Source organism: Actinomadura sp. K4S16, assembly GCF_008327685.1.
GTDB lineage: Bacteria > Actinomycetota > Actinomycetes > Streptosporangiales > Streptosporangiaceae > Spirillospora.
Map to the genome: position 1 here is coordinate 222,531 of NZ_BDDE01000014.1, position 53,802 is coordinate 276,332.

The window sequence follows — 53,802 nt, forward strand, 5'->3', positions numbered from 1 at the left end:
GACGGCGCGTGACAGCAGTCGTCTCGCATTCCGGGAGTGCCGTCATGGCCTGGATCCTCGTCATCGTCGCCGGCCTCTTCGAGGTCGCCATGGCCCTGTGCCTGAAGGCAAGCAAGGGCTTCACCCAACCGCTGGAGTCGGCGGGATTCCTCGTGTTCGCCGTCGCGAGCTTCGGCCTCCTCACCGTCGCCCTGAAGCACCTGGAGGTCGGTACCGCCTATGCCGTCTGGGTCGGCATCGGAGCCGTCGGGACCGCGGTCCTCGGCATGCTCGTCATGGGCGACGAGGTCTCCGCGACGCGGATCGTCGCGCTCGCGTTCATCGTCCTCGGGGTCGTCGGCCTGAACCTCGCCGGGGGCGGGGGCCACTGACGGCCAGGTGCGGCCATCGATTTCGCAGGTCAGCAAAGTTCTTAGGAACGTAATCTCCCGTAACAGCGTCTATGGGACGAAGAGAGCGCGGGGAGTCGCTCGAACACGGGAGGACGGACCTTGGTCTTCAAGAAGCTGCGTCAGGCGATGGGCATCGGCGGCCCCTCGATCGAGACGGTTCTGCACGACCCGAACACCACGCCCGGCGGCGTCGTCACCGGCGAGATCGCCATCATCGGAGGCCAGTTCAACTCCGACATCAAGGCGGTGAACCTCGCCCTGCGCACCAGGGTCGAGGTCGAGTCGGGCGACAACGAGTACACCTCCAACCTGGAGTACTCCAAGATGCCGGTCGCGGGCGGGTTCAGCCTGCAGGAGGGTGCGCGGCACAGCATCCCGTTCCAGTTCCCGATCCCGTGGGAGGCGCCGCTCACCCACATGTACGGGCGCCCTCTGCACGGGACGACGGTCGGGCTGGCGACGGAGCTGGAGGTCGCGGGCGCGCTCGACCCGGGCGATCTCGACCCCATCGTCGTCCACCCGCTGCCCGCGCAGGAGCGCATCCTCGTGGCGTTCTCCAACCTCGGCTTCCAGTTCCGGAACGCCGACTGCGAGAAGGGCCGCATCTGGGGCGTCCACCAGGAGCTGCCCTTCTACCAGGAGATCGAGTTCTACCCGCCGGGCCAGTACGCGCGCGGCATCAAGCAGCTCGAAGTGACGTTCGTGTCCTACCCGCAGTCGATGGAGGTCGTGCTGGAGCTCGACAAGCGCGGCGGGGTGTTCACCGAGGGCCATGACGCGTTCAGCCGGTTCACGGTCGACTACGCGACCGTCGAGCACACCAACTGGGAGCAGCAGCTCGACGGCTTCCTGCAGGAGGCCGGCCGCCGCCGGGGCTTCTTCTAGCCCGCCGGCAAGCCGTACACGGGGGATCCCCTCCGCGATGTTGATCGCGGAGGGGATCTCCGCGTAGAAAGAGGTCCCGTGCCCCAGCCCCCCGGACTCAACGACGCGGAACGGCGCCTTTGGACGGCGTTCCCCACCGGTTCGACCGTCGTCCTCGGCGACGACCGCCCGGCCGGCCCCCTGCCCGACCGCATCGTCCGCGCGGAGATCATCACCCGGCTGCTGCTCGGGGAGCGCGAGGCCCGTCCCGGCGCGGTCGCGGCCGTCCGGCTCCGCGGCGCCTACGTCACCGGGCGGCTGGACGTCTCGGGCGGCCGCGTCGAGGCCGAACTGCTCCTGGAAAACTGCCGGCTCGTCGAGGAGGCGGTGTTCGCCAACGCCGAGACGCGCCAGCTCCGGTTCTCCGGCTGCCGGATGCCCGGCTTCGACGGCGGCGGCCTGCGCGTGGACGGCTTCCTCAGCCTGTCCGGGTCGGAGATCGAGGGGGAGGTCCGGCTGCCGCGGGCGCAGATCCTCGGCGGCCTGCGGATGAACGGGACGCGGGTCACCGCGTCCGCGCCGGAGAAGTGGGCGGTCTCCGGCGGCGCGCTCGTCGTGGACGCCGGGGCGTTCATCAGGGACGCCGAGATCACCGGCGGGGTGCGGTTCGTGGGCGCGCGGATGAACGGCGGGCTGTTCATGGAGCGCACCACCCTCGTCAACCCGGGCCGCATCGCCCTGGACGCGCAGAACATGGTCGTCGAGGACACCGCGGAGCTGAGCCACGGGTTCAAGGCGCTCGGCACCGTCCGGCTGCGCAGCGCCCGCGTCAACGGCATCCTTTCGTTCTCCAAGGGCCGGCTCGACTCCTCCGACCCGGCGCGGATGGCGCTGCACGCCAGCCACATGCAGGTCGACGAGCTGCTGCTGTGGCCGGAGGAGAAGATCAGGGGCCGGGTGTCGCTGTTGTACTCCCGGATCGACCTCATCCAGGACCACCCGGACATCTGGCCGGACGAGCTGTACCTCGACGGCCTGACGTACCAGACGCTGCGCGGCGGCAAGTTCAAGGACCGGCTCAGCTGGGTGTCGCGGGACACGCAGTTCCGCCTCCAGCCGTACGAGCAGCTCGCCGGCTGGTACCACGGCATCGGCCACGACGATCTGGCCCGGAAGGTGCAGCTCGCCAAGATGCGGGCGCGGCGCCGCATGCTGCACCCGGTCGCCCGCGCGTGGAACCACGTGCTCGACTGGACGGTGGGGTTCGGCTACCGGCCCTGGCTGGCGTTCGCGTGGTTCGCCGCCCTGCTGGCCGTCGGGACGACGGTGTTCTCGATGGAGCACCCGCGACCGGTCAAGCCGCAGAACGAGCTGCCCTCCTTCCACGCGCTGATCTACACGCTGGACCTGCTGATCCCCCTCGACACGTTCGGGCAGCAGCTCTCCTACGACGCGGTGAACTGGTCCCGCTGGGTGGGGTACGCGCTGGTCGCGACGGGATGGGTGCTGGTGACGGCGCTGATCGCCGGCGCGGCCCGGGTGCTGCGCCCGAACTGAGCCGCCGCCCGAAACGGGAGGGCACCGAACCAGGGCACCGCCCCGGGCGTCATTCCGGGGTAGGGGATCCACGAGAATGGGACGCCATGGGCACGTATCTGATCACGGGGGCGACGGGCGGCATCGGCACGGCGGTGGCGGAGCTGCTGCGCGAACGCGGGCACGACCTCCTCCTCACCGGCCGCTCCCCCGAGCGCCTCGACGGCCTCGCCGCGACGCTGCGCGGGGGCGCGAACGCCGCCACGCAGGTCATCAACCGGGGCGCGGTCGCCTCGCCACCGCGCGCCGCGGCCATCGGCACGATCCCGCTCGACCTGACGGAGCCGCGCCGCATCGAGGCGTCGCTCGCGGAGGCCGGGATCCCCGTGCGGCTGGACGGCGTCGTACACGCGGCGGGCATGGTGCATCTGGGGACGGTCGCCGACACCGAGGCCGACGAGTGGATGGAGCACCTGTCGGTCAACCTCGTGTCGGCCGCGGAGCTGACGCGGCTGCTGCTGCCCGCGCTGCGCGCCGCCGAGGGCCACGTCGTGTTCGTCAACTCCACCGCGGGGCTGCGCGCCAACCCGGAGTGGTCGGCGTACGCGGCGAGCAAGTTCGGCCTGCGCGCGCTGGCCGACTCGCTGTGCGCGGAGGAGCCGTCCCTGCGCGTCACGACCGTCTACCCGGGGCGGACGGCCACGGACATGCAGCGCAGGGTTCGCGCCCAGGAGGGCCACCCTTACGCCGAGGACGACTTCGCCGCCCCTGAGACCGTGGCGCGCGTGCTGGTCGCCGCGCTGGAGACGCCCCGGGACGCCGTGGTCTCGGACGTCACCGTCCGGCCGAACCCGTCGCGGAGCTGACGGCCGCGTCGCCGCACCACGGCGACACGGCCGCCCTCCGTCGTGGCGGACGACGGGGCGTCCTCGTCCACGCCCCGTCGCCGGCCGTCAGGCGGGAGTGGTCGCCCGCCGCCGTGCCGCCAGCGCCAGCCCGCCGCCCGCGAGGACCGTGGCCAGACCCGCCCCGGCGAGCGCGGAGCTCGTCCCGGTGGAGGTGCCGCCGCCACCCGTCTCCACGCCCTCGGTGGGAATGACGCGGAGCTTGCGCAGGTACTTGACGTCGATGAACCCGTGCCGGAGCTGCACCGGGACATTTCCGCGGATCTCGGTGAAACCCTTCTTCTTGCAGTCGGCCCATGGCTTCGCATGGTACTTCAGAACGCCCACGACCTTCGAATGCACATTCGGCATCTCGTGGACGTTGAGTCCGTGCGGCGCCGTGACGAGGTACTCGCAGAGCTCGACGTCCGTCTGCGCCTGCGCCGTACCGGCCCCCATCACCGCGAACGCCCCCGCGGCCGCTCCCGCGGCGGCCACGGCCATCGCTTGTCGCACGCTCATCCTTCTCCCCCTGATCGTTCCTTTTGGTGGGCGATGTCGCCCGCCTCAGGGGGACCGATACCCGACGAAGATCAAGAAGAGCCATGGTGACGACAAAACAATGGAGTCGCCAGATTATCGTCTATTCGCAATAAAAAGCATTTAGAGCCGAATTCTGGACAACACGCCGAGCGACCCTCAGGGCGCCTCGATCTTGCCGCGGCGCAGGAACCAGGAGGCGAGGACGCCGCCGAGCAGCCCGAACAGGTGGCCCTGCCACGAGATGGTGGGGTCGCTCGGGAGGACGCCGAGCAGCATCGTCCCGTACACGGCGACGACGGCGACCGCGATGGCGATGTCCGGCAGCCGCCGCTCGAAGATCCCGCGTCCCACCAGGTAGCCGAAGAACCCGAAGATCAGGATGCTCGACCCGAGGGTGTTGGCGGAGCTGAGGAACCACACCCCGAGCCCGCCGACCACGATGATGATCAGGCTGGCGGCCAGGAACTTCGCGATGCCCCGCGCCGCCGCGACGAAGCCGAGGATCAGGAACGGGACCGTGTTGGCCATCAGGTGCCCGAAGCCCGCGTGCATGAACGGCGCGGTGAAGATGTCGGGGAGGTCGTCCACGTCGCGCGGCTGGATCCCGAACCGGTCGAGCCACCCGTTCGTCGTGTAGTCGACCGCCTCCAGCACCCACATCGCGGCGGTCACGATGAGGATCAGCACCGCGGACGACAGGGCGCGGACGCCGTGCTTCGCCAGTCCCTCGGAACGCTGCCGGTCGGGGGTATAGCTCATGTCAGCCACCGTAAAGTCTGTACGTCCCTGAAACCGTCAACGAGCGGGACGGCCGGAAGGTGCCGACGACCTCGCGGCGGCGGCCTGCTGCTAGGCGGCCCTCTCCTGGGCGGCCGGCGCGTGCTCCGGCTCGGAGGCGTCACCGCGCACCACGATCACCGGCAGCGGCCGCCGCGCCGGGGCGTCGGCCGTCCGGCGCAGGTAGCGCCGCTCCTCGGGGGTCGTACCGCCCCAGATGCCGTCGGGTTCCCCCACCCGCAGCGCCCACGCGAGGCAGTCGGCCTTCACGGGGCAGTTGGAGCAGATCGCCTTCGCGGCGTCCTCCTGCGCCTGGAGCAGCGGCGCCGAGTAGCCGATCGGGAAGAACAGGTCAGGGTCGGCCCCGCGGCAGATGGCGTGGTCGCTCCAGTGTTCCTCGTTCTCGTTCTTGTGCATTGACTTCTCCCTGCGCGGCGATGAGACCGCCGTCCGAGCCGGGGATCTCCACTCAGCGTAGTACTACGCATCGTAGTACTACAAGACATGGGCGAACGCTGCAACTTAGCGCCCGGATAACCTTGGAGGTGTGCAGAGTGATCAAGAAGTGACCTTCCGCGAGGCGACGGTGGACGATCTCCCTGAGATCGTCCGGCTTCTCGCCGACGATCCCCTGGGATCCACACGCGAAACACCGGGGGAGAAGATCCCGGAGGCCTACTTCAGGGCGTTCGCCGCGATCGAGAAGGACCCCAACAACAGCCTGGTCATCGCCGAGGTCGCCGGGGCGGTCGCCGGCACGCTGCAGCTCACCTTCATCCCCGGCCTCACCTACACCGGCTCCGAGCGCGCCCAGATCGAGGGCGTCCGGGTGGCCGCCGAGCAGCGCGGCAGCGGGATCGGCCAGCTCATGATCAACTGGGCGATCGACCAGGCCCGCGCCCGCGGCTGCCGCGTCGTCCAGCTCACCACCGACCGCCAGCGCCCCGACGCGATCCGCTTCTACCAGAAGATCGGCTTCCGCCCGTCCCACATGGGGATGAAGTACCACCTCACCTGAGCCGCGCCCCCGCGACGGCTCGCGGCGGGATCACCGCGGGTTCACGGCGTGGCGGCCGGGACGAGGGCGTCCCGCCACCGGGCGGTGTCGGTGTACTGGTGCAGCCAGGAGATCCTCCCGTCAGTGACGCGCCACAGATGCGCGAACTCCGCCTCGTACGAACGGCCGGTGGCCCTGGCCGTCCCCCGGTAGCGCCCGGTCACCACGACGAGGCCGTCCCCCGTCTCATGCCAGGTCTCGGCGTAGGGGGCCGTTTCGAACTCGGCGAAGACCGCTCCCCACACGCGGGCGAGCGTCTCCTCGGGCCCTTGGAAGGCGCCGCCGGCGCCGCACGGCAGCCCGGGCGCGGTGTGCGCCTCGAAATCCGGGTGGAGGAGGGCGAGGATCGCCGCCCCGTCGCCCGCCTGGGCCGCGGTGTAGAAACCCTTGACGATCTCGGACGCCGCCATGGCCGCTCCTCGTTGTTTTGGAGACGCTGTTCTAGAATCCTCTCACTACTATCATCGGAAGGACGTGCATGGGTAGGCCCGCCAAGTTCAGCGAGGACCGGATCCTCGACGCCGCGCTCGCGGTGACGGCCGAGGGCGGGCCCGCCGCCGCCACGATCGCCGCCATCGCCGACCGCCTCGGGGCGCCCTCCGGTTCGCTGTACCACCGCTTCGGGTCGCGCGACCTGCTGCTCGCCACCCTGTGGACCCGGTGCGTCCGCCGCTTCCAGGACGGTTTCGTCGCCGCCCTGGACGCCGACGACGCCGAGGCGGCCGCCCTGCACACGCCCCGGTGGTGCCGCGAGAACCCCGCCGAGGCCGCCGTCCTGCTCCTGCACCGCCGCCGCGACCTCGCCGCCGCCTGGCCCGCCGAACTCGCCGAGCCGCTCGACGCCCTGAACGCCCGCGCGGCGGGCGCGCTGACCGCCTTCGCCCGGCGCCACGGCGTCGACCGCGACCGGCTGGTCTTCGCCACCGTCGACGTCCCCTACGGCGCGGTCCGCCGCCACCTGCTCGACCGCCGGCCCCCGCCGGCGCGGGTCGACGAACTGATCGCCACCACCTGCCGCGCCGTGCTCGCTCCCTAGCGGCCGCGAAGGCTTCTGTCCGTGTTCACCTTGGCGTGAAATGCTGGCCACCTGGGTGTGTGTCCAGATTTTTCACCCGAACCGGAGGAGCAGCGCGTGGCCGACAGGCATCTGGAGATCGAGCAGAAGTACGACGCCTCCGCCGGGTTCGTCCTGCCCGATCTGGACGGAATCCCGGGCGTGGCGTCGGTGGGCGAGCCCGAGGTCCAGGACCTGCACGCCACCTACTTCGACACCCCGGACCTGCGCCTCGCGGCCAACCGGATCACGCTGCGCCGGCGGCGGGGCGGGCCGGACGCGGGCTGGCACCTGAAGATGCCCGCCGGGCCGGACGAGAAGCAGGAGTTCAGGGCGCCGCTCGGGCGGCCCCTGCTCGTCCCGGCGCGCCTGTCCGGGCTGGTCGCCGCGTACACGCGCGGGGCCGAACTGCGTCCCGTCGCCACCCTGGAGACCCGGCGGACGGTGGTGCGCCTGCTCGGCCCGGACGGCGAGGCCCTCGCGGAGGTCGCCGACGACCTGGTGACCGGGCACGGGCAGGACTCCGATCCCGAGCGGTGGCGGGAGATCGAGGTCGAGCTCGCCGCCGGCCCGCCGGAGCTGCTGAAGGCCGCGGGCAAGCGGCTGCGGAAGGCCGGCGCGAAGAAGGCCAAGTCGGCGTCCAAGCTGGCGCGGCTCCTCGGGGACGCCGTCGCGCCCTCCGAGGCCGCCCGGCAGCGGGCCGAGGCCCGGTCGCGGATCACGGAGGCCACCAGCAACGGGAAGGCGCCGGCGATCACCACCGGCGAGGTCGTGCTGGCCTACCTGGCCGAGCAGGTCGAGGCGATCCTGCGGTTCGACCCCGGGGCGCGGCTGGGCGAGGACGACGCCGTCCACCGGATGCGGGTGGCGACCCGCAGGACCCGCAGCGCGCTGCGCGGTTACCGGACCGTCCTGGACGCGGAGCGGACCGCGCCGCTCGCCGCCGAGCTGCGCTGGCTGGCGCAGACCCTGGGCGAGGTGCGCGACCTGGAGGTGCTCCGGATGCGGTTCGCGGGGGCGCCGCGCGTCCTGCTGGACGATCTGGAGCGGCACGAGCGGGCCGCGTACCGGCACCTGAACTCGGCCCTTAAGGGGGCGCGGTACTTCACGCTGCTCGACGACCTGGACCGGCTGGTCGCCGACCCGCCCCTCGCGGCCGCGGCCGGCAAGAAGGCCCGCAAGGAGCTCCCCGCGCTCGTCACCCGCGCCTGGGACCGGATGGCCGGGGCCTACGCGTCGATCAAGACCTCCGGCGACCCCGACCTCGCGCGCCACGAGACGCGCAAGGCGGCCAAGCGCGCCCGGTACGCGGCCGAGCTGGCCGTCCCGGTGCTGGGGGCGGGGGCCAAGCGGGTGGTCAAGGACGCCAAGCGCATCCAGGAGGTCCTCGGCGCCCACCAGGACGCCGTGATCGCGATGGAGTACCTCGAACGGGCCGCCGCCCGCGCCCGGACGACGGCCGACGCCTTCGCGCTCGGCGTGCTCTACGGCAAGGAGCGGGCGGAGTCGGAGAAGGCGCGCGATCTCCTGGCGACCACCTGGTCCCGCACCCTCGGCCCATCGTTCTAGGCCGCCGGCGCGTCAGTCCACGAGGAGGCCGGCGCTGAGGTTGGCGATCGCTCCGGTCAGCGTCCGGGCGCGGTCGGAGGCCGCGAACGCGGCGTACTCGGCCACGTCCTCGGGCGTCGGCAGGCGCCCGAGGAGCGTCCCCTGAGCGGCGCCCGCCAGCCACTCGTCCGTGGTCGCGCCCGCGCGGCCGGCCATCTCCGCGAACGCCTCGGTCACATGGGAGGCGCCCACCGACGCGGGGATCGCGTGCGGCCGGAGGCAGACCACGCGCACCCCGTCGGGGCCGAGCTCGCCCGCCAGGATGCGGGAGAAGGCCTCGACGGCGGCCGAGGAGACGCCGTTGCCGAGGAAGCCCCGTCCCGTCAGCCGGGCGCCGGGGGTGGACAGCGTGAGGACGACGCCCGAACCGTGCTCCGCCAGGTGGGGAGCGGCCGCCTTCGCGGTGACGAAGAGCGCGCGCAGGTATCCGTCGATCGGAGCCATGAACTGGTCGAGGCCGAGCTCCGCGAGCGGCGGCCCCTGCACGTGGGGGACGCCGACGGCGTTGACCAGGATGTCCAGGCGTCCGGCCCGTTCGACCACCTGGTCCAGGTGGCGGCGCACGCCGTCCTCGTCCGCGGCGTCGACCAGGGCCGCCTCCGCCTGGCCGCCATCGCCGGTGATGCTCTGCACCACGCGGTCCAGTGGCGCGCGGGTGCGTCCGACGACGTGCACCTGGGCGCCTTCACGCGCGAAGGTGCGTGCGATCGCGCCTCCGACGATGCCCCCGCCGCCGTAGACGACGGCGACTTTCTTCTCCAGAGTCGTCACAGTTCAGTCCTCGTTTCGGGTGTGGGTTCGGCTGAGCCCGCGCAGGCAGTCCGACCAGCCGGCGTGGTGCGAGGTCCGGGCTTCCTCGTCCGGAAGCCCGACCTGGTGGACCTCCACGACCGTCGCGCCGGGGGACGGCCGGAAGGTCACCGTCACCACCGAGTCCCGGAACCGCGTCGCGGGAGAGGACCAGGTGAACACCAGCCGCCGGGGCCGGTCGATCTCGCGGTAGGTGCCGGAGTGCAGGATGGACGACTCGTCGTCGACCATGACGATGCGGAACGTCCCGCCCTCGCGCGGATCCGTCTCGGCCCGGGTCTCCCTGATGCCGGACGGCCTGAGCCACGATCCGAGGCTCCGCGCGTCCAGCCAGGCGTCGAAGAGCTCCTCGGCAGAGGCGGCGATCTCCCGCCGGACGGTCACCGAGTACTCACCGGTCACGATGCCCCCTCCACGTCGTCCCGGTCGGTGTCAGCACGGTCGGTGTCGGCACGGTCGGTGGCGGCGGAGCCGGTCACGAAGGCGTCGAGCGCGGCGAGCCGCTCGCTCCAGAAGCGGCGGTAGTGCTCGATCCAGGCGGCCGCCTCGGCGAGCGGCGCCGCGTCCAGGGTCAGGATGTGCTCGCGGCCTCGCACGGTCCGCCGCACCAGCCCCGCGCCCTCCAGCACCCGGATGTGCTTGGACGTCGAGTTGAGGGAGATCGGAAAGGCCCCGGCGACGTCGGTCACCCGGGCGTCGGACTCGGCGAGCCGGGCCAGGATGGCGCGGCGGGTGGGGTCGGAGACCGCCGAGAAGACGGAATCGAGCAGGTCGCCCTGATATTCACCCATAGGGATGAATATAGAGGTCAGCCAGGGAAGACCGCAACAGCAGGTCCGCCGGGGCCGTACCGGCTACGGCCGTGCCGCCTCCGGGCCGTGGCGTTCCAGGGCGGCCATCGAGCCGTCGGCCAGGTGCGCCGTCCAGAACCCGCCCTTGGGCAGGTCCGTGTCGTCCGGCACCTTCTCCCCCAGCTTGCGGCAGAGCCCGGTGACGAGCTCGGAGACGATCTCGCCGTGCGTGCTCACGACCACCGGGGTGCCCGCCATGGAGAGCAGCCGCTCCACGGCCTGGTCGGGGTTCGTCTCGCCGACCGTGAACGCCGCATCAGTCTCGACGGGCACGCGGACCCGCCGCGCATAGGGCAGGACGGTCTCCAGGCAGCGCGCGGTCGCCGAGCTGACGATCCGCATGGGCCCGTAGGAGTGCAGCAGGTCCGCGAGCTCGGCCGCCTCGGCGCGGCCGGTGCCGTCCAGCGGGCGCAGTTCGTCGGCCTCCCGCCACGCGCTCTTCTCCCCCGCGCACCCGTGCCGCAGGATCACCAGCGGCGCGGAGTGGAGCGGCCCTTGGAGGAACGCGCGGAGCAGGTCGGCGTCGTGCCGGTAGCTGAGCCGCGCCTCGGCCTCCTCCGCGGGCAGCCAGACCAGCTCGTCCACCTCCTCGTTGGGGGCGAACGCGCTTCCGCCGGCCGGGCGGGCGGCCCAGTAGTCGACCAGCTTGGTCCGCTCACCGAGCGGATAGGAGACGGTCGGCAGCCGCCGCCCGAGGCGGGGGACGACGCCCGTCTCCTCCTCGACCTCGCGGACGGCGGCGCGCAGCACGTGCTCGCCCGGGTCGACCTTGCCCTTGGGGAACGACCAGTCGTCGTGGCGGGGGCGGTGGATCAGCGCGAACTCGGGGCCGTCGCGCCACAGCAGCGTTCCGGCGGCCCGGACGACGTCAGGCATCGATCGTCCTCCACCGGCGGCTCTTCACCAGGTGGGTCTGGATGTCCAGCAGGGTCTCGCCGGGGAGGGACCGGCTGCGCGTCCAGGTCCCCTCGCCGTCGAGCGTCCACGCGTGGGTGCCCTCGTCCATGGCCCGGTCCATCAGGGCGAGCAGGTCGTCGCGCTGGGCCCGGTCGGTGACGGTGACCAGGGCCTCGACGCGGCGGTCCAGGTTGCGGTGCATCAGGTCGGCGCTGCCGATCCACACCTCGGGCTCGCCGCCGTTCTCGAACGCGAACACGCGGGAGTGCTCCAGGAAGCGGCCGAGGACGCTGCGCACCCGGATCATGTCCGACAGGCCGGGCACGCCGGGACGCAGCGCGCAGATGCCGCGGACCCAGACGTCCACCGGCACCCCGGCCCGCGACGCCCGGTAGAGCGCGTCGATGACCACCTCGTCCACGACGGAGTTGCACTTGATCCGGACGCGGGCCGGATGCCCGGCCCGGTGGTTGTCGATCTCGTGCTCGATCCGCTGGACGAGCCCGGAGCGCAGGCTGTTCGGCGCGACGAGCAGCCGGTGGTAGGAGCTCTGCCGCGAGTAGCCGGTGAGGTGGTTGAACAGGGCGCTGACGTCCTCGCCGACCTCGGGGTCGGCGGTGAGCAGCCCGAAGTCCTCGTAGAGGCGCGCCGTCTTCGGATGGTAGTTGCCGGTGCCGATGTGGCAGTAGCGGCGCAGCTGGCCCTCGGACTCCTGCCGGACGATCAGCGCGAGCTTGCAGTGCGTCTTCAGCCCGACGAACCCGTAGACGACGTGGCAGCCGGCGGTCTCCAGCTTGCGCGCCCAGGCGATGTTGGCGCGCTCGTCGAACCGGGCCTTCAGCTCGACGACCACCACGACCTGCTTGCCGGCCTCGGCGGCGCTCATCAGGGCGTCCACGATCGGGGAGTCGCCGCTCGTCCGGTACAGCGTCTGCTTGATCGCCAGGACGTGCGGGTCGGTCGCGGCGTCCTCGATCAGCCGCTGGACGGTCGTGGTGAACGAGTCGTAGGGGTGGTGGACGAGCACGTCCCGCTCACGGATGGCGCTGAAGATGCTGGCGTCCTCCGGCAGCGCCTCCTTCGAGGGGACGAAAGGGGGGTACTTCAGCTCCGGCCGGTCGAGGTCGGCAATGGCGGCGAGGCCGCCGAGGTCGAGCGGCCCGACGACGCGGTAGATCTGGCCCTCCTCCACCCCCAGCTCGGAGGTGAGCAGGTCCAGCACGCCCTCGGAGATCGACTCCTCGACCTCCAGCCGGACGACGGGGCCGAACCGGCGGCGCAGCAGCTCGCGTTCGAGGGCCTGGAGCAGCCCCTCGCTGATGTCCTCGTCGATCTCCAGGTCCTGGTTGCGGGTGACGCGGAACGCGTGGTGCTCGACGACCTCCATCCCGATGAACAGCTGCCCGAGGTGCGCGGCGATGACGTCCTCCAGCGGCGTGAACCGGTCGGGGGACGCCTCGATGAAGCGCGGCAGCAGCGGCGGCACCTTCACCCGGGCGAACATCGTGGCGTCGGTCTCCGGGTCGCGGACGATCACCGCGAGGTTCAGCGACAGGCCCGAGATATAGGGGAACGGGTGCGCGGAGTCGACGACGAGCGGGGTGAGCACGGGGTAGATCCGGTCGCGGAACAGCCGCCGCAGCCGCTCCTGCTCGGTCTCGGCCAGCTCGTCCCAGCGCAGGATGTCGATGCCCTCCTCCCCGAGCGCGGGCAGGATCTCCTTGCGGAAGCAGGACGCGTGCCGCTGCATCAGCTCGTGCGCGACCACGCCGGTGCGCGCCAGCACCTCGCGGGGCTGGCGGCCGCTCGCGGACTGGACGGCCAGGCCGGTCGCCATCCGGCGGGCGAGGCCGGCGACGCGGACCATGAAGAACTCGTCGAGGTTGCTGGAGAAGATCGACAGGAAGCGGACGCGCTCGAGCAGCGGCAGGTCCGGGTCCTCGGCGAGCTCCAGGACGCGCTGGTTGAATCTCAGCCAGCTCTCCTCCCGATCGAGGAAGCGGTCCTCGGGCAGCGCCTCGGCCTGTGGGGGGACGTGTCCTGGATTGACGGTCATACTGAAATTTTCCCTGATTTAGGTTAACTAAAGTCGAACTCGCGGGTTCCACCGATGTATCTGATACGTCGATCATTCCCGCGGTTCCCCCAGATCACTCCGCTCCCGGCCGCCCGCCTCGGGCTCTGTGGAGAGGTCGCAACGACCTGGCTGCCAGGAGACCTTCACCACACGGCCCCGCGTGGGTAGAACGAAGACCGTGACCACTCACGACCCTTCGCCGCCCACGGTGTTCTGGCCGCGCTGCACCGCCGTCGACGGCTGCACCGGGCGGGCCGCAGGCGGCCTGGGCGGCTGCCCCGCCCACCTGAGCCCCCGCGACTTCGAGCGGTTCGCGGGGTCGCTGCGCCCCGGCGCCGACCTCGACCTGCGCGGCGTCACCGTCCCCATGCGGCTGCTGGACGCGGTCCTCGGCGCGGTCACCGGGCCCGACGGACGGCCCCACCTCGGCCGGACGCGGTTCGACGGGGCGGTGCTGCCGGCGGACGCGGCGCTGCGCGGCTTCTGCGTCGAGGGCGACAGCTCGTTCGACGGCGCGCGCTTCCTCGGCGGGGTGTCGTTCTACGACGCGCGGTTCTTCGGCAACGCCTCGTTCCGGGGGGCGCGCTTCGCCCGCAACGCGTCCTTCCACGAGGCCCGGTTCCACCGGCACGCCTCGTTCGAGGAGGCCGTGTTCACCGGCGACGCCGTCTTCGGCGAGACGCGCTGGCACGCCGACGCGGCGTTCCGCGGCGCCGTGTTCATGGGCGCGGCCTGCTTCGACCGCGCGCGGTTCGGGCGCGACGCGGCGATGCAGGGGGCGTGCTTCCGCGGCGACGTGTCGTTCAAGCGCGTCCAGGTGACGCGGCACGCCCGGTTCGAGCGGGCGCGGTTCCGGCGCGGCGCCTGGCTCGGGCCGCTGGCGGCGGGCGGCCGGATCGCGCTGTCGGACGCGACCGTCCACGGCGGGCTGCGGGTGCACGCGTCGGCGCGGCAGGTCGTCGCCCGCGGCGCGGTCGTCCACGGCGAGGCCGACTTCCGGCTCCGGCTCGCCGAACTCGACCTGGAGGACGCGGTGTTCGAGGGCCCGGCCGCCGTCCGGTCGCTGGCCCACCCGATCCAGGGGCTGGCCGAGCCGGCCGCCGCGTCCGGCCCGTCCCCCGTCCGGCTCGTCTCGCTGCGCCGGGCCGACGCGACCCGGCTGCTGCTCGCCGACGTCGACCTAAGCGACTGCGGCTTCCTCGGGCTGCGGCGGCCGGACGCGCTGCGGATCACCGGCGACTGCGCCTTCGCGACCGCGCCGCGCCGGCGCCCGCTGCGGCCGTGGCGCCGCCGGGGCCGCGCCGTCCTCGCCGAGGGCCTCGCCGACGACACCGCCCGCGACGACCGGCTGCGCACGCTGTACCAGGCGCTGGCCCGCGCCACGGCCGACTCGGACCGCGACCGCGTCGCCCGCGACTTCCGCTACGGCGCGCTCGAACTGCGCAGGCGCGGCGAGCGCGACCCGTGGCGCCGCGCCGGCCTGCACCTTCTGTGGATCACCTGCGGATACGGGCTGCGGGCGGGACGCGCCGTGGCCTGGCTCGCCGTCATCATCGCGCTGCTGTGCTGCGGCGCGTCACTGGTCCGCCACGACGACCGCCCGCGCCACGACAACCGCATGGGCGGCGTCCGCGCGGCGCACATGAGCGCCCGCAACACATAAGCACCCGGCGGGCCCGCTAAAGGCGGGGGTTGTTTTGTCAGACCCACGCGTAATGATTCGTGTTATGAGCAGAGACACCCATCCGGGGGTGCAGTGCCCGCACTGCCAATCGCATCTCGCGCTCGTCCCCGCGACTGGTGACCCCGTGTCCGGAAACTCCGCCACCGCGCCCATCCCCGTCCTGCCGATCGTCGCGAAGGAGGAATGGCAGCCTCCGCCCGTCGCCGAGGTGCTCGCCGTTTACGCCGGGCGCGCCAAGGACACCGTCACCGCGGCACGCGGCGCCGCCAAGGTCCGCGAAAGCCTGAACCGCGCCAAGGCCGCCGCCGCGCAGCGCAGGGCCGCGCAGAAAACCGCGCGCCGCACCCCCAGAAGCGCTTGATCACAACCCGGCCACTAACGCCGGAGAAGGGACGGCGCCGCGCCGGCACCGCCCCTTCCGTCAAGGACGTCAGCGCGGTTTGGAATCCGTCCATTCGGCGCCGACCAGTGCGGTGGAGTCCATCGTCCGCCCGGCCGGGACGCGTGCCCCCGCCGCCGGTGCCACCATCACATTCATGCCGGCCAGCGCGGCACCCGACGCCAGATCAATGATCATTTCGTTCCGGATCACGCCCTGCGGCGTCTTCTCGTCCAGCGCGATGGCGTTTCCCTTCCGGCCCTGCGGATCGGTGACCTTCCCGAGCGACCGCACCGCCGGCAGCCCGGCCAGCATCCGGAACGCGGCCGCCCGCACCCCCGGCTTCACCGGCATCTCCATCACCAGCCCGCGCGCCACGGTGTAGAGCCACCGGTCCGAGGACATCGACCGGTTCGACTCGGTGTCATGGCCCGTGTACCAGCGCAGCAGCGTGGCCTTGAGCCTCTTCGGATCGGACGGCAGCGCCCGCAGGTCCTTCATGCTCACGTTGCGGCCGAGCCAGAACACCTTGTCCCCGTCGACCAGCGCTGAGCCGCTGAAACTGCGCGGACCGGGCGTGGTCTTCGCCGTGAACCCCTTCAGGCGGCCCTTGGCCCCCGGCGCGACGGGCACCTCGATCTCGAACGTTCCGGGCGACCCGGCACGCCGCCACGCATCCTCGTCCGCCTTCGTGGCGGGCCTGGCCCCCAGTTCCTGCTGCGCGGCCCACGCCTTTCCGCCGGGCCTGCCCGGCGTCCAGGTCTCCGCCTTGCTCCTGACCGTGACGGCGTAGCGGTTGTCGCTCTTCCCAACCGTGTACGTGGCGGACGAGACCGTCACCTGGTGCCAGAAGGCCCCCGTCGTCTCGGTCTGCCCGTCCGCCTTCTCGGCCGCCGCGAGCAGGACGGTCTTCGCGTCGAGCACCCGTTCGCCGCCGCTTCCGCCTGTCCTGTCCGGCTCCATCCGGTCCCCGCCGGGAGCGACGAGGACCGCCGCCGCGGCGATCGCCCCCGCGGTGGCCGCCGCGGCCAGCCCGAGCCCCCAGACCGGCCGCACCCGCCGCCGCGCACGCACAGCGCCCCCGGCCTCCGAACGCGGCGCCGCCATGGCCCGTGCCAACTCGGCCCGCCGCACGCCCTCGTCCACCGGCGCACTCGGGTCCATCTCCTCAGGCCTGGCATCCCGCAGCACCCGCATCACATCCCTCATGCCGTCTCCTTCTTGATCAGCCCGACGTGCGGACGCGGTCCGTTCCCCCCTGCGCCGCCCCTTCCGGGCTCTGCTTCAGCCCGGCCGCGGGGGTGCGGCGGCTCCGGCCGGGGGCGTGCCGTCCGGGCATCCGACTGCTCGCCCTCGGCCGCGCGGACCAGGCGGCGGCGCGCGCGGTGCAGGCGCACCCGCAGCGCGGCCGGCGAGCAGCCGACGACCGCGGCGGCCTCGCGCGGCGTCAGGCCCTGCCAGGCGATGAGGATCAGGATCTCCCGGTCCCCCTCGGGCAGCGCCGCCATGGCGCGCAGCACCGCGAGCCGCTCGGCCACGTCCTCGGCGACGTCGCCCTTCTGGCGCGGCGCCCACCGCCTGAGCTCGGCCGCGAACGACTCGCGCCGCACCTGCGCGCGGTGCCCGTCGCGCAGCACGTTCCGCGCGACGCCGAGCAGCCACGGCAGCGGCGGTTCGGGGACGTCGGCGAGGCGCCGCCACGCCACGGCGAAGGTCTCGCTCACCACCTCGTCCGCGACCTGTCCCCCGGCGCGGGCGGCGGCGTAGGCCCACACGCGCTGGCGGCACTCGTCGTAGATCGCGGTGAAGCGCTGTTCATCGGGGGCCTCGTCTGCCACCGCGTGCTCCTCCGTCCGTTCAGGTCATGTCACGGGGTAGTGGCGCGGGGGACGGCATCGTTACCCGGCGGCGAGCAGATTCGCGCGATCCGGCGGCCCTTTCGTACCTCGGCGTGCCCTCCCGGGGCCCGATGCCTCTAACATTTGCTCGATGGCAAGGGCCTCCCACCTGACATCGACCCGGCCACGCCGGACAGAAGGAGCTGAGACATGGCCGCGATGCCCAGTCGCGGTGCGGAGCGGCTTCTCGGTGTCGCCGGTTCCCCGCACCTCCTTCTCGTCGAGGACGATCCCGGCGACGCGTTCCTGTTCGAGGAGCTGCTGACCGAGGCGCAGCCCGGCCTGCGGATCACCGTCGCGGCCACGCTCGCCGAGGCCCTCGCCGCGCTGCGGCCCGACATCCAGTGCGTCATCGTCGACCTGTCCCTCCCGGACGCGCGGGGCCTCGACGCCCTCCACCAGGTGCGCGAGCACGCACCGGCCACCGCCGTCCTCGTGCTGACCGGGCTCGCCGACGCGCACGTCGGCGTGGCTGCCGTCGCCGCCGGCGCCCAGGACTACCTCGTCAAGCAGGACGTGGACGGCGCGCTGCTCACCCGGGCGATCAGCTACGCGATCGAGCGCAAGCGCGCCGACGAGTCCGAGCGGCAGCTCGTCGAGGCGCGGGCGCTCAGCCGCGAGAACGCCCGGCTGGAGCGCGGCCTGCTGCCCGTGCCGATCCTGCACGACACGACGCTGCGGCACCACACCCGCTACCGGCCGGGACGCGACCGCGCCCTGCTCGGCGGCGACTTCCACGACACCGTGGAGACCGCCGACGGCGCCGTGCACGCCGTGATCGGCGACGTGAGCGGGCACGGCGCGGACGAGGCGTCCCTCGGCGTCCGGCTCCGCATGGCCTGGCGCACGCTCGTCCTCGCCGGGCACACCGGCTCGCGGCTCCTCGACACGCTCGACGCCGTGCTCCAGCACGAGCGGTGGAGCGACGAGATCTTCACGACCGTCTGCATGCTGACGATCGCGCCCGACCGGCGTGCCGCCCGGGTGTACCGGGCCGGGCATCCGTGCCCGGTGTTCTTCTCCCCGGGCGGCGTGGAGGCCATCCCCGACGAGCCCCGGGGGCCGGCGCTCGGGCTGCTGCCCGGTGCCCGGTGGCCGGCCGTCGACCTGGAGCTCGGCGACGAGTGGGGCCTGCTGCTCTACACCGACGGGCTCATCGAGGGGCACGCGGGCGACGACGGCGGGCACCTCGACCTGAGCGGCCTGCTGCAGCTCGCCAAGGCGGCGCACGAGGAAGGGAGGCGCGGCGACGTGCTCGTCGACGGACTCATAGCGGAGGCCGAACGGTTGAACGGGGACGTCCTGGCCGACGACCTCGCCCTGCTGCTGCTGAGCCGCGGGGACGACCGGTGACCGCCACGACGTCCGCCGAGAGCGGCGAGGAGCCGCGGCCCTCCGGACCGGGCGCCGTCCTGCCCGGCGCGGAGGTCTCCGAGGCGCGCGGCATGGGCCGGGTCCGGCTCGTCCAGATCTACTGGATCGGCTCCGTCGTCCTCGGCGCCCTCCTGTTGGCCGTGTTCGTGCAGGCGGGGGCCGCGCTGTACGGGAACGAGCGGGCCCGCGACGTCCTGATCGAGCGCGTCGACCCCGCGACGCTGGAGCAGTTCCGGCTGTCGACGGCCGTCACGAGCCAGGACATGGCCATCCGCGCGTACGCCGAGGAGGGCGGGCGCGAGCACGTCGAGCAGTACCGGGCGGCCGTGCGCCAGGAGGCGGCGTCCGCCGCGCGCATGCGCCGCCTCATCGCCGGGGTGTCCGGCCACGAGGATGTCGACCGGCTCCTCGACAAGGCCACCGCCGACTCGCGCGCCTGGCGGGCCGGGTTCGCCGACCGGATCGCCGACCGGCCCGGCGGGCAGGGCGTCGACCGCGCCGAGAGCCGGCTGGCGAGCCGCCTGCTGGTGCAGGCGCGCGGCGACATGACGCCGCTGCAGACCGGCCTCACCCGGATGCACGACCGGGCCGCCGCGGACCTGAACTCCCGCGCGCGGACCGCCCAGTGGTCCACGTTCGCCGCGCTCGCCATGGTCGTGGTGGCGGCGGTGCTGCTCGCCGCGGTGTTCCGCCGGACCGTGCTGACGCCGGTGTCGACGCTCACCGGACGCGTCCGCGCCGTCTCCCAGGGCGACTTCGGGCACCGCCTCGACGTCCCCGGCCCGGCGGAGATCAACGAGCTGGCGGCGATCATCGACGCGATGCGCGCCCGGATCATCGACGAGTGGCGCAGCAGCGAGGACAAGACCCGCCTGCTCGACGAGCAGACGGAGGAGCTGCGCCGATCCAACGCCGAGCTGGAGCAGTTCGCCTACGTCGCCAGCCACGACCTCCAGGAGCCGCTCCGCAAGGTCGCCAGCTTCTGCCAGCTGATCGAGCGCCGCTACGGCGACCAGCTCGACGAGCGCGGGAAGCAGTACATCGAGTTCGCGGTGGACGGCGCCAAGCGCATGCAGGCCCTGATCAACGACCTGCTCAGCTTCTCCCGCGTCGGGCGGACGGCGCGCCCCGAGGACTCCGTCGACCTCGACGACGTCGTCCGGCAGGCGCTCGACAACCTCTCCACGCTGCGCGAGGAGACCGGCGCCGAGGTGGACGTGCCGGAGCTGCCCGACGTCCCCGGCGACCGCACCCAGCTGGTCCAGCTGTTCCAGAACCTCGTCGGCAACGCGATCAAGTTCCGCCGGGAGGGCGTCCCGCCCCGCGTCGCCATCGACGTCCGCCGCGCCGGGGACGAGTGGGAGTTCGGCTGCACCGACAACGGCATCGGCATCGAGCCCCAGTACGCGGACCGGATCTTCCTCATCTTCCAGCGGCTGCACGCGCGCGAGGAGTACTCCGGCACGGGCATCGGCCTGGCGCTGTGCAAGAAGATCGTCGAGTACCACGGCGGGCGGATCTGGCTCGACACCGACGAGCACGGCGACGCCCCGGGGACGACGTTCCGCTGGACGCTGCCCGCCCAGCCCTCGACCGGCGACGCGGATCCGGATGAGTGAGGGCGCGCCCGGCCCCGCCTGACAGGTCGAGCGCCTCGGCCGTCCGCCGGGTGGAGGGGCCTCAAGCCTTCCGGGCGGCGACCTCCGGCGTCGGCCCGGTCCAGTCGACGCACACGATCACGGCGTCGTCCGCGGGCGCGGCGCCCTCGTGGAAGCCGACATAGTGCCGGACCATGGTGCGGACGGCCTCCGGCGGCTCCTGCAAGCGGGTGGCGCGCATCGCCTGGAGCAGCCCGGCCTCCGCGTAGAGGGCCCCGGCGGGCGAGCGGGCGCCGTGGACGCCGTCGCTGACGATGACCAGCCGGTCGCCCGGCTCGACGGCGAACTCCTGGGGCACGTAGCGGGTGTCGCCGAACATCCCGAGCGGCATCTGCGCCTCGAACCCGAGCCGCTCCGCGGCGCCGTCCCGCATCCGGTGGATCATCGGCGAACCGGCGTCAATGGCCCGGACCCGCCCGTCGGCGAGCGCGAACTCCAGCAGCAGCGCGTCCACGAGCCGCTCGCCCCGGTGCCGGCCGAACACCGCCTCGTCGGCGAGCTCGGCCTGCTCGACGATGTCGCCGCCGGAGCGGCGGGCGTTGCGCAGCGCGCTGATCGCGAGATGGGTGAGCTCCGCGGACTCCGTGCCCGACCCCATCCCGTTGCTGACGGTCAGCGTGAACCGCCCGACGGACGTGGCCCAGTCGAACGAGTCGCCCCACACCGCGTACGCGGGCTCCAGCTGCCCCGCGAAGCAGAGCTCGGACGACTGGTAGGCGGGCGCGGGCAGCAGGTCCCACTGCATCTCGGCGGCCAGCGTCAGCCGCGTCCGCCGCCGCATGCGCCGGTACATGTCGGTGGCCTGGTCGGCGATCTTGAGAGCGCGGGCGAGCACGCCGGCGAAGTCGTCCAGCCAGGGCGGCCCGCCGTCCGGGAGCCGCACAGACAGGACCCCGATCCGCTCCCCCTTCACGGTCAGCGGCAGGTGGGCGAGCCCGCCGCCGTCCTCTCGGACGGTCCGCTGCGACGCGAACGCCCGCCCCGGGGGCGTGTTGTCGACCGGGACGTCGTCGCCGGTGGACAGCGTCCTGACGAGGAACGTCTGGCGGTAGTCGATCACCAGGACCTCGGCGTCGACGACGCCGGCGTGCCGGTCGAGCGACTCGGCCGCGACGGAGATCACCTCGTTCGGAGGGGCCGCCCAGATCGCCTTCCTGGCCGCCTCGAACGGCTGGTCCTCAACGGGTGCACCGTGCATCTCGATCCTCGCCTCGTCGCCGCACGGCCCCGGCGGCCGGCGGACCCGCAGGTCCCGGGATGCCGTGGGCGACGTCATATGTAACAGTGGAGGGCATGGTGGCCACGTCGGGTGAGGGCGCCGCGGAGACCGCGGCCGCGCTCGACGATGCGGCGTCCACCCTCGTGGACGTGTGGTCGCGCGCCCACAATGCCCCGGATGTCCCTATTCCGTCCACGCAACTGCGTGCGCTGTTCGTCCTGGAGCGGGGCCCGGTCAACATCAGCAGGCTCGCGGGCGAGCTCGGCGCGCTGGTGTCGTCGGCGAGCCGGCTGTGCGACCGGCTGGAGGCCGCCGGGCTGCTGTCCCGCGACCCGGGCCGCGACCGGCGCCAGGTCAGCGTACGGCTGAGCTCCGACGGGCAGGCGCTCCTCGACCGGCTCCGGCTCCGGCGGCGCGAGGACCTCACCCGCGTGCTGGCCGAGATGCCCGCGCCCGCGCAGGCCGCGCTGCTGTGGGGCCTCGCCGAGTTCCGCGAGGCCGCCACCCGGCCGGACGACGACGGCGGCTCCCTCTCCATGCTCGCCTGACCCGTCCATGAAATCCGTTTTTCGTGAAAAGCCGTGACCCTCCGCAAAACGCCTTCCAAATAGAACGTTATCTACATTTACAATGGCGGCCTCTGGAACGTTTTCGCCATTCCCCGTACGGCCGTCACCACCACTACTAACATCCCGGCTCATGGCGAGAACACGTGCCCCTCGGCATTCCTTGCGCGCCGTCACCGCGGGCGGGCTCACCGCCGCTCTGCTCCTTTCGGCCGGCGGATGCGGCGCTTCCTCCACCGGGCACAGCGCGGCGTCCGCCGGGACCAAGAGCGGCGACACGACCGGAACCAAGGGCGGAGGCACCGCCGCATCCGCCAAGGTCCCCGACGCGACGACCTTCAAGACCCTCTCCGGCGCACCCGCCGACACCATGCCCGACGGGGCCACCGACGGCCTCGTCGTCCACCCGACGAGCCCGGCGCCGGTGTTCGACCGTCCGGCCGGACACCGCTTCGCCACCCTTCCCACCACCGAACTGGGCGGCCCCACGTGGGTGCCCGTGGTGGAGACGTCGGGCGACTGGCGGAGGGTGCTCCTGCCGAGCCGCCCGAACGGGGCGACCGGCTGGATTCCCGGCACCGCGCTGACGACCGCGCGCACGCCCTACACCGTCCGCATCGACCTCACCCGCAAGCGGCTCGTCCTGGAGAAGTCCGCACGCCGCGTGGGCCGCTGGCCGGTCGCGGTCGGCGGCGACAGGACGCCGACGCCCGCCGGCCGGACGTTCATCATGGCGACGCTCGCCCCGGCGAAGAAGACGCCGAGCCCGATCGTCCTGCCTCTCGGTACCCACTCGGCGACACTCGACACCTTCGGCGGTGGCCCCGGCACCGTCGCCCTGCACGGCTGGCCCGACGCCTCGGTGTTCGGCAAGGCCGTCTCGCACGGCTGCGTGCGGGTGCCCGCGGACGCGCTCAAGGCGCTCTCCCGGGTCCCGCTCGGTTCCCTGGTGTTCATCACGGCCTGACCGGCCGGCACCGTCCTCAACTCTCGCGAGAATCGGAGTAAGTCCATGCGTCACATCCATGCCACGAAGCGCCTCGCCACGGCCGGGCTCCTGGCCACCGGACTCGTCGCGGCCCCGGCCTCGGCGACGGCCTTCGCCGCCGCGCCCGGGGGCGAAGGCTCCGCGTACGGGCTGACGGCCACCGGCCCGATCGCCATCCCGCCCATACCCGCCGTCTCGTCCAGCACGGGCCCGGTCAGCAAGAGCCTGCTCCGCGAGGCCCACACCGACCTGGTCAAGGCGTCCGCGCTGGACGTCAAGGCCGCGCCCGACCGCGCCAGCTCGTCCGTAGCGCGCCTGGCCGTCCCGTCCGCGAAGCTGATGGCGGACGCCGTCAGCGCCAAGTGCACCGCCGGAAGCGGCGCCGCGCACCTCGCCCGCGCCACGCTCGCCGGCCGGCGGCTGGACGCCAGCCCGCCGCCCAACACCACCATCCCCGTCGACGTGCAGGGCCTCGGCCGGACGGCCCTGACCCTCAACAAGCAGCAGCGCATGCCCGACGGCCGCCTCGCCGTCACCGGCATGGAGCTGGCCCTGCCCGGCAAGAAGGGCGCCGTCCGGGTCGCGTCCGCCACCTGCGGCAAGGCCGCCGGCCCGGCGCACGGCCCGTCCGAGGCGCCCGCGCCGACCCCGGTCAAGCACGACCTGCCGGTCACCGGCTGACCGTCCCGCAATCCACGGCCCGGCGGGCGGATGCCCGCCGGGCCGTCGCATGTCCCTCAGTTCGCCAACGACTTCTCGAAATGCACGATCGAACCGTTCCGGTGAGCGCGCCCCGCGATCTGCACGTCCTCCGTGAACGCGCGCATCAGCAGCAGCCCCCGCCCGTGCTCGGCCAGCGACGGCACCTCAACGCGCTCCCACCCCGCGGCCCCGTCCGCCCCGTCCACCGTGCCCCCGTCGATGACGTCCACGACGCACCGCGCCCCGTCCATCCGCGCCCGGACCTCGTACTCCATTCCGGCCGCGGCATGCTGGATGACGTTCGCACACGCCTCACCCAGCGCGAGCGCTATATCGGCACGGATCTCGGAACCCACTCCGAGCCCGCGGAGGGAGGCGTCGAGCGTGTGCCGCACCAGCGGAGCGCTCTCCGCGTTCCTAGGCAGGGTCATTTCAAGAACGACCTCCATGCCAATCGCCTCCGTTCCCTCTAGCACACAGATTTCCCACCTGTAACGATCAGAAACTCTGGCGGCCCTCTCCTCCTTCGGGCCTAGCGGCCCTCCATCGTCGAGAACCGCGGGCGATCGCTGGCATCGCTCCGGCTCGCCTTGCGGCTCGCTGCGCGATCAGTTTCTCGCAAGCTCGAAACTGCCTTCGGACGCGATCGCAACCATTGAGGTCGTCGCGGGGTTACGGCGGGGGCCAAGGTCGGTGCGTCCGGTGGTTCGGTCTGCTCGTCAGGCATGGCTTGGGAGCAGCCGGGCTTGCTCGTTTTGCCAAGGCTTCGCTCGCGAGCAGATTCTGCCTCGGTCGGATCTGATCGCGAGCGCGCGGGCCGGCGGTTTTGTGGCGGGCGTTCGGGTTGGGGCGGTCGCTCTGGTTTGGGTGTCACGCCGTTGAGTGGGGTGCTTCCCTTTGGGGGCTTATTGGTTCACGTCGCCTGCGAGGTGGCGGGCGGCGGCGACCTGGTCCTCGTCCAGGCCCTGGTAGTCGCTGCGGCGGTTCTGTTCGGCCTGGTCGTCGATCCACTTGCCGTGGGCCTCCCAGGCGGCCTGCTTGCTGACGCCCATGGCGGCGCCGATCTGCGCCCAGGAGGCGCCCGCGCGGCGGGCCGAGCGGACGGCCAGCTGCCGTCCGTAGACCGCCTTCCGCGCGATCACCTCCCCCAGCGCGAGGAGTTCGAGGACCTCCTCGCGCCGGAGCGGCGGTTCGCCGACGGCGTCCTGGACCCACAGTTCGTCGTACCGGGCCGCCGCGCTCGTCAGCGTGATGTCTCGCTCGATCCCATCTGGAGTGACCATGGTTCGAGTGTGAACGTCAAGTGACCTTGACGTCAAGCATCCTTGACGTCGTTTTCCAGCGCGCACGCCTGCTTCACCCAGTCGGCGAACAGGGGCGCGTCGACGTCGTCCAGGCCGCGCAGCTTCGCGCCGGCCATCTGCCTGGACATGGCCTCCAGGCGACCCGCCCCGTCCTCGATGAGCTGGCCCTTGAAGAAGCCGAACGTCACGTACTTCGGATACGCCTTGAGGAAGCACACGGGCTTCTTTCCGATGCTCCATGTCGGCTGGCCGTGCCACAGCGCGGGCTCGATCCCGGGCATTGCCTCGTTGACCACCGCGAGCGCCTTCTCCAGGACGTCGCGCAGCCCCTCCGGCACGTCCGCCACGTACTCCTGGACATTCGCGTGCTTACCCATGTCGATCCCCTCTCTCGTCATCAACGCGTCGAGCACGGGACCGCCGGATCGACAATCGCGAGAGTTCTCTTTCCTGTGGCGTGGGTCACTTGACCCGGGGAGGGCGCCGGGCAGACTGGGTGCGTGGTCAAGTCGCTGCGTCCCCAGAACTACAACGAGGTCCTGTACGTGGGGCACTACTTCCGCAAGGGCGTCCCCGTGCTCATGGACCTGACCGACCTCCCGGATGGCGACGCCAAGCGCCTGGTCGACTTCGCCACCGGCCTGGTCTTCGGCCGCGGCGGCGCCTTCGACCGCGTCGACCGAAAGCTCTTCCTCCTGCAACCCTGAACGGGCCCGAAGTGCGGAAGGCTCGGGGTCGCCCTCGACGGATTCCAGGAGGACCACCTGGGATTTCCGGGTGGTGCGCTCCTGGTGAACCGCGTATTCGCGGACCGCGGGTATCACGCCTCCCGGACGCTGACGGCGGCGCGGTGGTGGCGGGGTGTTTCGATCTCGTCGAGCAGTGCGATCGCGAAGTCCTGGTAGGTGATCCGGCTTGCCGGGTCTCCGTGATCGGCGATCCGGTACCGGCCGGTGGGCGCGCCGGCGTGGTCGAAGTCGCCCGCGGGGGCCACGTAGGCCCAATCGAGGTCATTGGCCCGAAGCTCGTCCAGGCCCGCCGCATGGCCGAGGTAGAAGGAGCGGTACTCGTTGGGGTAGCCGGGCTCGTCCATCAGGGGAGCGCCGGACGCCCCCGGAAGGATCGATGCGAGACCGACCAGCACCAGGCGCGGGACGCCCGCTTTCGCCAGGCCGGTGGCCAGGGCCCGGGCCGAGGTGGTGAAGAAGTCGTGCGGCGGCACGGACAGGTCCGCGGCCGCGCTGATGGCGGCGTCATGCCCGGCGGCCGTCTGCTGGATGCCGGCCGCGTCGGTGACATCGCCCGCCGCCACTTGCGCGCCGGCCAGGTCGGTGTGGCGTGCCGGGTCGCGCACCACGGCGGTGACCCGGTGGCCGCGCCGGTGCGCCTCGGCGACGGCCCGCCGCCCGGCCCTTCCTCCCGCGCCGAAGATCACGATGTTCACGACGAACCGCCTCTCACCAGGGCCGGAGCCCGTGTGCCCGGCCGGTTCGCCGACGTTAGCGGCGGCCGCGGTTACCGCCGGGATACCGGCTATCGTGAGGCCATGAGGGAACCGCTGCCCGCCGACATGTTCGACGAGTTGTGCCCGTCCTCGCTCAATCCGATCCGCTTCGGCGACAAGTGGGCGGCGCTCGTCATCCGCTGCCTTGAGCACGGGCCGCGCCGCTTCTCCGAACTGCGCGTGCCCCTGAGCCGCGTCACTCCCAAGGTCCTCACCCAGTCGCTGCGCTCCCTCGAACGGGACGGACTGGTCAAGCGCACCGTCTACGCCGAGGCCACCCCGCACGTCGAGTACGAACTGACCCCGCTGGGCCGCAGCATGCTCGAACCGATGGCGGCCGCCTGCGCCTGGACCGACCAGCACTGGGACGAACTACTCGACGCCCGCGAGTCCTACGACGCCACCCGCCTCGACCAAGCCGGCTGAAACGCGACGGCCGAGGTAGAGGAAATCAGCAGGTCGCAGTCGTTTCCGGCTCGCCGTTTTTCGGCGCGTTACTCCTCTTACCGCTGGTTGGTAGTGGGACGGTCCGTGCTTTCCTGATTCTGTCGGGCGACGCCACTATGTTGCTCCGCATGCCGCAGAACGAGAATTCTCTCGTCATTCCTGACGATTGGCGCGCCGCTTTCCATCCACGTCGCGGCGGGACGCCCGGGCCCCCGCTCGAACTCGACGGGGACGCCGTCTCCGCCGTTCAGCGGTGGACGAAGGAGACGCGCGACGAGATCGACCATCTGCTGGCCTCTCCGCAAAGCCCTGGAGGCCTGGTCGAGTCCGCCCGCGCATACCTGCGGGGCGAGGCGAACCCTCAGGGAGCCGCCGTCATCGCGGCCTGCCTCGCCGCGGAATGGCCGCTCAGGGAGGACTACGTCTACGACGAGGAAACGTTCGCCACCTTCGCGGACGCGTGGATCGCCGAGCACGGCCTGGTGTTCGCCGCCGCCGCCACGGTCGAGCTGAGCGGCGTCTTCGTCGAAGGCTACGGCTGGCGGGAGCGAGAGAGGGGACGCCATCTCCGGCTCCGCCGTCTGGACAAGCAAGACCCCGGTTACAACCGTGGGCTGGATTGCCTCCAACTGGCCGCGGCCCGGGTGCGCGCATTCCTCGCGGCCGCCGACGAGTCGGAGTACCAGCGGGCCGTCGACATGCTGGGCGAGCGCCGCCACGACGGCATGCGCCGCCTGGCCGCCGCGTACCTGGTGCCGACGCAGACCGCATGGGTCGACGAGCTCTGTGCCGGCCTGCCCCGCTTGCAGCCGCACACCTGGATGATGGTGCTGTGCACGATGGGGACGGCCGACCAGCTCGCCACGCTGCTCGCCGCGCAGAGCGGGTGGTACTGGCTCGACGGCAGACCGGGCGTGCTCCCCACGGCCGTCGAGGGCGTCGGTCCCGCGCTGGCTTCGACGCTGGCCACCGTCGCTGACGAAGAGACCGCGACCGGACGCGACCCGTACGGGTTGCTGCGGGCACTGGGCGTCCTGGCGACGGACGAGGCGTTCCGGCTTCCGGTGGAGCGCCTCGACCGGCCGCACGTGCACAGGGCCGTGATCGAGACGGCCCGCCGCCATCCCCGGCGGGCACTGCGGCTGCTCGGCGAGGCGGCCGCGTTCGGCCCGGCGCCGATCTCCTCCTACGCCGTCCGGCTGCTGCGCGACCATGTGGCGACCCGGCCCGACGTCACCGCGGCGGTTCTGCCGCAGCTGTCCGCGAAGGCGCGCGGAGTGGTCGAGTCGATCGGCGAGTCGGCCGCCGGATGGGCGCCGGAGGCCGCGGCGGACTCCCTGCCGCGGCTGCTGGTGGAGCCGCCGTGGACACGCGAGCGCCCCCGGTTCAAGCGGGTGACCGTCAAGGGACTCGAACCGCCGGCCGCCGGGGAGCCGGGTGAGCCGGAGGGACGGGCGAAGATCCGTGCCCTGGTTCCCGTCGCGCTGGGGAAGGCCGGCCCGCAGCGTTTCAAGGCGGAGCGCGCCCTTCGGAACGTTGCCGGGGTCGAAGGGGAGAAAGAAATCCTCGAAGTGGCCGGCGAGTACGGCACCAAGGCCGCGAAAGCCGTCGGAGCGCTGCTCGCCGCCGACCCCCTGGACGATCTTCCGGCCGAGATGCCGCGGCGCCCCGTCTGGCAGGACCCGTACATCCTCCCCCAAGTGCTCCTCCGGGAGAGCGGCCGGGCGCTTCCCGCCGACGCGGTCGACCACATCGTCACCATGCTCTGCGTCTCCACGCCGGACAAGCCGTACGCGGGCGTCGACGTCGTCAAGGAGATCTGCACCCCCGCCTCGCTCGCCGCACTCGCCTGGCGTTTGTTCGAGTCGTCGGGCCTGCGCGAGCAGAGCTACGCCGTAGACGACCTCGGCTGGGTCCTGACGGCCCTGGGGCTGCTCGGCGGCGACGAGACGGTGCGCAGGTTCACGCCGGTAATCCAGGCCTGGCCGGGCGACGGCGGGCACGGCAAGGCGGTCAAGGGCCTGGACGTCCTGCTCGCGATCGGCAGCGATGTGGCGCTCATGCACCTCCACGACACGGCCACCAAGGTCAAGTACAAGGGTCTCAGGAAGAAGGCGCAGGAGCGGCTCGACCTCCTGGCCGAAGGTCTCGGGCTGAGCCCCGAGCAGCTGGGCGACCGGCTCGTCCCCGACTTCGGGCTGGACGAGCGGGGCGAGATGGTCCTCGACTACGGCCCGCGCTCCTTCACCGCGGGCTTCGACGAGCGGCTCAGGCCGTACATCGTCGACGGCACCGGCCGGCGGCGCACCGGCCTCCCCAAGCCGGGCGTCCGCGACCACCACGACCTGGCCCCGGCCGCCTACCGGCGGTTCGCCGCCCTGAAGAAGGACGTCCGGACCGTGGCAGACGAACGGCTCCGGCGGTTCGAACGAGCCATGGTCGTACGGTACCGCTGGAGCGTCGAGGAGTTCCGCACTCTCGTCGTCGGGCATCCGCTGGTGCGGCACATCGCCCGGCGGCTGGTGTGGATCAACGAGGAGGGCCGCGCGTTCCGCGTCGCCGAGGACGGATCGCTCGCCGACCTTCAGGACGACGAGCTGGTCCTGCCCGGGACGGCCCGGGTGGGGGTGGCCCACCCGCTCCACCTGGCCGGCGATCTTGAGGCGTGGGCCGAGGTGTTCGACGCCTACGAGATCAACCAGCCCTTCCCGCAGCTGAGCCGCCCCACGTACGCGCTGACCGGGAACGAGCGCGCGGGCACCGAGCTGGGCCGCTTCCACGGCGCCGCGGTGCCGGTCGGCAGGCTGGTCGGCCTGGAGCGGCGCGGATGGCAGCGGGGCAGCGCCGAGGACAACGGCATCCAGGTCGCGGTCCTCCGGGAAGTGCCCGGGGGCCGGGCCCTCGTCGTCAACGTCGATCCGGGCATCGTCGTGGGAGACATCGGACACTGGCCCGAGCAGCGGATCGACCGCGTGTGGCTCAACCAGGACACTCGCCTCAACTGGCGGACCGAGCCCCGGTCCCTGCCGTTCTCCGAACTGGACGCGATCACCGCCTCGGAAGTCCTCGCGGACCTCACCGAGCTGACCACCGCCTGATGACCACCGCCTGATCCCCGTACCGCCCGGACCCGCGTGAGCGGTCGCAGGTCCGGGCGGGCGGCTCAGCCGAGTTTCTTGAGGATGCGTTTGGCGGTGCTCTGGATGTGGACCTCGTCGGGGCCGTCGTAGATGCGGGCCTCGCGGGCGTGGCGGTACATGCGGGACAGGGGGGTGTCGTCGGTGAGGCCGGCGGCGCCGTGGACCTGGATGGCGCGGTCGATGACGTTGTGCAGCATGCGGGCGCCGACCACCTTGATGGCGCCGATCTCGATGCGGGCCTGGTCGCCCGCGTCGATCTGCTCGGCGGCCTGGAGGGTGAGCAGGCGGGCGGCCTGGATCTCGGTGTAGGAGTCGAAGACGTGCTGCTGCATCAGCTGCTTCCCCGAGAGCGGCTCGCCGAACGCGACGCGGGACCCGAGGCGGGCGCACATCAGCTCGAAGGCGCGCTGGGCCTGGCCGAGCCAGCGCATGCAGTGGAAGATGCGGCCGGGGCCGAGCCGCTCCTGCGCGATGACGAAGCCGTGCCCGCGCGGGCCGAGGAGGTTGTCCGCCGGGACCCGGACGTCGTTGTAGGCGACCTCGTAGTGGCCGCCGTTCAGGCCGAGGACGGGCGTCTCGCGGACGATCTCGTAGCCGGGCGTGTCCGTCGGGACGACGATCATGCTGAAGGAGCGGTGCGGGGCCGTGCCCTCGGGCTCGGTGCGGCACATGACCGTGGTGTAGGCGGCCTCACCGGCGCCCGTGGTGAACCACTTGCGGCCGCTGATGACCCAGTGGTCGCCGTCGAGGACGGCCTTCGTCCGGAGCTGGGTCGGGTCGGAGCCCGCATAGGCGGGCTCGGTCATCGCGAAGCTCGGGGAGACCTCGCCCGCGACCATCGGGGCGAGGTAGCGCTCGCGCCAGCGGGGGCTCGCGTACTTGTGCAGCATGAGCGAGTCCTGGAGGGTGAACGTGCCGAGGGCGAGCTGCCCCCACTCGCTGCGCCCCTGGACCTCGTTCACGTAGACGTAGTCGAGGAACGGCATGCCGCCGCCGCCGAGTTCGGTGGGGTGGCCGAGTGCCCAGAGGCCCTCGTCCTTCGCCTCCTGGCGGAGTTTCAGGAGCTTCTCGCGGTCACCGGCGTTGAGCGCGGGCTCGGCCGGTTCGACACGCTCGGTCATGAAGGCGTGGACGGCGTCCCGGACGTCCCGGACCCGGTCGGGCACGGGGAACAGCATCAGCCCTCCCCTGTCAGGTCGGAGGAGATGTCGCGGCTTCCGTATCCCTCGGGCGCCGCGACCTCGACGACCGGCTCGGGGCGGTCGTCGAACTCAAGCCGCAGCGCCCGCGACATCGTCGCGTGCATCTCGTACATGCAGGTGATGTAGGTGAGCTGGAGGATCTCCTTGTCCGGCAGGTGCTTCTGGAGCACCTCGAAGACGGCGTCGGGGACGCGCCCGCCGTCCAGGACGAGGCAGTCGGTGTAGGCGAGCACGGCGCGTTCGAGGGGCGAGTAGCAGTCGGCCGTCTGCCAGTGCGGGATCGACTCGATCTTCTCCTCGGGCATGCCGAGGGCGCGCATCTGCTTGCAGTGCTGGGAGAAGACGAACTGGCTGCCGCGCGCCCACCCGGCCCGGCACTGGCCGAGCTCGCGCAGGACGGGGTCGAGGTCGGCGTTCCGGTACAGGGCGAAGCCGCGGACGGCGTGCCGGAACACGTCCGGGGACTGGGCGAACACCGTCCACCAGTCGCCGGGCGAGCCGGTCGCGGTGCCGTGGTCGACGGCCGGGTCGCGGTCGGGCGCGAAGAGGCGGTCGTAGAAGAAGAGGATCTGCTCGTCGGTGACTTCGGCGCGCGGCACCTCACGCAGTCGCGGCATGCGCTTCCTTCCCGGCGGTACGGTCGGCGGCGGTCTTCGGTTCGTGGGAGACGTCGGAGTCGTCGAACGTGCGCGTCCAGCAGGCGAACTCGAGGAGGATCCCGTCCGGGTCCTGGAAGTAGAACGACCGGACGAAGACGCCTTCGTTCACGTCGCGGGAGATGCCCAGCGGGCTGTCGTCGTGGTTGAGGACGGGGCTGACGGTGACGCCCTTGTCCCTGAGCCGCCGCCGGTACTCGTCGAACTTCTCGGCCGGGACGTGGAACGCGACGTGGTTCATCGACCCGACGGCGCTGAGCAGCTCGCCCTCCTCGGGCCGCCCCTTGGGGGCCGAGATCCCGGGGACGCCGTCCGGGGCGTCGGGGAACCAGAAGAACGCCACGCAGTCGCCGCCGCCGCAGTCGAAGAAGAAGTGCTGCCCCATGCCGCCCGGCAGCTCGATGGTCTTGATCAGCGGCATGCCGAGGACGCCGGAGTAGAAGTCGACGGTGCGCTTCATGTCCGAGCACACCAGCGCCAGATGGTTGACGCCGCCCAGTTCGAACTCGGTGTTCATGGAACCTCCTTGCGGCGGGAGCGCGCCACGGAAGTTGACTTGACAGTCATATCAAGTTGGCCGATGCTCGGATCCTGTTCCTGCGGACATCGGGTTGTCAACCCCCGGCGAAGGGACCACGGCGATGGGAAGCGGCGACGATCCCGGCGGCCGGCCGCTCACCGAGCGCGGCGCCCGGACGCGGGAGCGCCTGCTCGCCGCCGCCCGCGAGGTGTTCGAGGAGCGCGGCTTCCTGGAGACCCGCGTCGCGCACATCACCCGGCACGCGGGGGTCGCCTACGGCTCCTTCTACACCTACTTCCCGACCAAGGAAGCGGTGTTCCTGGAGGTCGCCGACCGGCTGTTCGAGGAGATGACCGACCACGCGCCGGCACCGACCGCGGGGCCGGGTCCCGCCGACCGCGTCCGCCGCGCCAACCGCGCCTACTACGAGGCGTACCTGCGCAACGCCCGGATGATGGCGATCATCGAGCAGGTCGCCACCTTCAACGAGGAGTTCCAGGAGCTGCGGCGCAAGCACCGGGCCTCCTCGGTGGCGCGCTCCGCGCGGGTGATCGCGCGCTGGCAGCGCGACGGGCTCGTCCCGTCCGACCTCGACCCGGAGACGGCGGCGGGCGCCCTCGCCACGATGGTCGACCACTCCCTGTACCTGTGGATCGTCCAGGGCAGCGACCCGCAGGGGGCCGAACGCCTCCTGGAGACCCTCGACCTGCTCAGCGTCCGCGCCCTCGGCCTGCCCGACTAGGAGAGCCATGGAACCGACCCGCGATCTCGCCGCCGCGCTGGCGGACCGGCTCGGCGCGCAGGTCACCGGGCTGCGCCGGCTGTCGGGCGGCGCCAGCCGGGAGACCTGGTCGTTCGACGCGGGCGGCCGCCCCCTCATCCTGCGCCGCGACCCGCCCGGTTCCCTCGACCCCACGGCGATGGGACGCGAGGCGGGCCTGCTCGCCTCGGCGGCGCAGGCCGGTGTCCCGGTGCCGGGGCTGGCCGACCACGGCGACGACCTGGACGGCGCGCCCTACATGATCATGGAGCGGCTGTCCGGGGAGACGATCCCGCGGCGGCTCCTGCGCGACGAGCGCTTCGCGGACGTCCGGCCCGGACTGGCCCGCGAGCTGGGCGGCATCCTCGCCCGCCTGCACACGATGTCGCCCGTTCCCGGCCTGCCCGACGACGACGCCCTGGGCGCGCTCACCGAGCACTACGCGGCGTTCGAGGCCCGTCCCGCCGTGGAGCTGGCGCTGCGCTGGCTGGGCGACCACCGTCCCCCGCCCGGGCGCCGGACGGTCGTGCACGGCGACTTCCGCAACGGCAACCTGATGATCTCTCCCACCGGGGTGACCGGCGTCCTGGACTGGGAGCTCACCCACCTCGGCGACCCCGCCGAGGACCTCGGCTGGCTCTGCGTGAAGGCCTGGCGGTTCGGTTCCCCGCACCCCGCCGGTGGGTTCGGAACCCGGGAAGACCTGCTCGCCGGCTACGCCGACGCCGGAGGCACCCCGCCCACGCTCGAAGAGCTCCACTGGTGGGAGGTGTACGGCACCCTCCGCTGGACGATCCTGTGCCGCCACCAGGCCGAGCGCTTCCTCAGCGGCACGGATCCGTCGATCGAGTACGCCGTCCTGGGACGGAAGGTCTGCGAGCAGGAGCACGACCTGCTCCTGGCCCTGGGACTGACGGAGCCGGCCGCCGTGCGGGATCCGCTCGAAGGCGCGGAGACACCGGACAACGCACCGCACGACCGGCCGGACGCGCACGCCCTGATCGACGCGGTGGGCGCGTTCCTGGCGGAGGCCGAACAGCCCGACGACCGGCTCCGCTTCCATGCCCGCGTCGCCGCGTCCGCCCTCCGCATCGCGCGAAGGGAACTCCTCCTCGGCGACGCCCACAGGGCCGCCCACCAGAACCGGCTGAAGACCCTGGGATGCGCGACCGACGCGGAGCTGGCGGAGGCCATCCGCGAAGGCGCCCTCGACGACCGGATGGACGAGGTCGTGGCCGCGGTACGGGCCTCGGTGACCGACAAGCTGACCGTCGCGAACCCCCGGCACCTCTCCCTCCCCGGCGGCTGACCGCGCATTACGGGAACCGTTGGGCGAGCGCGCGCATCTGTAATGCCAAACGCTCGACCAAGGGGGCACAAATGAAGCGTTGGGCAGTTCTCCCCGTGCTGGCGCTCGGGGGCGCGCTCGCACTCACCGGTTGCCAGAGCAACTCCTACTCGTGCAAGAACGGCAGTTGCCACGTGACCGTGTCCGGCGCGGGGCAGAGCATCGAGGTCAGCGACGTCGACCTGTCCATCACCCAGATCGGGGGCGACGGGATGACCGTGTCGGCCGACGGCTCGCCGCCGACCAAGGCCCCGGTGGGCAAGACCGTCCAGGTCGGCCAGGTGCGGATCCGGGTCACCTCGGTGGACGGGCAGAAGGTCAAGTTCGACATGAACTGACCCGCCGCCCGCGATCCCGCCGGACGGCGTGTGAGCGGTTTGTGAGCGCGGCCCGGCAGCCTCGGCGGCATGAGCTACGCGTTCCAGGCGGAGGGCCTGGTCAAACGATTCGGGAAGACGACCGCGCTGTCCGGGGTGGACCTCGCGGCCCGGCCGGGCACCGTGCTCGGCGTCCTCGGGCCGAACGGGGCGGGGAAGACGACCGCCGTACGGATCCTCGCGACACTGCTGAGGCCCGACGGGGGGCGGGCGGAGGTCCACGGGCTGGACGTCGTCCGGGAGGCCGCGAAGGTGCGGGACCTGATCGGCCTCACCGGGCAGTACGCGTCGGTGGACGAGGACCTCACCGCGGCGGAGAACCTCGTCCTCATCGCGCGGCTCCTCGGCCTGCGCAAGGCGGAGGCGCGGGCCCGGGCCGCCGAGATGCTGGAGCGGTTCGGGCTGGCCGAGGACGCCGGGCGCCGCGTGTCGGGCTACTCCGGCGGGATGCGGCGCCGCCTCGACCTCGCGGCGAGCATGATCGGACGGCCGGCGGTGATCTGCCTGGACGAGCCGACGACGGGCCTGGACCCGGGCCGCCGCGAGGAGGCGTGGCGGCTGATCCGGTCGATGACGCGGGACGGCGGGACCGTCCTGCTGACCACGCAGTACCTGGAGGAGGCCGACGCGCTCGCCGACGAGATCGCCGTCATCGACCGCGGGACCGTCATCGCGACCGGCACGCCCGCCGCGCTGAAGGGGATCGCGGGTGGGCAGACGATCACCGTCCGGCCCCGCGACCCCGGCCGGGTGGGCGAGGCCGCCGCGATCCTGCGCGCGGTGTCGGGACGGGAGGTCGACCCGCCCCGGCGGGACGTCGTCACGGTTCCGGTGATGGGCGACGGCGGCGCGGCGTTCGCCGAGGCCGTCCGGCGCCTGGAGGCCGCCGGGATCGCCGTCGCCGAACTGTCGCTCCGGCTCCCGAGCCTGGACGAGGTGTTCCGCACCCTGACCGGCCACGGCACGCGCGAGGAGCCCGGCTCCCGGGAAGGGAGGGCGGCGTGACCGACATCGCGATCAAGACGTCCGCGCGCCCCGCCGCGCGGACCCGCCACCGGCTGGTGCGGCAGAGCCTGCTGCTCGCCGGCCGCAGCCTGACCAAGACGAGGCGCAACCCCGGCGTGCTCAGCGACGCGCTGTTCATGCCGGTCGTCTTCCTGCTGCTGTTCGTGTACCTGTTCGGCGGCGCGGTGTCCGGCTCCACGCACGCGTACCTGCAGTACGTCTTCCCCGGCGTGCTCGTGATGACGATGCTCCTCGCCGGGATGCTGGCGACCGGGCTGAACATCAACACCGACATCAAGAAGGGGGTCTTCGACCGCTTCCGGAGCCTGCCGATCGCGCGGTCCGCGCCGCTGGTCGGCATCGTCCTCGGCGACCTGGTCCGCTACGTGCTCGCTGCCGCGGTGCTGTTCGCGACCGGCTACCTGATGGGCTTCCGCGTCCAGACCGGTCTCGGGCCGGCGCTCGCGGCGGTGGGGCTCGCCACCGCGCTGGGCTTCTCGCTCGGCTGGCTCAACGTGCTCATCGGCGTGCTGGTCAGGGAGGAGACCATCGTGCAGTCGGTGGCGTTCCTCGGGATCTTCCCGCTTGCGTTCGGCACCGACATGGTCGCGCCGACCTCGACGCTCCCGGGCTGGCTCCAGGCGTGGGTCAAGGTCAACCCGGTCGGCGATGCGGTGGAGGCCGCGCGCGGGCTGCTGCTCGGCGGCCCGGTCGCGCATCCGGCGACGATGACGCTGCTGTGGTCGGCGGGGTTCCTGGCGGTGTTCGGCCCGCTCGCCGGGTACGCCTACCGGCGCCGCAGCTGATCGTTCAGGAGGGCGAGCGCGCCGGGCACGTCCCGGCTACGGCCGCGGTCGTAGGCGGCGCGGTAGGCGCGCTCGCCCAGCGTCTCGCGGAGGCGGCCCGCCACCCGCACCACGTCCGGGTTGAACGCGTCCGGCGCACCGCGCAGGACGGACGCGGCGCCGAGCGCCTCCGCCGCACGCTCCGGAGAGTCGCCCGCCGCGAGCCGGGCGACCGCGTACCCGGCCACGGCGGCGACCGGCATGTCGGGCGCGTCGGCGGCCAGGGCAAGCGCCTCGCGCAGGTGGCGGCGCGCCGCGTCCGGATCGTCCCGGCCGATCGCCAGGTGCGCCTTGCCCCCCTCCAGCAGCGACCGGAACTGGAAGTGGGGCGGCAGCCGGTCGAGCTCGCGCGCGGCGGCGGCGTACTGCTCGCGGGCCTCGTCCACCGCGCCGGCGTGGCGAGCGAGGTCGCCGAGCGCGAGCCGGGCGGACACCAGGTGGCGCGCGGGGGTCCCGGCCCCCGGGGCGGTCATCGCGGTCAGCTCGTCCCGGGCCCGCACGGCGTCGCCCGACCGGGCGCGGGCCACCGCGAGCATCACCCGCTGCATGCCGGCCGCGACGTCCTGCCCCAGCTCGCGCAGCAGCCCGATCGACTCCTCCAGCGCTTCGACCGCCTCGTCGAAGTGCCCGGCGACGGTGTCGACCTCGGCCGCGAAGACGAGCGCGAGGGCCAGGCCGCCCCGCTCCCCGGACTCACGGAACCCGGCCTGGGCGGCGGCGAGGTCGCGCCGGGCCTCCCCCATCTCGCCCCGGTTGCCGTTGAGCATCGCCCGCGTCAGGCGCAGCGCGGCCCCCGTCCACGGATCACCGCCGGGGAGACCGCGGTCGATCGCCGCCAGGCCGGCGGTGGTGTCGCCGGTCAGCAGTGCGGTGGCGGGCTCGATGAGCGCGGCCAGCGGATGGTCCGCGTTCTGCGGCCGCTCGCCGATCAGCGGGTCGTCGCGGGCGGCGCCGCCGGACAGGACGGTGTTGAACACGTAGCCGCCCAGCGCGGCGGCCTCTCCCGGGGCGGTCCCGCGCCGCGGCACGCTCAGCGCCTGCCGCAGCCTTCGGGCCGCCTCGGCGTGGTCACCCTGGAGCATCCAGAAGGAGGCCAGCGCGGCGCCCATCCGGACGGCGGTGTCCGCGTCGCCGGTGTCCACGGCGTGCTGGAGCGCGGCGTGGAGGTTGTCGCGCTCGGCCGCCAGCAGCGAGATCCATTCGAGCTGCCCGGGGCGGCGCAGCCCCGGCTCCGCCCGCTCGGCCAGCTCCAGGAAGCACCGGGCGTGCGCGGCCCGGACCGGTGCGGCCTCGGCGGCGAGGCGCTCCCGCCCGTACTCGCGGATCGTCTCCAGCATGCGGAACCGCTGCCCGGGCCCGTCCACCACCTGGAGCAGCGAGCGGTCGTGGAGGTCTTCGAGCGCCTCCAGCGCGTCGGGACGGCCCGTCACCCGGGCCGCGCTCTCCGCCGTGATCGTCCCGGGGAACACCGACAGCCGCTCGGCGAAGCGGCGCTCCCGCTCGTCCAGCAGGTCCCAGCTCCAGGCGACGACGGCGCGCAGCGTCCGGTGCCGGGGCAGGGACGTCCTGCTCCCGCCGGCCAGCAGCCGGAACCGGTCGTCCAGCCGGGCCGCGAGCCGCTCGGGCGGCAGGGACCGCAGCCGGGCGGCCGCCAGCTCGATGGCCAGCGGCAGTCCGTCGAGGCGGCGGCAGATCTCGCCGACCACGGCGGCGTTGGACCCGTCCACCGCGAACCCGGGCCGGACGGCCGCCGCACGCTCGGCGAACAGCCGCACCGACGCCGACTCCAACCCGTCCTCGCCCGGCTCCGGCACGTCCAGCGGCGGCACCGGGCACAGCGCCTCGCCGTCCACGCCGAGGCGCTCGCGGCTCGTCGCGAGGACGCGCAGGCCGGGGCAGTCGCCGAGCAGGTCGTCCACCAGCCGGGCCGCCGCCTCCACCACGTGCTCGCAGTTGTCCAGGACGATCAGCGTGTCGTCGGCGGAGAGCGCCTCCACCAGCCGGCCCCCGCCGTCCCGCAGGCCGAGCGCCCCGGCGACCGCGCGCGGCACCTCGTCCGGATCGCCCGCGGCGGCCAGCTCCACCGCCCAGACGCCGCCCGGGAACCGCTCGGCCAGTTCCGCGCCGACCCTGGCCGCGAGGCGCGTCTTGCCCGCGCCGCCGGGGCCGACGAGGGTCACGAGGCGGCCCTCCCACAGGCGCCGCGCGATCCACGCGCGCTCGTCCTCCCGCCCGACGAAGCTGGTCGGCGGGACCCGCAGGTTGCCGCGCGTCCGCTCCCTCGGGGCCGTCCGCAGCACGGTGAGGTAGGCGTCCCGCAGCTCCCGGCCCGGGTCGGTGCCGAGCTCCTCGGCCAGGACGCCCCTGAACCGCTCGAACACCGCCAGGGCCTCGGCGGAGCGGCCCGCCCGGTGCAGGGCCTCGACCAGCAGCGCGCGGGGGCGCTCCCGCAGCGGATGCCGCGCCGCGAGCTCCTCCAGCTCCGCGGCCGGCCGCGCCGGGTCGGCTCCGGCGGCCAGCTCGGCGGCCAGCCGGTCCTCGGTCGCCGACACCCGCAGCGCCTCCAGCCGGACGGCCGCCGCGTCGGCGAACGGAGTCCCGGCCGCGTCGGCCAGAGCGTCACCGCGCCACAGGCCGAGGGCTTCGCGCAGGCGCGCGGCGGCGCGCTCGGCATCCCCCTCCCGCAGCGCCTTCGCGCCCTCCCGGGCGAGCCGCTCGAACTCGGGCGCGTCGACGGCCTCGGCGTCCAGGAGGTAGCCGCCGGGGACCGAGCGCAGCCGGCCTGCGGGCAGCCGGCGGCGGAGCCGCGAGACGAGGGCCTGCAACGCGTGCACGCGGTCCGATGGGCCGCCGTCCGGCCACAGCGCCCGGACGAGCGACTCGGCCGTCACGGTGCGCCCCGGTTCCAGCGCCAGCCGGACCAGCAGCGCGCGCGACCGCGCCCCACCGACGGCGACGTCCTGCCCCCGGTCGGTGACCGTCAGCGGCCCGAGGATCCCCACCTGCACGCCTCAACTCTGCCACCACGAGGCTCCGGCCCGCGCCTACCGGAGCGTGGCGCCCGGCTACGGGGCCTCGACCGCAGAGATCACGTACCGCATGACCTCGGCACCGCGGATCTGCGCCGCCTGCTCGGGCTCAGGGCCCGCTCCCCGGAAGCGCTCCACGTCCTCGCCGGACTCCCAGCGCTCGTACACGTTGATCCGGTCCGGTTCCAGCATGTCGGCCGACAGCGCGTAGTCGAGGCAGCCGGGTGCCGTCCGGGCCATTTCGACGGCTTGACGACAGCCGGCGAGATAGGCGTCGCGGGCGCCGGCGTCCACGTAGAGCCTCCCCGAAATGATGATCATGTGAGGGTCCTCGCATCCCTGTCGCTTTCCGGTCACCGGTGCAGACCGCGCCGGCGCGGGAAAGTCGTCGCCGGGAGGACGGGCGAAAGCGACGAGCCACCGGCCCGAAGGACCGGTGGCTCGCTCTCAGGGTGACGCGGACCGTTCAGCAGTACTTCGAGGAACCCGTCCGACCCCACGAGCACTTGTCCGCCACCCGGCCATTGGGATACAGCAGGTACGCGGTGTCACCGGTGTTGTTCCACACGTACCACTTCCGGCCCCAGTAGCGGTGCAAGATGTATCGGTATTCACCGTTCAGTGGGGACTTCTGACCACGTCCGGGCCGACCGCCAACCGGAGGCTTCGACCGCGCGTCCCACTATCGCGTTTTCCCAGGTGGTCCGGGGAAACACGGGGTCGGAGCACGGGGGTTCTCAGGCCTCCTCGGGATCGCGCCCGACCGCGTGCCGCCCGCCGTCCACGGGAAGCACGGCCCCGTTGACGAAGCTCGCCTCGTCCGAGAGCAGATAGGCGACGGCGGCGGCCACCTCGTCCGGCCGCCCCACCCGCCCGACCGGATGGAGAAGGCGCATCTCGTCCTCGATGCGCGCGGCCTCCGCGGGCTCCTGCCGCCGAAGGAACCCCTCGTACCGCTCGGTGGTGATCGACCCGAGCGCGACGACGTTCGTCCGGACGCCGTGGGGCCCGTAGTCGACGGCCAGCGCGCGGCTGAGCCCCTCGACGGCCGCCTTCGCCGTGGCGTAGGGCAGCGATCCGCGCACCGGACGCTGCGCCTGGTGCGACGAGACGTTGACGATGACGCCGCCCGTCCCCGCCTGCATGAAGCGCCGGACGGCGGTCACGGACCCCACCACCGCCGGGTCGAAGTTCAGCGCCACGAGCCCGAGCAGCTCCTTCGGGGACGGGTCGGCGACGTCCCGGAAGACGGCCGCGTTGTTGACCCACCCGGCGAGCGTCCCCGCCTCCTGCGCCGCGTCGGCGGCCCGCTCCGCGACCCGTTCGTCCGCCGCGCTCCCCACGACCGCGGTCACGTCCGCCCGGTCCCGCGCCCATTCGAGCGCCGCCGCGTCCAGCTCGATGACGACGACATGCCCGCCGTCCGCCGCGAGGCGCTCCACTATCGCTCGGCCGACCCCGCGCCCGCCCCCGGTCACCACATACGCCCGACTCACAGCACTCCCTCCCGTGGACCACGCCCATGATCACTCTCCCGTCGGCGGGTCCGCCATCGCGGACGGCCGCGCCGGGGCCCGATCCCGGCGGCGCCGGCCCGGCCTCCCCGGACGTTTCCGCTGATGCGCCGGACACCCCGCACTCTCCGCGATAGGTTCGCTACGTTCCGGATTGGATCGCAACAAACCGGGAGGGCCCATGCAGGCGCGAGACTCACTGGACCCGTCACGCTCGATGTGGCATTTCATCGCGGTGCACCTGCGCCGCTACCGCGAGGCGCAGGGCATGTCGGGGCAGGCTCTCGGCGACGTCCTCGACTGCGACCGCTCGACCGTCTCCCGGTACGAGTCCGCGACGCTCCGGCTCAAGCCGGCCCACGCCGAGGCCGTCGACCGCCTCTGGAAGACGGACGGGATGTTCGCGCACCTGGTCGGCTTCGCCGGGACGGCCGACGAGGGCGACCGGCTCTCGTCGCTCACCGAGTTCGAACAGCGCGCGTCGCGGATCCGCATGTGGGAGGCGTCCGTGATCCCCGGGCTCTTCCAGACACCGGACTACGCACGAGCCACGCTGACGACCGGAACCGCGCACGACCTCGACACGGTCGTGGAGCAGCGGATGTCGCGCAAGGCGGCCGTACTCGACAGGGAGAACCCGCCGCGCGTGGCCGCCCTCCTGCACTGGTCGGCCTTGGAACAGGTGGTCGGTTCAACGGAGGTCATGCGGAACCAGCTCGCCCATCTGCTGGAACTGAGCGAGCACCCCCACATCAGCATCCGCGTCGTGGAGAACCAGGGAACCGGCCATCCGGGGATCGACGGCCCTTTCCGGATCCTCACGGTCGACGGCAGCGACCTCGCGTACACCGAAGCGGCCGGGCGAGGACGGTTCCTGATGGACCCGTCCGACGTCCAGGAGATGGCGGTCAGATACGACCTGATAAGCGACATAGCAACGCCGGTGGGCCCGTCCCGAGCCATTCTGAATGCCGCGCTGGAGAGGCACCGGCCGCCCGGCCCGGCGTCGGCCTCGTGACGACTCCGCGCCGGTCGCGACTCGGCGCTAGCCGAGTGGCGACTCGCAGATCTCGACGATCCGCTCGCAGGCTTCGGTGATGTCGATGATCGGGAGTGTGCCGGCCGCTCCGGAGGGGGCGCGCCAGCGGAACGCCGCCGGCTCGCACCGGACGGTCAGGCCGCGGCCGTCGGTGAGGACGGTCATGCCCTCGCCGTCCTCCTGTTCGAGGTGGTCGAGCCCGCGCTGGACGAGCAGGGTGCGCAGGTCCTTGGCGGCGTAGGGGCCGCCGACCCGCCAGGCGCGGCGGCGGCGGAGGGTGCGCGGGAGCGGCAGCGCGAACCAGGTCGCCTTGCCGCGGACCGCCGGCGTCCCCAGCCGCGACCGGGTCCGATGGTGCCCCCACCGGCCCTTCGTGAGGATGTCGACGACCTTCAGCCCGCGGCCGTGGTCGGGCCGGCCCGGGCCGCCGTCGCACGGCCGCCAGCCCCGGAGCGTGTCGAAGGCCTTGACGACCAGTTCGTCCCGGCCGTGGCCGTTGTCGCGCTGGTAGACCCAGAGCTCGGCGCCCGCGGGGGCGTCGTGGGGCATGCCGTGCTGCAGGGCGTTCGTGGCGAGTTCGCTGACCATGAGCTTGATGTCGTCGACGTCCTGGACGGACAGGCCGAGCGCCGGGAGGAGTGCCGTGACGTGGGAGCGCGCGACGTGGGCGATGGAGTCGTCCGCGGGCAGGGGCAGGGCCGCGCAGCCGCCGTCCTCCAGCCTCCAGGGGATCCCGCACATCGTCGCGGACTTCGTCATGGCACCCACCTCGGGGTTCGCGGGGAGATTCGTGATTCCGACAATCGCGACATGAGCCTCAAGACTTAGCGAGTCGCTATGTGTGAATCACAGATACACTTTTGCACATCTTCCGCCGCAAGACCCCGCGGCGCGGCAAGAAAGTTGCGGGCACGAGTGAGACGTTCACCGATGTGCCCGAATGCCCCCATACCGCTCCCCATCGCCGCGCCCCATGCGTGTACCGGCGGGTACCGGGACGATTGGCCCCTTCCGCTGTAGCGTGGGCGGCGCCTGAGAGAGGGCCGCACACATGAAGGATCCCCCAGGGGTGCAGCCCTGGGGGATCCTGTGTGCGGCCCGGCTCAGCGGTCGTACCGGCCCGCCCGCACGTCCGCGAGGAACGCGGCGAGAACGGACCGGGAGACGACGTGCGCCCCGGCCTCGGGGGTCCTGCTGTCGCGCAGCGCCGCGGCCGTGTCGAGGTCGGCGACCTCGACACAGCCCCCGTTGCTGCTGGCGCTGGCGGTCGCCTTGACCCACCGTGCCTGAGAGAGGTCCATGTCGGTGCTACTCCAGGGTTGAGATCACTTTCCTCAGGTGCTCCGCGGTGTCGGCGGGAGCGAGCGCCGCCTGGCGGATCTGGTCGAAGAGCCGGTCATAGGCCTCCACGTCGTCGGGGGTGTCGATCTCCTGGACGTCCGCGTCGTTCTCCAGGAAGACCATGGGCGGCTCGCCGCCGGGGAACCGGAAGATGTTGACCAGCGTGGACATGCCCGGGTGCATCCCGTCGGCGAGGCGCAGCAGCCTCACTTCCACGTTCGGGCGCTGGGACATGCCGAGCAGGTGCGCGAACTGCGCGCGCCGGTCGCCCGGGTCGCCCCACTCGTACAGCAGGGACGCCTCGGTGATGACCGCGACCAGTTCCGGGGCCGTCCCGTCGTCCCGGTCGAGGATCTGCTGCCGGCGCAGCCGGGCCCGCATCGCGCGCTCGCGCCACTCCGGCGTCCTCGTGCCGGACGACAGCAGCGCCTGCATGTACGGGAGGGTCTGGAGGAGGCCCGGCAGCACCAGCGGCATGACCACCCGGATGCTCGACGCGTCGCTCTCGAAACCCGGGAACTCGTTGTCGAACACGTCCGGGTAGTCACGCCACCAGGCCCGCCGCCGCGCACGGCCGGCCAGCTCCTCCAGTTCGCCGAGGTCACTGCCCTCGTAGATGCGCGCCAGGTCGCGGATGTCGCTGAGCTCGGGCCGCACCCAGTTGTTGGCCTCGAACCGCCCGACCTTCCCCCGGCCCCAGTTCAGCCGGTCGCAGACCTGGTTGGCCGTGTATCCGGCCTCGACGCGCAGCTCCTTCAGGCGGCGCGCCAGCCCCCGCTTGGCGATGGTGGCCCCGTAGGCATCGCTCACCGGCGCCACCTCCCTCGACCTGCCACCGGCATCAGCATACGCCTCCGAATTTGTGATTCACAGATTTGGCCGGTTCAGGAAGCCCGGGTTCAGGAAGCCCGGGTCCAGGAGGCCCGGGTTCAGGAAGCCGCGTGGTCGAACTCCCCGTTCCGCACCCCGTCGAGGAAGCAGGCCCACTCGTGCTCGTCGAACACCGAGACGAGCTCGCCGGACGTGCGCAGGAGCGTCCACTCGCCGGCGAAGGCGACCTCGATGCCGCCCTCGTCGGTCTGCGAGCGCCGCCATTCCAGGGCGTCGGGATCGATGCCCAGTTCCTCGACGGACGGCTTCCTCACCCGTTCCTCCTGGCCACGGCGCAGTACGCCCACCGCGAGCCGTCACTGTCGGCCGCCTCGGGGTCCTCAGCGCCCCACTCACCGATGTAGCAGACCTTCGCCGCCGCCCCCTCCCACGGCGGGACGATCTCCAGACCGGTGAAGAAGCGCTCGACCTCCGCGCGCGACCGCAGATGGACGCTCGCGGTGGACTTGGCGTACACGTCCCTGATCGTGCCGACCGCGCGGTCGGCCTGCCGGTCGCCGGTGCCGGCGGACAGCACCAGGTAGCTGCCGGGCGCCAGCCGCTCCATGTACCGCTGGACGATCCCCCACGGGTCGTCCCCGTCCGGGATGAAGTGGACCAGCGCCACGGCCAGCAGCGCGACCGGCTGCGACAGGTCGATCATCTTGCCCGTGACCTCGTGCCCGAGCACGCCTTCGGGGTCGCGGAAGTCGGCGGTGATGAACGCCGTCCCGGTGGACCCCGCCAGCAGCTTCTCGGCGTGCGCCCGGACCATCGGGTCGTTGTCGGCGTACAGCACGCACGCGTCGGGCGCGACCGCCTGCGCCGCGTCGTGCGTGTTGTTCATGGTCGGCAGGCCCGCGCCGACGTCGATGAACTGCCGGATCCCGTGCTGGGCCAGCCACCGCACCGAGCGCTGCAGGAAGCCGCGGTTCGCCCAGGCCGCGTCCCCCGCCTCCGGCATGTTCGCCAGCACCTTCTCGGCCGCCGCCCGGTCGACCTCGAAATTGTCGGTGCCGCCGAGGTAGAAGTCGTACATCCGGGCCGGGCTCGGGACGGTGGTGTCCACTCCGGGCGGAGCCTGCTCGGTCTCGCTCAACCTCGGCCTCCTATGCCGCAACTTGTGATGCACGAATTATGAAGCAAGGGTCGGCCCTTCCGTGCTGCTTCGCAAGGGTTGTCCGGCTTTGCCGTGGCCACTTCCGCAGGGTTCGCACGCCCTTTGGGGGGCATGACCGGCGCAAAGGGGGAAAAGCATGAAAACCGCACCGGATCTCGCGCTCCGCCAACTCACGATGCAGTTCATCGGCAACGCGACGACGCTGCTGCGCTGCGGGCCGTTCACCCTGCTGACCGACCCCAACTTCCTGCACCGCGGGCAGCGCGCCTATCTCGGCTTCGGGCTGACCACCCGGCGGCTCACCGAGCCCGCACTGCGACCCGCCGACCTCCCGCGCCTGGACGCCGTCGTCCTGTCCCACCTGCACGGCGACCACTGGGACCGGATCGCCCGCGCGAAACTAGACCGGGGCCTGCCCATCGTCACCACGCCGCACGCGGCCCGGCGCCTCCAGGGGTGGCACCGCTTCCGCCACGCGGTCGGCCTGCGCACCTGGGAGTCGCACACCCTCGTGAAGGGCGGCGCGCTGCTACGCATCACGTCCATGCCTGGCAGGCACGCCCCCGGCCCCTTCCGGAGGATGTTGCCTCCGGTCATGGGGAGCCTCCTCGAATTCGGCCCCGCGACCGGCGACGTGCAGTTCCGTCTCTACATCACCGGCGACACCCTGATGTTCGACGGCATCCACCAGATCGCCCGCCGCAACTCCGACATCGACCTCGCCGTCCTCCACCTGGGCGGCACCACGCTGCCCGGCGGGCTCGTGGTCACCATGGACGGCGCCCAGGGCGCGGACCTCGTCGAGACGCTCCGTCCGGCGACCGCGGTGCCCGTCCACTACAACGACTACAGCGTGTTCAAGTCGCCCCTGGACGACTTCAGGCGCGAGCTGGACCGCCGCGGCCTGTCCGACCGGGCCGCGTACGTCGCGCCGGGGGAGACCCACACCTTCCGGCACTCCTGACGCCCGGTACATCCGCTCTGAGCTGGGTAGATGCACAGGTGAACCTACGGTTGGACAGGACATGTTCGAGATCGAGGACATACGGCAATGGCGCGGCCGGAGCGTGATCGACGCGTCCGGAAGCAAGATCGGGCCGCTGGAGGCCGTCTACGTCGACACGCTCACCGACCAGCCCTCGTTCGCCACGGTGAAGATCGGCGTGCCGACCCGGCAGCGGCTGGTGTTCGTGCCGCTGGACGGCTCCACGGTGGGCCCCGACCACCTCCGTGTCGCGCACGACAAGAAGCGGGTCAAGGGCGCTCCGGCGATCGACACCAACGGCGAGCTCTTCGCCGACGCCGAACCCGAGGTCTTCGCCTACTACAGCCTTCCCTACCGCGCGGCCCCGGACGAGCGGCGCCTCGCCCGGCGCTGACCCGTCCTGGCGCTAGCGTCCGTCGAGCAGGGGACGACGAGGGTCCCAGGACGTCCCGTCGCGGTCGTCGCGACGGCGACGGGCGATGCCCGACAGCGCCTCCAGCACCACGCGGTTGGCCAGGGCCGAAGTGATGTCGGCGTGGTCGTAGGGCGGGGACACCTCCACGACGTCGACGCCGACGACCGGTAGCTCGTAGGTGACGCGCCGGACCGCGTCCAGGAGCTGGCGCGCGGTCAGCCCGCCGGGCTCGGGCGTGCCGGTGCCGGGGGCGTGGCCCGGGTCGCACACGTCGATGTCGACCGACAGGAAGACCCCGTCGCACTCGTCGGTGGCGATCTCGAACGCCTCGGTCATGCACTCGTCCAGCCCGCGGGCGACGATCTCGCTCATCTCGTAGGAGCGCATGCCCTGCGCGGCCATCCACGCCAGCGTCTCCGGGCCGGGCCAGTACCCGCGCAGGCCCAGCTGCAGGAACCGGTCGCCGCGCACCGCCCCGGACTCGATCAGCCGCCGCATCGGCTGCCCGTGCCCGATCAGCGAGCCGAAGGCCACGTCGCCGGTGTCGGCGTGCGCGTCGAAGTGGACCATCGAGACCCGTCCGGCGCCCAGGTGGTCGGCCACCCCGGCGGCGTCGGGCCACGCGATCGTATGGTCACCGCCGAGGACGAGCGGGATCGTCCCGGTACGGGCGATGGCGTACACCGCCGCCTGCAGCGACCGGACGGAGCGCTCGGCGTCCCCGGAGTACATCTCGACGTCGCCGGCGTCGTAGACCGTCAGGTCGCCGCGCAGGCCGTCCACCCGCAGGGCCAGGGACGGCCGCGAGCCGTACTGGGGCAGGTAGCAGGTCTGCCGGATGTACTGCGGACCGAACCGGGTCCCCGGCCGGTGGGACGTGCCGCCGTCGAACGGCGCTCCGAGGATGACCACGTCGGCGTCCTCGTACGTGGACGGGTCGGACCAGGTGCAGCGCGGCACCCCCAGGAACGTGATGTCGGGACCGAACTGCGGTCCGTACCTCTCGGCCATCTGCCACCTCCTCCCTCTCCCTTCCCGCGCCGGACGCGTCCGATGTGCGGACGGCCCCGTCCCGGACGGATCTCGGGACGGGGCCGCCGCTCGGCGGGGGGTCAGCCGCCGATGCCGGAGTCCTCCGCGGCGGCGATGATCGTCGCCGCGTCCTCGGGCAGCAGGTGGCCCGCGCCCACCGACGCCTGCGCGGCCGTCCGGACCTTGCCCACGTAGCCCGCGTGCGTCGGGTAGAGCAGGCTGAGCACCGGCTCCGGCGTCCACGGAAGGGACGGATCGGACGGGTCGCCCGAGTCATGCCGGTCCCAGGGGTCGCTGCTGCCGTTCCACGCGTCCCGAGCGCCGTACAGCACGCAGAAGACGCCGCTGCCACTGGTGTCGCGCATCCCGGTGAGCGTCCGGGTCGGCACCGCGACGTCCGGCAGCCGGATGCCGCCGGTCGCGAGCCCGGTGCGCGGGTCGCGCAGGACCGTGTCGAGCGGCGCCCCGGCCGGCGGCCGCGCCCCGCCGCGCGCCCACGCGGCCAGATGGCGCAGCGCCGCGTTCATCGAGTAGTGCCCCGGCCCGTCGTTGTAGGGGGCGGACCCGGCCGCGCAGTCGGGCTGCGGCGCTGCCGATCCCGCGGACTTCTTCACCGTCGGCCCGCCCAGGTCGTAGGCCCACTGGTCGCCGTGCGAGGTGCCGGCCAGCTCCCAGTGCACGACCCGGTCGGTGTCCGGCTGGCGCGCGGCCGCCGCGAGCGGGACGTCGGTCTCGGTCAGCACCACGAACGTGGGAACGGACAGGTCCGTCCGGATACGGGACGGGTTCGGCATCCACAGGGTGTCGGCCAGCTCACCGCTGATCGGGGCGCCGACCGCGCCGTTGCTGTGGATCATGAAGCCGTCGTAGACCCGCGAGACGGGCTGGACGGCGTTGGCGTAGGTGGTCATGAGGCCGGCGGACTGCGACTCCCCGTCGGCCAGCAGCGTCCGCACCGCCAGGCCGCCGAGCGGGTCCGGCCCGTCCGGGTCGCGGAGCGCCTGCCCGGCCTGGGAGAAGATGTCGTAGGAGAAGGCGTCCCCGGGATGGACGAGGCCGCCGTACCGGGCCGGGTCCCATCCCTTGAGCCCGCGGATCTCCCCCAGTCCCCCGTTGACGCCGACCGACTGCGCGGAGACGCCGACCCACGCGTACCCCTTGCGCAGCAGCTCGTCCCGCGCGAACCAGTAGTCGGGCGACAGTTCGAGCTGCCCGCTCACGTTGAGCCACTCGACCACGACGGTCCCGTTGAACGCCGCCGGGTCGGCGGGGCGCCGCACAAGGAGCCTCGTCTTGTACGGGGCCTGCCCGGACGCCCGCACGTCCCATCGGCCGTCCGATCCCCACCAGCCGGACTTGGCGTAGGAGGTGGCGGTACCCGAGATGAAGTACTCGCTCTCGGTGTATCCGAACGATCCGAGGTCCTCGGCCGCCGCAAGGAAGGGGAAGCCGTGGCTCCCTTCCGGCGGGACGGTGACGACCGGACCGGGGGCGGCGGCCAGGGCGGGCGGCGACGCGTACAGCAGGGCGGCAAGCAGCCCGGCTCCCGTCGCCGCGGCGGCGACGCGCCGCCATGGGATCCGCAGGGAGAAGCGCACGATGACCTCCAGGTGTCGGGGGGCCACAGTGTCCGCCGCCTCCGCCGCCCTCCACATCGCGCGAATCACCGGTCACGGAAACGGCGCCGCCCCGTCCAGGCTCTGGACGGGGCGGCGCCGTTCTATGTGCTACCAGCGGTACCAGCGGCCGCGGCGGCCGGACGGGCCCGTGCTGCGGACCACGAAGCCCAGCAGCCACAGGATCAGGACGATCGCGGCCAGGATCCACAGGACCTTCAGCGTGAAGCCGACACCGAACAGGATCAGCGCCAGCAGAAGCACCAGAATCATCAGCCAAGGCATTGGGGGTCCTCCTCTGGGGTCTGCCTCAGTTCTGTTCGGGGCGGTTCGTCCCCGGTAAATGAAGCTTGATGCGCGACAAAGGTCTCATTTCGGACACGCGGCGGTGTACGAGAGGCGACCCCGCCCTTGACGCTCCGTTCTCCGCTCGGACGGTTCCGAAGGTCAGGCGGGTCTCGGAGCGGACGGGGCGTCGCCCGTGGCCGGAGTGGGTGCGCAAGCACCGCTGCTTTTGAAAGGCTCGCCCAGTTGTGCCAGGTAGCGCGACGGATAGCGGGGTTTGGCGGCCATGCCCAGGTCGTCCGAGGTGAACCGGCGGGTTGGGTCGTAGCTGTAGGTACCGAGCAAGTGGTCCCAGATAAGGGTGAACAGGCCGAAGTTGACGTCTCCGATCCCGGCCCATTTGAGGTGGTGGAAACGGTGGCCTTCGTTCAGGGCCAGGACGTGCTTCGCGGGGCCGATGCGGTAGTCGACGTTGGAGTGCTGCAACAGCAGTTGGACGGCGACGGCGAGCGCGAGCGCGGAGGCCACGTCCACGGGAAGCCCGATGACCAGGAGCGGGGTGACTCCGGCGGTCATCTCGACGGTCTGGTGCGCCGGGTGCTTCATCAGGCCGTTGAGCCCGTAGAAGCGCTTCACCGAATGGTGGACGGCGTGGAAGCGCCACAGCAGGCCGATCTTGTGGCTGGCGTAGTGCACCAGCGTGATCCCGGCATCGGCGACGAGGACCGCCAACAGGACCTGCGTCCACATCGGCCAGGCGTGCGGCCAGACATCGGCGACCGACACGACGGCCGCCAGCGCGGGGATCGCGGCGACGCTTCCCAGGATCAGGGCCTCGTTCACGAACGTGTGCGCGGCGTCGCGGCGCCCGTCGTCCAGCGGCCGGTTCCAGTCCCGGTCGTAGGGCAGCAGATGTTCGGCGGCGAAGGAGGCGGCGATGGCGACGGCCAGCAGTGCCATCAACCAGACCTTCCCGGCGCCGGCGCTCGTCAGCGCGATACCGGCGCCGTTGACACCCAGCAGCATCGCCGGCGCGTACCCGTAACGCACGGCCCCTCGCAGTGCGCGCCCAGTGGTGACGGTTGCAGTGCTCATGAACCGACCCTGACCCGCCGAGGGCCGTATGGCCTTGTACGGATCGGCTGCCGCTTGCCGGGGGGCTAGCCGGACTGCCGCGGGGGCCGCCACCCGGCGGCGCGGGCGGCCTGCGTGGGGGTGATGCCGAACATCGCGCGGAACACCCGGGTCAGGTGGGCGCTGTCGGTGAACCCGGCGGCGTGCGCGGCCTCGGTGAGGGTGGCGCCCTCGTGCACGGCGGCCATTGCGTGCTGGAGGCGGGCCCAGCGTCGCCAGGCGGTGTAGGGGAGGCCGAGCTGGTCGGAGAAGAGGTGCCCCAGCCGTGTGGACGAAAGCCCGGCCTCCGCCGCGGCCTCGGCCAGCGACTCGGGAACGTCCGGACCGCCCGCACGCCGCGTCCCCTGGGAAGCCCGCGCCACCAGGGCGGCCAACGCCGGGTGCAGCGGCCTGTCCGGCGCCGGTGCGAGCGGTGTGCCGGCGGCGGCGATCCAGGCACCGGCCGTCCTTCGATCACCGGCCGCCTCCACCCTGGCCGCGAGTGCGGCGGCGGTCCGTCCGGCCGGGTCCAGGTAGTACGTCGTCCCGTGCGCCGGCTCGGTGGCGTCGACGGCGTGCACCACCCCGGCGGGAATGATCGCCGCGGCCGCCCGCACCCGGTGGCCGTACCGGTCCTGGAAGACGACCGTGCCGCTGGTGAGGGCCACCACCTGCACCGCTGCGTGGGCGTGGGCAGCGGTGCCGCCCAGACGTCCGGTGAAAGTCAGGACGCCTGGCTCCAGGCGAGCCGTCCCCGCCCACCCGCTGTCAGAGGCAGCCATCGCCGCACGCACCCCGCAACCCTCGTCGACCGAAGCCGCCCTCCATCACGGTAAGGCGCGTTCAGCGGGACGGAGAATGCGGGCGGCACCGCCGTTCCCTCGCAGCCGACCCGGCGTCAGCGCTCGCGGACGGCCTTGAGTTCGATATCGAGAGGGAACGGCAGAGCAGCAATGATCCGGTCATGGTGCACACCGGTCGCGACGTATCCGCCGGTGGCATCGTCCAGTTCATAGGCATAGATCGCGAACGCCGGCGCGGTCTGGTCGGTCTCCACTCGCCAGTAGTGCCGGATGCGCGCGTCCGCGTACAGGGTCGGCTGTACCCGCCGATCCTTGCGCTTGGTGGATGGTGAGACCACCTCGACGACGAGAGCGACCAGGTCGGCGGGGATCGGACGAGGCCGGGGGATTACGACGAGTTCCCCGTGGATGAGGCTCACACGTACTGGGAGGTCTTCAGGCAGCGCCTCATAGTCTGCCCGAGTCCAGGTGTCACCGGACGGCAATGGGAGAGTCAGCGAGTGCATGGCCCGGGACGCCTCCGGTCGAGGTCGGTACGGGTACTTAGCAGAGTACCTTCAGCGCATTCTCCAGGCCGCTGGCCTCATGACAGGCCGATGACGTGGAGGGGGCGTCCGCCTAGAAGGCGGTGAGGGGTTCTGCCTCGTAGGCCTGGTGGAGCAGGGCCAGGAAGCGGGGGGCCTCGGGGATGGGGGTCGGGCCGATCTGGTGGACGGCGACTCCCGGCGTCCAGGAGTTCATGACCACGGCTCCGGCCAGGGCCGGAAGGTCGGCGGGTGTGATCTGCTGGACGCGCTGGGGGACGCCTAGCCGGTCCAGTCGGCGGCGGACGATGCCCATCGTGGTCCCGAGCAGCATCTCGGCGTCAGGCCACACCACGGCGTCGCCGTCCCAGAAGGCCAGGTTCCAGATCGTCGCCTCACTGAGCCGGCCCCGGCGGTCGACGAAGGCGGCGTCATCGAAGCCGTCCTTCACGGCCTGACGCATGAGGTAGGTCTTGGCCACCTCACCCACATGCTTCAAAGCGGGCAGGAACCGGTCGTACTCGGCCGTCGCCAGCCTCAACGGCCCCGCGGGACCGGACGCGGGCGGACCCGTCCGGACTAGGACCTCTGGCTCAGCTTGCATCCCCGTCGCGCTGAACTCTCCCGGCGAGGAGTACATGGTGGCCGTCAAGGAGACGTCCGCAGGTCCCGCCTCAACTGCCGCCCGCAGAGAGGACCGCACCCGCTCGTCCGGCAGTGCGCTGCCGAACAGTTCCATCGAGGCGGAGCGCAGCCTTTCCAGATGAAGGTCGAGGCCCCGGGCCTTGCCGCCGCGCACCTGCATGACGGTGAAGTGGGCATAGCCCGCGAACACGAGCGGCGCCAGTTCGTCGGTGGTCGCCGCGCGGCCGTTGTGTCGGACGACGAGAGAGGTCATGCGGCGTCTCCAGCGGTGCGGAATGATCGCTTGGGAGACGACGTTAGGCATTCACACTGGTGAGAAGGTCAAACCGGAGCGGTGGCATGCTGATCGGTGAGTTGTCCCGGCGTACGGGGGTCAGCACGAGGCTCCTGCGGTACTACGAGGAGCAGGGGCTGCTCGACGCCGAGCGCGACGCGAACGGCTACCGCCGCTACGGCGACGACTCCGTGCTCACCGTGCGGAAGATCCGCGTCCTGCTGGAAGCGGGGCTCTCCACGGAGGTGATCCGGCAGGTCCTCCCCTGCAC

60 protein-coding genes and 1 riboswitch (2 of these 61 running past the window's edge) are annotated in these 53,802 nt (G+C 72.4%); of the genes, 26 read left to right on the top strand and 34 right to left on the bottom strand.

The genetic code is table 11. The features are described from left to right. Positions 1-11: riboswitch (guanidine-III (ykkC-III) riboswitch) on the top strand (it extends 54 nt beyond the left edge of the window). Positions 12-44: 33 nt separating this feature from the next. The 4 genes from K4S16_RS19395 to K4S16_RS19410 all read left to right on the top strand — a co-directional run bounded on the left by K4S16_RS19395 (position 45) and on the right by K4S16_RS19410 (position 3,658). After that, positions 45-371 carry a multidrug efflux SMR transporter gene (locus K4S16_RS19395; RefSeq protein ID WP_149260391.1) on the top strand — a complete coding sequence of 109 codons (327 nt, stop codon included), beginning with the start codon at positions 45-47 and terminating at the stop codon, positions 369-371. A 120-nt stretch (positions 372-491) separates the two neighbouring features. Continuing rightward, positions 492-1,277, top strand: a complete 786-nt coding sequence (locus tag K4S16_RS19400) for a sporulation protein (protein ID WP_149260392.1) — start codon at positions 492-494, stop codon at positions 1,275-1,277. A gap of 78 nt (positions 1,278-1,355) precedes the next feature. Beyond that, complete coding sequence (locus K4S16_RS19405; protein ID WP_149260393.1) at positions 1,356-2,813, top strand: hypothetical protein; 1,458 nt, start codon at positions 1,356-1,358, stop codon at positions 2,811-2,813. A gap of 86 nt (positions 2,814-2,899) precedes the next feature. Beyond that, the gene (locus K4S16_RS19410; protein WP_149260394.1) at positions 2,900-3,658 is read left to right on the top strand and encodes an SDR family oxidoreductase; all 759 of its coding nucleotides are present in this window, start codon (positions 2,900-2,902) and stop codon (positions 3,656-3,658) included. An 87-nt stretch (positions 3,659-3,745) separates the two neighbouring features. Here the strand turns inward: K4S16_RS19410 and K4S16_RS19415 are convergent, their stop codons facing one another. From K4S16_RS19415 to K4S16_RS19425, 3 genes are all read right to left on the bottom strand, one after another. Beyond that, positions 3,746-4,198, bottom strand: a complete 453-nt coding sequence (locus K4S16_RS19415; RefSeq protein WP_149260395.1) for a hypothetical protein — start codon at positions 4,196-4,198, stop codon at positions 3,746-3,748. A gap of 177 nt (positions 4,199-4,375) precedes the next feature. Further along, positions 4,376-4,978, bottom strand: a complete 603-nt coding sequence (locus tag K4S16_RS19420) for a rhomboid family intramembrane serine protease (protein WP_149260396.1) — start codon at positions 4,976-4,978, stop codon at positions 4,376-4,378. A 90-nt stretch (positions 4,979-5,068) separates the two neighbouring features. Beyond that, a complete protein-coding gene (locus tag K4S16_RS19425) occupies positions 5,069-5,413 on the bottom strand; it encodes a WhiB family transcriptional regulator (protein ID WP_149260397.1) in 345 nt (114 codons plus the stop codon). Positions 5,414-5,561: 148 nt separating this feature from the next. Here K4S16_RS19425 and K4S16_RS19430 point away from each other — a divergent pair, with 148 nt between their 5' ends. Then, positions 5,562-6,014 carry a GNAT family N-acetyltransferase gene (locus K4S16_RS19430; protein WP_149260737.1) on the top strand — a complete coding sequence of 151 codons (453 nt, stop codon included), beginning with the start codon at positions 5,562-5,564 and terminating at the stop codon, positions 6,012-6,014. A 41-nt stretch (positions 6,015-6,055) separates the two neighbouring features. On the opposite strand, the gene K4S16_RS19435 is transcribed toward K4S16_RS19430, so the two are convergent. Beyond that, positions 6,056-6,463, bottom strand: a complete 408-nt coding sequence (locus K4S16_RS19435; protein ID WP_149260398.1) for a nuclear transport factor 2 family protein — start codon at positions 6,461-6,463, stop codon at positions 6,056-6,058. A gap of 68 nt (positions 6,464-6,531) precedes the next feature. On the opposite strand from K4S16_RS19435, the gene K4S16_RS19440 reads away from it, so the two are divergent. Both K4S16_RS19440 and K4S16_RS19445 read left to right on the top strand, forming a co-directional pair. Next, positions 6,532-7,089 carry a TetR/AcrR family transcriptional regulator gene (locus tag K4S16_RS19440; protein WP_149260399.1) on the top strand — a complete coding sequence of 186 codons (558 nt, stop codon included), beginning with the start codon at positions 6,532-6,534 and terminating at the stop codon, positions 7,087-7,089. A 96-nt stretch (positions 7,090-7,185) separates the two neighbouring features. Continuing rightward, complete coding sequence (locus tag K4S16_RS19445) at positions 7,186-8,676, top strand: CYTH and CHAD domain-containing protein (RefSeq protein ID WP_149260400.1); 1,491 nt, start codon at positions 7,186-7,188, stop codon at positions 8,674-8,676. 12 nt (positions 8,677-8,688) lie between these two features. On the opposite strand, the gene K4S16_RS19450 is transcribed toward K4S16_RS19445, so the two are convergent. The 5 genes from K4S16_RS19450 to K4S16_RS19470 form a co-directional block, all read right to left on the bottom strand. Continuing rightward, complete coding sequence (locus K4S16_RS19450) at positions 8,689-9,486, bottom strand: SDR family NAD(P)-dependent oxidoreductase (protein ID WP_149260401.1); 798 nt, start codon at positions 9,484-9,486, stop codon at positions 8,689-8,691. Between the two features lie 3 nt (positions 9,487-9,489). Beyond that, the gene (locus tag K4S16_RS19455) at positions 9,490-9,927 is read right to left on the bottom strand and encodes an SRPBCC domain-containing protein (RefSeq protein ID WP_160160961.1); all 438 of its coding nucleotides are present in this window, start codon (positions 9,925-9,927) and stop codon (positions 9,490-9,492) included. After that, positions 9,924-10,316: a helix-turn-helix transcriptional regulator gene (locus tag K4S16_RS19460; RefSeq protein WP_149260403.1), complete on the bottom strand. Its 393-nt coding sequence runs from the start codon at positions 10,314-10,316 to the stop codon at positions 9,924-9,926. Before K4S16_RS19460 ends, K4S16_RS19455 begins: the two co-directional genes overlap by 4 nt. A gap of 63 nt (positions 10,317-10,379) precedes the next feature. Next, positions 10,380-11,252, bottom strand: a complete 873-nt coding sequence (locus K4S16_RS19465; protein WP_149260404.1) for an NUDIX hydrolase — start codon at positions 11,250-11,252, stop codon at positions 10,380-10,382. Then, positions 11,245-13,329 carry an RNA degradosome polyphosphate kinase gene (locus K4S16_RS19470; protein ID WP_149260405.1) on the bottom strand — a complete coding sequence of 695 codons (2,085 nt, stop codon included), beginning with the start codon at positions 13,327-13,329 and terminating at the stop codon, positions 11,245-11,247. The genes K4S16_RS19465 and K4S16_RS19470 overlap by 8 nt, the downstream gene beginning before the upstream one ends. 199 nt (positions 13,330-13,528) lie before the next feature. Here K4S16_RS19470 and K4S16_RS19475 point away from each other — a divergent pair, with 199 nt between their 5' ends. Together K4S16_RS19475 and K4S16_RS19480 are read left to right on the top strand one after the other, a co-directional pair. After that, positions 13,529-15,013 (top strand): pentapeptide repeat-containing protein, encoded by a 1,485-nt coding sequence (locus K4S16_RS19475; protein ID WP_149260406.1) that lies wholly within the window; start codon positions 13,529-13,531, stop codon positions 15,011-15,013. A 145-nt stretch (positions 15,014-15,158) separates the two neighbouring features. Next, on the top strand, positions 15,159-15,395 hold the full coding sequence (locus K4S16_RS19480) for a hypothetical protein (protein ID WP_149260407.1): 237 nt from the start codon (positions 15,159-15,161) through the stop codon (positions 15,393-15,395). Positions 15,396-15,464: 69 nt separating this feature from the next. Here K4S16_RS19480 and K4S16_RS19485 read toward each other — a convergent pair whose 3' ends face one another. Both K4S16_RS19485 and K4S16_RS19490 read right to left on the bottom strand, forming a co-directional pair. After that, positions 15,465-16,622 carry a CU044_5270 family protein gene (locus K4S16_RS19485; RefSeq protein WP_149260408.1) on the bottom strand — a complete coding sequence of 386 codons (1,158 nt, stop codon included), beginning with the start codon at positions 16,620-16,622 and terminating at the stop codon, positions 15,465-15,467. Beyond that, on the bottom strand, positions 16,619-17,251 hold the full coding sequence (locus K4S16_RS19490) for an RNA polymerase sigma factor (protein ID WP_235036920.1): 633 nt from the start codon (positions 17,249-17,251) through the stop codon (positions 16,619-16,621). The genes K4S16_RS19485 and K4S16_RS19490 overlap by 4 nt, the downstream gene beginning before the upstream one ends. 210 nt (positions 17,252-17,461) lie before the next feature. Here K4S16_RS19490 and K4S16_RS19495 point away from each other — a divergent pair, with 210 nt between their 5' ends. Both K4S16_RS19495 and K4S16_RS19500 read left to right on the top strand, forming a co-directional pair. Continuing rightward, positions 17,462-18,664 (top strand): PP2C family protein-serine/threonine phosphatase, encoded by a 1,203-nt coding sequence (locus tag K4S16_RS19495; protein WP_235036921.1) that lies wholly within the window; start codon positions 17,462-17,464, stop codon positions 18,662-18,664. Next, a complete protein-coding gene (locus K4S16_RS19500) occupies positions 18,661-20,304 on the top strand; it encodes an ATP-binding protein (protein ID WP_235036922.1) in 1,644 nt (547 codons plus the stop codon). Before K4S16_RS19495 ends, K4S16_RS19500 begins: the two co-directional genes overlap by 4 nt. 61 nt (positions 20,305-20,365) lie before the next feature. On the opposite strand, the gene K4S16_RS19505 is transcribed toward K4S16_RS19500, so the two are convergent. Beyond that, entirely contained in the window at positions 20,366-21,541 is a 1,176-nt protein-coding gene (locus K4S16_RS19505; RefSeq protein ID WP_149260409.1) for a PP2C family protein-serine/threonine phosphatase, read from the bottom strand. 95 nt (positions 21,542-21,636) lie between these two features. Between K4S16_RS19505 and K4S16_RS19510 the strand changes: the two genes are divergently transcribed. The 3 genes from K4S16_RS19510 to K4S16_RS19520 all read left to right on the top strand — a co-directional run bounded on the left by K4S16_RS19510 (position 21,637) and on the right by K4S16_RS19520 (position 23,797). After that, the gene (locus tag K4S16_RS19510) at positions 21,637-22,110 is read left to right on the top strand and encodes a MarR family winged helix-turn-helix transcriptional regulator (protein WP_149260410.1); all 474 of its coding nucleotides are present in this window, start codon (positions 21,637-21,639) and stop codon (positions 22,108-22,110) included. Between the two features lie 151 nt (positions 22,111-22,261). Next, positions 22,262-23,095: a L,D-transpeptidase gene (locus K4S16_RS19515; protein ID WP_149260411.1), complete on the top strand. Its 834-nt coding sequence runs from the start codon at positions 22,262-22,264 to the stop codon at positions 23,093-23,095. A 45-nt stretch (positions 23,096-23,140) separates the two neighbouring features. Then, on the top strand, positions 23,141-23,797 hold the full coding sequence (locus tag K4S16_RS19520; RefSeq protein WP_149260412.1) for a choice-of-anchor P family protein: 657 nt from the start codon (positions 23,141-23,143) through the stop codon (positions 23,795-23,797). A gap of 56 nt (positions 23,798-23,853) precedes the next feature. Here K4S16_RS19520 and K4S16_RS19525 read toward each other — a convergent pair whose 3' ends face one another. From K4S16_RS19525 to K4S16_RS19535, 3 genes are all read right to left on the bottom strand, one after another. Beyond that, complete coding sequence (locus tag K4S16_RS19525; RefSeq protein WP_235036923.1) at positions 23,854-24,249, bottom strand: ATP-binding protein; 396 nt, start codon at positions 24,247-24,249, stop codon at positions 23,854-23,856. A gap of 474 nt (positions 24,250-24,723) precedes the next feature. Next, a complete protein-coding gene (locus K4S16_RS19530) occupies positions 24,724-25,101 on the bottom strand; it encodes a hypothetical protein (RefSeq protein WP_149260414.1) in 378 nt (125 codons plus the stop codon). A 32-nt stretch (positions 25,102-25,133) separates the two neighbouring features. Next, a complete protein-coding gene (locus K4S16_RS19535) occupies positions 25,134-25,499 on the bottom strand; it encodes a DUF1801 domain-containing protein (protein WP_149260415.1) in 366 nt (121 codons plus the stop codon). A gap of 123 nt (positions 25,500-25,622) precedes the next feature. Between K4S16_RS19535 and K4S16_RS19540 the strand changes: the two genes are divergently transcribed. Then, complete coding sequence (locus K4S16_RS19540; protein ID WP_149260416.1) at positions 25,623-25,829, top strand: cell division protein SepF; 207 nt, start codon at positions 25,623-25,625, stop codon at positions 25,827-25,829. A gap of 113 nt (positions 25,830-25,942) precedes the next feature. Here K4S16_RS19540 and K4S16_RS19545 read toward each other — a convergent pair whose 3' ends face one another. Continuing rightward, positions 25,943-26,566 (bottom strand): NAD(P)-dependent oxidoreductase, encoded by a 624-nt coding sequence (locus K4S16_RS19545; protein WP_149260417.1) that lies wholly within the window; start codon positions 26,564-26,566, stop codon positions 25,943-25,945. Between the two features lie 102 nt (positions 26,567-26,668). Here K4S16_RS19545 and K4S16_RS19550 point away from each other — a divergent pair, with 102 nt between their 5' ends. Together K4S16_RS19550 and K4S16_RS19555 are read left to right on the top strand one after the other, a co-directional pair. After that, complete coding sequence (locus K4S16_RS19550; RefSeq protein WP_149260418.1) at positions 26,669-27,052, top strand: helix-turn-helix domain-containing protein; 384 nt, start codon at positions 26,669-26,671, stop codon at positions 27,050-27,052. A gap of 149 nt (positions 27,053-27,201) precedes the next feature. After that, complete coding sequence (locus K4S16_RS19555; RefSeq protein WP_160160962.1) at positions 27,202-30,171, top strand: DUF4132 domain-containing protein; 2,970 nt, start codon at positions 27,202-27,204, stop codon at positions 30,169-30,171. Positions 30,172-30,236: 65 nt separating this feature from the next. On the opposite strand, the gene K4S16_RS19560 is transcribed toward K4S16_RS19555, so the two are convergent. Genes K4S16_RS19560 through K4S16_RS19570 form a run of 3 tightly spaced genes read right to left on the bottom strand, consistent with a single transcriptional unit; the run spans position 30,237 to position 32,588 of the window. Further along, complete coding sequence (locus K4S16_RS19560; RefSeq protein ID WP_149260420.1) at positions 30,237-31,391, bottom strand: acyl-CoA dehydrogenase family protein; 1,155 nt, start codon at positions 31,389-31,391, stop codon at positions 30,237-30,239. Beyond that, the gene (locus tag K4S16_RS19565; protein WP_149260421.1) at positions 31,391-32,032 is read right to left on the bottom strand and encodes a carboxymuconolactone decarboxylase family protein; all 642 of its coding nucleotides are present in this window, start codon (positions 32,030-32,032) and stop codon (positions 31,391-31,393) included. Before K4S16_RS19565 ends, K4S16_RS19560 begins: the two co-directional genes overlap by 1 nt. Continuing rightward, positions 32,016-32,588: a VOC family protein gene (locus tag K4S16_RS19570; RefSeq protein WP_149260422.1), complete on the bottom strand. Its 573-nt coding sequence runs from the start codon at positions 32,586-32,588 to the stop codon at positions 32,016-32,018. The genes K4S16_RS19565 and K4S16_RS19570 overlap by 17 nt, the downstream gene beginning before the upstream one ends. A 124-nt stretch (positions 32,589-32,712) precedes the next feature. Between K4S16_RS19570 and K4S16_RS19575 the strand changes: the two genes are divergently transcribed. From K4S16_RS19575 to K4S16_RS19595, 5 genes are all read left to right on the top strand, one after another. Further along, complete coding sequence (locus K4S16_RS19575; protein WP_149260423.1) at positions 32,713-33,333, top strand: TetR/AcrR family transcriptional regulator; 621 nt, start codon at positions 32,713-32,715, stop codon at positions 33,331-33,333. 7 nt (positions 33,334-33,340) lie between these two features. Further along, positions 33,341-34,660, top strand: a complete 1,320-nt coding sequence (locus K4S16_RS19580; protein ID WP_149260424.1) for a phosphotransferase family protein — start codon at positions 33,341-33,343, stop codon at positions 34,658-34,660. A gap of 71 nt (positions 34,661-34,731) precedes the next feature. Next, positions 34,732-35,037 (top strand): hypothetical protein, encoded by a 306-nt coding sequence (locus K4S16_RS19585; protein ID WP_149260425.1) that lies wholly within the window; start codon positions 34,732-34,734, stop codon positions 35,035-35,037. 69 nt (positions 35,038-35,106) lie between these two features. Next, positions 35,107-36,081, top strand: coding sequence for an ATP-binding cassette domain-containing protein (locus K4S16_RS19590; RefSeq protein ID WP_149260426.1), 975 nt, complete (start codon positions 35,107-35,109; stop codon positions 36,079-36,081). After that, positions 36,078-36,887, top strand: coding sequence for an ABC transporter permease (locus tag K4S16_RS19595; RefSeq protein WP_235036924.1), 810 nt, complete (start codon positions 36,078-36,080; stop codon positions 36,885-36,887). The genes K4S16_RS19590 and K4S16_RS19595 overlap by 4 nt, the downstream gene beginning before the upstream one ends. Here the strand turns inward: K4S16_RS19595 and K4S16_RS19600 are convergent. The 3 genes from K4S16_RS19600 to K4S16_RS19615 form a co-directional block, all read right to left on the bottom strand. Then, a complete protein-coding gene (locus tag K4S16_RS19600; RefSeq protein ID WP_149260427.1) occupies positions 36,869-39,934 on the bottom strand; it encodes a BTAD domain-containing putative transcriptional regulator in 3,066 nt (1,021 codons plus the stop codon). The genes K4S16_RS19595 and K4S16_RS19600 overlap by 19 nt on opposite strands. 57 nt (positions 39,935-39,991) lie before the next feature. Further along, positions 39,992-40,276 carry a putative quinol monooxygenase gene (locus K4S16_RS19605; RefSeq protein ID WP_149260428.1) on the bottom strand — a complete coding sequence of 95 codons (285 nt, stop codon included), beginning with the start codon at positions 40,274-40,276 and terminating at the stop codon, positions 39,992-39,994. A 416-nt stretch (positions 40,277-40,692) separates the two neighbouring features. Continuing rightward, positions 40,693-41,451: an SDR family NAD(P)-dependent oxidoreductase gene (locus K4S16_RS19615; RefSeq protein ID WP_149260429.1), complete on the bottom strand. Its 759-nt coding sequence runs from the start codon at positions 41,449-41,451 to the stop codon at positions 40,693-40,695. Positions 41,452-41,650: 199 nt separating this feature from the next. Between K4S16_RS19615 and K4S16_RS19620 the strand changes: the two genes are divergently transcribed. Beyond that, positions 41,651-42,487 (top strand): helix-turn-helix transcriptional regulator, encoded by an 837-nt coding sequence (locus K4S16_RS19620; protein ID WP_149260430.1) that lies wholly within the window; start codon positions 41,651-41,653, stop codon positions 42,485-42,487. 27 nt (positions 42,488-42,514) lie between these two features. Here the strand turns inward: K4S16_RS19620 and K4S16_RS19625 are convergent, their stop codons facing one another. The 5 genes from K4S16_RS19625 to K4S16_RS19645 all read right to left on the bottom strand — a co-directional run bounded on the left by K4S16_RS19625 (position 42,515) and on the right by K4S16_RS19645 (position 45,818). Next, positions 42,515-43,267, bottom strand: coding sequence for an ATP-binding protein (locus tag K4S16_RS19625; RefSeq protein ID WP_149260431.1), 753 nt, complete (start codon positions 43,265-43,267; stop codon positions 42,515-42,517). A 344-nt stretch (positions 43,268-43,611) separates the two neighbouring features. After that, on the bottom strand, positions 43,612-43,809 hold the full coding sequence (locus K4S16_RS19630) for a DUF397 domain-containing protein (RefSeq protein ID WP_149260432.1): 198 nt from the start codon (positions 43,807-43,809) through the stop codon (positions 43,612-43,614). Between the two features lie 7 nt (positions 43,810-43,816). After that, positions 43,817-44,659, bottom strand: coding sequence for a helix-turn-helix transcriptional regulator (locus K4S16_RS19635; protein WP_160160963.1), 843 nt, complete (start codon positions 44,657-44,659; stop codon positions 43,817-43,819). 119 nt (positions 44,660-44,778) lie between these two features. Continuing rightward, positions 44,779-44,994, bottom strand: a complete 216-nt coding sequence (locus K4S16_RS19640; RefSeq protein ID WP_149260434.1) for a DUF397 domain-containing protein — start codon at positions 44,992-44,994, stop codon at positions 44,779-44,781. Next, positions 44,991-45,818, bottom strand: a complete 828-nt coding sequence (locus tag K4S16_RS19645; protein ID WP_149260435.1) for an SAM-dependent methyltransferase — start codon at positions 45,816-45,818, stop codon at positions 44,991-44,993. Before K4S16_RS19645 ends, K4S16_RS19640 begins: the two co-directional genes overlap by 4 nt. 157 nt (positions 45,819-45,975) lie before the next feature. Here K4S16_RS19645 and K4S16_RS19650 point away from each other — a divergent pair, with 157 nt between their 5' ends. Beyond that, positions 45,976-46,803: an MBL fold metallo-hydrolase gene (locus K4S16_RS19650; RefSeq protein WP_149260436.1), complete on the top strand. Its 828-nt coding sequence runs from the start codon at positions 45,976-45,978 to the stop codon at positions 46,801-46,803. 61 nt (positions 46,804-46,864) lie between these two features. Beyond that, positions 46,865-47,218 carry a PRC-barrel domain-containing protein gene (locus tag K4S16_RS19655; RefSeq protein WP_149260437.1) on the top strand — a complete coding sequence of 118 codons (354 nt, stop codon included), beginning with the start codon at positions 46,865-46,867 and terminating at the stop codon, positions 47,216-47,218. A 12-nt stretch (positions 47,219-47,230) separates the two neighbouring features. Here K4S16_RS19655 and speB read toward each other — a convergent pair whose 3' ends face one another. From speB to K4S16_RS19690, 7 genes are all read right to left on the bottom strand, one after another. After that, positions 47,231-48,250, bottom strand: a complete 1,020-nt coding sequence (speB, locus tag K4S16_RS19660) for an agmatinase (RefSeq protein ID WP_149260438.1) — start codon at positions 48,248-48,250, stop codon at positions 47,231-47,233. 101 nt (positions 48,251-48,351) lie between these two features. Continuing rightward, positions 48,352-49,896, bottom strand: a complete 1,545-nt coding sequence (locus tag K4S16_RS19665; RefSeq protein ID WP_200841976.1) for an alpha/beta hydrolase domain-containing protein — start codon at positions 49,894-49,896, stop codon at positions 48,352-48,354. A gap of 102 nt (positions 49,897-49,998) precedes the next feature. After that, entirely contained in the window at positions 49,999-50,160 is a 162-nt protein-coding gene (locus K4S16_RS19670) for a DUF5670 family protein (protein WP_149260743.1), read from the bottom strand. Positions 50,161-50,334: 174 nt separating this feature from the next. Beyond that, complete coding sequence (locus K4S16_RS19675) at positions 50,335-51,267, bottom strand: sterol desaturase family protein (RefSeq protein WP_200841977.1); 933 nt, start codon at positions 51,265-51,267, stop codon at positions 50,335-50,337. Between the two features lie 65 nt (positions 51,268-51,332). After that, positions 51,333-52,067, bottom strand: coding sequence for a helix-turn-helix domain-containing protein (locus K4S16_RS19680; RefSeq protein WP_149260439.1), 735 nt, complete (start codon positions 52,065-52,067; stop codon positions 51,333-51,335). Between the two features lie 116 nt (positions 52,068-52,183). Continuing rightward, entirely contained in the window at positions 52,184-52,594 is a 411-nt protein-coding gene (locus K4S16_RS19685) for a Uma2 family endonuclease (RefSeq protein WP_149260440.1), read from the bottom strand. Positions 52,595-52,706: 112 nt separating this feature from the next. Then, entirely contained in the window at positions 52,707-53,510 is an 804-nt protein-coding gene (locus tag K4S16_RS19690) for an aminotransferase class IV family protein (RefSeq protein WP_149260441.1), read from the bottom strand. Between the two features lie 86 nt (positions 53,511-53,596). Here K4S16_RS19690 and K4S16_RS19695 point away from each other — a divergent pair, with 86 nt between their 5' ends. Then, positions 53,597-53,802 carry the 5' portion of a MerR family transcriptional regulator gene (locus K4S16_RS19695; protein ID WP_149260442.1) on the top strand. Its footprint extends 151 nt past the window's final position, so the window shows 206 of its 357 coding nt (coding positions 1-206); its start codon is at positions 53,597-53,599; its stop codon lies off the right edge, out of view.

What these genes read in the sequence shown, in the direction of transcription:
- K4S16_RS19395 (WP_149260391.1), top strand. Translation starts at nt 45, where the DNA reads ATGGCCTGGATCCTCGTCATCGTCGCCGGCCTCTTCGAGGTCGCCATG.
- K4S16_RS19410 (WP_149260394.1), top strand. Translation starts at nt 2,900, where the DNA reads ATGGGCACGTATCTGATCACGGGGGCGACGGGCGGCATCGGCACGGCG.
- K4S16_RS19415 (WP_149260395.1), bottom strand. Translation starts at nt 4,198, where the DNA reads ATGAGCGTGCGACAAGCGATGGCCGTGGCCGCCGCGGGAGCGGCCGCG.
- K4S16_RS19420 (WP_149260396.1), bottom strand. Translation starts at nt 4,978, where the DNA reads ATGAGCTATACCCCCGACCGGCAGCGTTCCGAGGGACTGGCGAAGCAC.
- K4S16_RS19425 (WP_149260397.1), bottom strand. Translation starts at nt 5,413, where the DNA reads ATGCACAAGAACGAGAACGAGGAACACTGGAGCGACCACGCCATCTGC.
- K4S16_RS19435 (WP_149260398.1), bottom strand. Translation starts at nt 6,463, where the DNA reads ATGGCGGCGTCCGAGATCGTCAAGGGTTTCTACACCGCGGCCCAGGCG.
- K4S16_RS19440 (WP_149260399.1), top strand. Translation starts at nt 6,532, where the DNA reads ATGGGTAGGCCCGCCAAGTTCAGCGAGGACCGGATCCTCGACGCCGCG.
- K4S16_RS19460 (WP_149260403.1), bottom strand. Translation starts at nt 10,316, where the DNA reads ATGGGTGAATATCAGGGCGACCTGCTCGATTCCGTCTTCTCGGCGGTC.
- K4S16_RS19465 (WP_149260404.1), bottom strand. Translation starts at nt 11,252, where the DNA reads ATGCCTGACGTCGTCCGGGCCGCCGGAACGCTGCTGTGGCGCGACGGC.
- K4S16_RS19470 (WP_149260405.1), bottom strand. Translation starts at nt 13,329, where the DNA reads ATGACCGTCAATCCAGGACACGTCCCCCCACAGGCCGAGGCGCTGCCC.
- K4S16_RS19485 (WP_149260408.1), bottom strand. Translation starts at nt 16,622, where the DNA reads ATGAGGGATGTGATGCGGGTGCTGCGGGATGCCAGGCCTGAGGAGATG.
- K4S16_RS19495 (WP_235036921.1), top strand. Translation starts at nt 17,462, where the DNA reads ATGGCCGCGATGCCCAGTCGCGGTGCGGAGCGGCTTCTCGGTGTCGCC.
- K4S16_RS19505 (WP_149260409.1), bottom strand. Translation starts at nt 21,541, where the DNA reads ATGCACGGTGCACCCGTTGAGGACCAGCCGTTCGAGGCGGCCAGGAAG.
- K4S16_RS19510 (WP_149260410.1), top strand. Translation starts at nt 21,637, where the DNA reads ATGGTGGCCACGTCGGGTGAGGGCGCCGCGGAGACCGCGGCCGCGCTC.
- K4S16_RS19515 (WP_149260411.1), top strand. Translation starts at nt 22,262, where the DNA reads ATGGCGAGAACACGTGCCCCTCGGCATTCCTTGCGCGCCGTCACCGCG.
- K4S16_RS19520 (WP_149260412.1), top strand. Translation starts at nt 23,141, where the DNA reads ATGCGTCACATCCATGCCACGAAGCGCCTCGCCACGGCCGGGCTCCTG.
- K4S16_RS19525 (WP_235036923.1), bottom strand. Translation starts at nt 24,249, where the DNA reads ATGACCCTGCCTAGGAACGCGGAGAGCGCTCCGCTGGTGCGGCACACG.
- K4S16_RS19530 (WP_149260414.1), bottom strand. Translation starts at nt 25,101, where the DNA reads ATGGTCACTCCAGATGGGATCGAGCGAGACATCACGCTGACGAGCGCG.
- K4S16_RS19535 (WP_149260415.1), bottom strand. Translation starts at nt 25,499, where the DNA reads ATGGGTAAGCACGCGAATGTCCAGGAGTACGTGGCGGACGTGCCGGAG.
- K4S16_RS19550 (WP_149260418.1), top strand. Translation starts at nt 26,669, where the DNA reads ATGAGGGAACCGCTGCCCGCCGACATGTTCGACGAGTTGTGCCCGTCC.
- K4S16_RS19555 (WP_160160962.1), top strand. Translation starts at nt 27,202, where the DNA reads ATGCCGCAGAACGAGAATTCTCTCGTCATTCCTGACGATTGGCGCGCC.
- K4S16_RS19560 (WP_149260420.1), bottom strand. Translation starts at nt 31,391, where the DNA reads ATGCTGTTCCCCGTGCCCGACCGGGTCCGGGACGTCCGGGACGCCGTC.
- K4S16_RS19565 (WP_149260421.1), bottom strand. Translation starts at nt 32,032, where the DNA reads ATGCCGCGACTGCGTGAGGTGCCGCGCGCCGAAGTCACCGACGAGCAG.
- K4S16_RS19570 (WP_149260422.1), bottom strand. Translation starts at nt 32,588, where the DNA reads ATGAACACCGAGTTCGAACTGGGCGGCGTCAACCATCTGGCGCTGGTG.
- K4S16_RS19575 (WP_149260423.1), top strand. Translation starts at nt 32,713, where the DNA reads ATGGGAAGCGGCGACGATCCCGGCGGCCGGCCGCTCACCGAGCGCGGC.
- K4S16_RS19580 (WP_149260424.1), top strand. Translation starts at nt 33,341, where the DNA reads ATGGAACCGACCCGCGATCTCGCCGCCGCGCTGGCGGACCGGCTCGGC.
- K4S16_RS19585 (WP_149260425.1), top strand. Translation starts at nt 34,732, where the DNA reads ATGAAGCGTTGGGCAGTTCTCCCCGTGCTGGCGCTCGGGGGCGCGCTC.
- K4S16_RS19590 (WP_149260426.1), top strand. Translation starts at nt 35,107, where the DNA reads ATGAGCTACGCGTTCCAGGCGGAGGGCCTGGTCAAACGATTCGGGAAG.
- K4S16_RS19605 (WP_149260428.1), bottom strand. Translation starts at nt 40,276, where the DNA reads ATGATCATCATTTCGGGGAGGCTCTACGTGGACGCCGGCGCCCGCGAC.
- K4S16_RS19620 (WP_149260430.1), top strand. Translation starts at nt 41,651, where the DNA reads ATGCAGGCGCGAGACTCACTGGACCCGTCACGCTCGATGTGGCATTTC.
- K4S16_RS19625 (WP_149260431.1), bottom strand. Translation starts at nt 43,267, where the DNA reads ATGACGAAGTCCGCGACGATGTGCGGGATCCCCTGGAGGCTGGAGGAC.
- K4S16_RS19630 (WP_149260432.1), bottom strand. Translation starts at nt 43,809, where the DNA reads ATGGACCTCTCTCAGGCACGGTGGGTCAAGGCGACCGCCAGCGCCAGC.
- K4S16_RS19650 (WP_149260436.1), top strand. Translation starts at nt 45,976, where the DNA reads ATGAAAACCGCACCGGATCTCGCGCTCCGCCAACTCACGATGCAGTTC.
- K4S16_RS19655 (WP_149260437.1), top strand. Translation starts at nt 46,865, where the DNA reads ATGTTCGAGATCGAGGACATACGGCAATGGCGCGGCCGGAGCGTGATC.
- speB (WP_149260438.1), bottom strand. Translation starts at nt 48,250, where the DNA reads ATGGCCGAGAGGTACGGACCGCAGTTCGGTCCCGACATCACGTTCCTG.
- K4S16_RS19670 (WP_149260743.1), bottom strand. Translation starts at nt 50,160, where the DNA reads ATGATTCTGGTGCTTCTGCTGGCGCTGATCCTGTTCGGTGTCGGCTTC.
- K4S16_RS19675 (WP_200841977.1), bottom strand. Translation starts at nt 51,267, where the DNA reads ATGAGCACTGCAACCGTCACCACTGGGCGCGCACTGCGAGGGGCCGTG.
- K4S16_RS19680 (WP_149260439.1), bottom strand. Translation starts at nt 52,067, where the DNA reads ATGGCTGCCTCTGACAGCGGGTGGGCGGGGACGGCTCGCCTGGAGCCA.
- K4S16_RS19685 (WP_149260440.1), bottom strand. Translation starts at nt 52,594, where the DNA reads ATGCACTCGCTGACTCTCCCATTGCCGTCCGGTGACACCTGGACTCGG.
- K4S16_RS19690 (WP_149260441.1), bottom strand. Translation starts at nt 53,510, where the DNA reads ATGACCTCTCTCGTCGTCCGACACAACGGCCGCGCGGCGACCACCGAC.